The organism is Leminorella richardii (genome assembly GCF_900478135.1).
In the GTDB taxonomy this organism is placed as follows: domain Bacteria; phylum Pseudomonadota; class Gammaproteobacteria; order Enterobacterales; family Enterobacteriaceae; genus Leminorella; species Leminorella richardii.
On the sequence record NZ_LS483470.1, the window covers coordinates 3775001 to 3832671 of the forward strand.

Sequence of the window (57671 nt, forward strand, 5' to 3'; positions counted from 1 at the left end):
TAACAATGAACGTCTGCGTGAATGCACGTCCGGCGCCGTCGCGATAGATTAATGCCACAATGCCAGGAATAAACATCAACCCGGAAAAGAGGATAACCAAAAGCCCAACGATGCGGGTTATTGTGCGAAAGTGCATGCCGGTACAACCTTGTTTTAATAAAGACCCGAGAATTATTACTTAACCGGAGACAAAAGCAATGTTCCCCGACTCGCATCGCGTAACTTATTAGCAACTTTCTCTGCATCTGCCGCAGGTAACAGCAGTGTTAGTTGAATATTAGCGCCATATTGCGCTTCAACCACTTTTCCACTCGCTTGCTCAACCAGCGTTTCTATCATGCCAAGCTGAGCGTATTCACACGACAGCTGATAGGCTTCTTGAGGAACCATAAGGCGAGTCGGTAAAAGCTTCAGTGCCTGCTGCACACCGTTTCCATAGGCTTTAACCAGTCCCCCTGTCCCTAACAGAATGCCGCCGTAATAGCGTACTCCTACCGCAACAATTTCCCCTACGCCGCTGCCCATCAGCTGTGCCAGCATCGGTTTTCCCGCAGTTCCTGACGGCTCTCCGTCATCGGAGAAGCCCAAGCGCTGGGAATCGTCCGGTGCACCGGCAACAAACGCCCAGCAGTGATGGCGAGCGTCCGGGTGCTCATCGCGCATCTGTTGAATAAACCTCTTGGCCGAGTCGGCGTCTTCCGCCCGAGCAAGGTAGGTCATAAAGCGACTCTTTTTTATCTCTTCACAAAACGAGACGGTTTCAGCGGGGATGGGGTACGGTTTCATCAGGCAAGCTTTAAATCCCGCGTCACGTTTTCGATTCGGTCTTTACGGATAACAACGTTATCCTCGATACGGATACCACCATACGGACTCAATTCGTCAATGCGCGCCCAGTTGAGGTGACGGGCATGGCTGCCGCTGCGCCAAGGCGCCAGTAAAGAATCAATAAAATACAGCCCCGGCTCGATGGTCATCACCATTCCGGGCTCCAACACGCGAGTACAGCGCAGTGCCGGATGCTCAGCAGGCGGCGCGCGATGGGTTCCAATCGCATCCTGCATAAAACCGCCCACGTCATGCACCTGAAGCCCTAGCGGGTGACCGAGCCCGTGCGGGAAGAAGGCTCGACTGATGCCCGAGCTGACAATCTCTTCTTCACTCAGATCGACAACGATATCAAACTGCTTCAGCAGTTTGGCAATTCGCTGATGCATCTGAAGATGGTAATCAAGAAAGTTTACGCCGGATTTGAGCGTCGCAATCAGCGCCTGCTGTTCGGCATTCAGCGCTTTAATCATATGGGCGAAGTCGCTTTCTTTATCCCTGGCGTAGGTGCGCGTTAAATCCGCTGCATAGCCGTTAAACTCTGCTCCGGCATCGATAAGAAAGCTGTTGACCCGCTCCGGCAGGCGTGACTCAAGCCGAGTATAGTGCAGCACCGCAGCGTGCTCATTGAGAGCAATAATGTTGTCATAGGGGACATCGACATCCCGATGCCCTGTCGCTGTCAGGTACGCAAGGTTGATGTCAAATTCGCTCATGTCGGAATAAAACGCATCGCGCGCGGCTCGATGCCCGTCAACCGCCACTTTTTGAGCCTCACGCATACAGGCCAGTTCGTAATCCGTCTTATAGGAGCGATAAAAGTGAAAGTAGTCGATAGCGCCCTTGGGGTTGGCATTTTCCTCAGCGATTCCTAGTCGAACGGCTCTTGACGGCGAAGATCCGATATAGCCCGTGCGGCTAAGCGGCTGCTTTAAAGCACCGTTGATATCATCGGCGTTTCGCAAGGGGGAAATATCGATGAACGGCGTCCAAAACCCTTCTGGCATAGGCTCGACGCTGTACCAATAGTCTACGGGGGAATAGAACCAGAGCCTCGGCCTGTCGACGCCGTTAACCCATAGCCAAGAGTGAGGAACATTCGTCACCGGCACCCAGGCCTTAAAGTGAGGATTAACCTTAAACGGATAGTCTCTGTCGTCCATAAAAATGCCCAGCGGCTCACCGGAATGGATCAGAAGCGCTTCCAGCCCCGTTTTTTCCAGCACTTCCCGAACGCGGTGCTGTAAAACGGCCAAATGCGATGAATACAGCGCAGCAAACTTTTCCATTATTCCCCCAAGGCCTGATGACGTTCTTTCACCTTATCATGATAGCGCTCAGCCTGACGAATCGCGCAATAAAATCAGGATATTCACGCGCCAAAGCACGACGTAAACACGACATAAAAAAGGGCGGAAGGTTTCCCTTGCCGCCCTTTTCAGACAGAACAAACGCTATGCTTCAGCGCGCAGTCGGCGAGCCGCCAGCACCATGTTGGTTAACGCCTGTCGGGTTTCTGGCCAGGCTCGCGTTTTTAATCCACAGTCTGGGTTTACCCACAAACGCTCTGCCGGGATCCGCTGTGAGGCCTTACGCAGCAGCGCCTCAATCCACTCTACCGTGGGCACGTTTGGCGAGTGAATATCGTAAACGCCCGGGCCAATTTCATTGGGGTACTCGAAGCTTTCAAACGTCTCCAGCAGCTCCATGTCAGAACGTGACGTTTCAATGGTGATGACGTCGGCATCCAGCGCAGTAATTGCGTCCATAATGTCGTTAAACTCGCAGTAACACATGTGAGTATGGATCTGCGTTTCATCCTGAACGCCGGACGCGTTGAGGCGAAAGGCCTCTGTCGCCCAGTTAAGATACTCGTCCCACTGCGCTCTTTTCAGCGGTAGCCCCTCTCTCAGCGCTGGTTCATCGATCTGAATAATACCGATACCGACTTGCTGAAGATCTTGCACTTCATCTCTGAGCGCCAGCGCAATCTGTCTGGCTATAACTTCACGATCGACGTCTTCCCTCGGGAAAGACCAGCAGAGAATGGTAACCGGGCCGGTCAGCATGCCTTTCACCGGTTTTTCCGTCAGGGACTGAGCGTACCGCGCCCATTCAACCGTAATCGGCTCTGGGCGGCTGATATCACCCACAATAATCGGCGGCTTAACGCAGCGAGAACCGTAGCTTTGCACCCAGCCGTTTTGCGTAAAGGCAAAGCCGTCCAGCCGCTCGCCAAAATACTCTACCATGTCGTTACGCTCTGCTTCACCGTGAACCAGCACGTCTAGCCCCAGCAGCTCCTGTTCAACAATCGCCTGACGGATGTGTTCAGCGATACCTGTACGGTACTTAGAGCCGTCAAGGCGCCCCTGTTTAAAATCCAGCCGCAGCGTTCTGATTTCCGTTGTTTGCGGAAAGGAGCCGATTGTCGTCGTCGGCCACGCGGGCAGTCGGTACTTTTCCCTTTGAATCTCGGCTCGTCGCGAATATGGGCTTTGACGCTGGCTGTCCTGTGGTCTAATGCCAGCCAGACGCTCAGCAACCGCTGGATTGTGCACGCGAGAAGAGCCGCGGCGCGCGTGAATAGGCGCACTGTACTCCACCAGCTTCTGGCGACGATCGGCCCTTGCCGGATCGCTCAACGCCTCGGAGAGCAGGCTAATTTCCCGACACTTTTGTAGCGCAAACGCAAACCAGCCTTTCACTTCATCATCCAGCCGCGTTTCACGATCCAGATCGATAGGGCTATGCAGCAGGGAGCAGGAGCTGGCTATCCAGCACGTTCTTTTCGCTACCAGCGGCTGCAGTTTATCGAACCACGAATCCAGCTCTGAGCGCCAAACGTTTCGCCCGTTAATTACCCCTAATGAAAATACCCAGTCAGCAGGCAGCGCTTCGTGCAGGCGATTCGCGTCGTCTTTTCCCGCCACTAAATCCACGTGAAGCCCCTGAACTGGCAGCTGGCGCACTGTTTCCAAGTGATGCTCTACACCGTCAAAATAGGTAGTCAGCAGCAGTTTGACGTTCCCGCTCAGCGCGCGATAGGTCGGCTGATAGGCCGCTAACCACGCTTCCGGCAAGTCCAGCACGAGAGCCGGCTCATCAATCTGTACCCACTCAATCCCTCGTTCTGCCAGTTTCTTTAAGATCTGTTGATAAACAGGAACAAGGGCTTCCAACAGCGTTAAGCGGTCGAAGCTGTGCCCTTTGACCTTGCCTAGCCACAGGTAGGTTAACGGGCCAAGCAGCACTGGCTTCACGCGATACCCTAACGCAATCGCTTCATCAACCTCATCAAACAGCTGATTCCAGGAAAGCTGGAAGCCTTGGCCTTCAGTAAACTCGGGTACGATATAGTGATAGTTAGTGTTGAACCACTTGGTCATTTCCGCTGCCGCAACGGGTTCACCCGTAGGCGCCCGACCGCGAGCGATACGGAACAGCGTATCAATGTCAGCGCTTCCATCGCGATGCCTTTCAGGCACGTTGCCCAGCAGCAGGCTGGTCGTTAACACATGATCGTACCAGGCAAAGTCGCCAACCGGCAGCAGGTCTATCCCTGCCTCGCTCTGCTGCTTCCAGTGGCGAGCGCGCAGCGCTTTGCCCGTTTCAAGCAGACTCTCACGGGAAACGCTACCTCCCCAATAGCCCTCCAGTGCCTTTTTTAACTCTCGGTCTGCGCCAATGCGCGGAAACCCTAATGTATGGTTTAGAACTGTCATATTCGCCTCATTTAGCCATCTAGATGTTTACACATCTATAATTACCAGGTAGGGTAATTGCCACAAGCGCAATTTATTCATACCTGAGGTGAAAGATTTTCATGATCGAAATAAAGCATCTGAAAACGCTACAGGCTCTGCACCAGACGGGCACACTGGCCGCTGCCGCTGTTTCACTGCACCTGACTCAGTCGGCGCTTTCCCATCAGCTCAACGAAATAGAACAGCGCCTTGGCTACCGGCTCTTTATTCGCAAAAGCCAGCCCCTTCGCTTCACCGCCCAAGGGGATATCCTGTTAGGCTTGGCTAATCAGGTCATTCCTCTGGTACAGCAGGCATTGCAGTCGTGCAGTACGCCAACAAAAGCAAGCCTGAGGCTGGCCATTGAGTGTCACAGCTGTATTCAGTGGCTCACTCCCGCGCTAACCACCTTTCGCCAGCAGTGGCCTGACGTGGAGCTGGATTTCAAAAACGGCGTTATGTTTGATCCTCAGCCCGCGCTCCAGCAGGGAGAGCTAGACATCGTCATGACGTCCGACATTCAGCCAAGCGCTCACCTGCACTACAGCGCACTGTTTGATTTTGAAGTCAGGCTCGCGGTCGCCCCCGATCATCCTCTAGCTCAGACGCCCCACTTGCAGCCGCAGGACTTGGCGCAGGAGACATTGCTTATCTATCCGGTACAGCGCCAGCGGCTCGACGTCTGGAACCGATTTTTACAGCCTGCGGGCGTTCAGCCGACCTTAAAGAGCGTCGACAACACGCTACTGCTGATTCAAATGGTTGCAGCGGGAATGGGGGTAGCAGCCCTACCACACTGGGCAGTAGAGAATGCAGAAAGACAGGGGCTTATCGTGACGAAACCATTGGGAGAAGGGCTGTGGCGTCGGCTATATGCCGCGGTTCGAGACGGCGAACAGCGGCAGCCTGCCGTTGAGGCTTTTATAGGCGTCGCCAAAGCGCACTCGGCGACGCTACCGTTTGTAAAAGCGGCCTAGGCCAATGCAGCGCGAGAGACTACCCACTTTTTATGCACCCAGAGAGAAGCAAAGATAATGCCTCCCCCTATCACCAGCCTGAGCCAGTCGACATCGTGCTGCCACAGGGCAAAGTTGACCACCAGCCCTGCGGGGATAAGGGCATTGTTCATAATGGCCAGCGTTCCGGCGTCCACCTGCGTTGCGCCGTAGTTCCACATAAAGTAGCCGAGGCCAGAGGCGCCAACGCCCAGCCAAATCAGGATCCCCCACTGTAGAGACGTCGTTGGCATCTTGCCCGCATCGCCAAACAGCAGCCAGCCAACCCCAGCAACGCACAACGCACCGAAGTAAAACCATGAAAATGCGTTACGCTGAGGCATTGGATAGACCTCCATCAGCCGCTTATAGCCAACCTGCCCGATAGCGAAACAGACGTTAGCCCCCTGAATGAGCCCCAGCCCCACCCAAAACTGTGCACTTAGTGGGTTATAGCGAATAACGGCCGCGCCGATAACGGCCAGTAGAGCACTCAATATGTACCCCCAGCGCAGGCGATTTCCGGCCAGAATGTCATACAGAAGGGTGACGTAAATCGGCGTCATGATGGTAAACAGTAGTATTTCCGCCACGCTGAGGTACAAAAAGGCATGGTAGTAGAACAGGTACATTAGCCCCAGCTGCAGCGCGCCGACGCTCATATACAGCAGCATCTGGCGCAGCGTCACGCCTTTAAAGCGTAAGAAAGGAAGAAAAACGATAAAAGCCAACGCTACGCGAATAAAAACGGCAAACCAGCTATCGACCTGCCCTGCCAGATAAACGCCAATAAGGCTAAAAGAAAAAGCCCAAAGCAGGGTTGTCGCGATTAATGACGGCATAAAAAAGCAACTCAACGGTGAACAACGAATTTACGCCATTATAGGCAAGTCACGTCACCCTTCCCACAAAAATAAAGTTTACATACGAACAATAAACAGCCAAAAACTTTCTTATTCTTTATCCTTGACTCTGGAGTAGACTCTAAAGTGTAGAGTCATCTCATCAGATGAAAACCGAGGGTTCCATTTATGAGTAACCACACTCACACAAACCAAGAACAGCAGGGCTGCTGCGGTGGGCAGTGCGCCTCTTCACATGAAAATAGTCATGACGCTCACGAGCATCAACACGACCACCAGCACGAATCGGAACACTCTCACCATCACGGTGAAAGCTGCTGTAGTTCTCAGGGCTCTGTAGCTCAAGAACCGCTTGAAGCCGTTTCTCAAGGAAACGTTCGCCTTACGTGGCAAATTTCCGGTATGGACTGCCCCAGCTGTGCGAAAAAAGTCGAAACTGCCGTCGCTCAGGTTGAGGGAGTTACGCGCGCACGGGTTCTGTTCGCGACAGAAAAGCTGGTTGTCGACACCCCAAATCGCAGTGTAACGTCCCACATTGAGCAGGCTGTAAAAAAAGCGGGCTACACCCTAACCGAAGCCGGCTCGCCAAGCGCCAAGTCAGACAAGCCGTCACGCTTTAAAGACTATCTGTTCCCTGTCGCACTGGCGGTCATGATCTTGGTGAGCTGGGGAATTGAGTCCTTTTCTCCGGTTTACGGCAGGCTGGCCTTTATTCTCACCACGCTCGTTGGCCTTTTCCCTATTGGGCTACAGGCTATACGCCTTACCCGCTCCGGGACGCCCTTCGCCATTGAAACTCTGATGAGTATCTCAGCCATCGGCGCGCTGTTTATCGGCGCAACGGAAGAAGCCGCCATGGTGTTGATGCTGTTTATGATTGGCGAACTGCTGGAGTCCTACGCCGCTAACCGCGCTCGTCAGGGGGTTTCCTCCCTGATGGCGCTGCTGCCGGACGAAGCCGTTTTGTTATCCAACGGTGAGCGCAAAGTCGTCACCGCAGACAGCCTGCGGCCCGGCGATGAAATAGAAATCGCCCCCGGCACGCGCCTGCCGGTAGACGCCACGCTGCTCAGCGGCGGCGCTAGCTTTGACGAAAGCGCCTTGACGGGAGAGTCCATTCCCGTTGAACGGCTGCGCGGTGAAAAAGTGGCTGCGGGCAGCCTAGCCGTCGACAGCGTCGTTCGCCTGACCGTGCTTTCAGAGCCGGGTAACAACGCTATCGACCGTATTCTGACCCTAATAGAAGAGGCAGAAGAGCGCCGCGCCCCCATCGAGCGCTTTATTGACCGCTTCAGCCGCTACTACACTCCCGCCATCATGCTGTTTGCCCTGCTAGTGGTGATCGTACCGCCCCTGTTCTTTAGTCAGCCTTGGGAAACCTGGATCTATCGCGGCCTGACGCTGTTGCTTATCGGCTGCCCTTGTGCGCTGGTGATCTCAACGCCTGCTGCCATCACATCGGCACTGGCGGCAGCAACCCGCCGGGGAGCGCTCATCAAAGGGGGAGCGGCTCTTGAGCAGTTAGGGGCAGTCAGCCAAATCGCCTTCGACAAGACCGGTACGCTGACAGAGGGTAAACCTATGGTCACGGACGTCGTCACGCTCAGCGATGTCACCGAGGACAAACTGCTTACCCTGACCGCCGCTGTAGAAACGGGGTCGCACCACCCGCTGGCTCAGGCGATAGTTCGCTACGCACAGGAGCGCGGTGTTAGCTATATTCAGGCACAGGATCGTCGGGCGCTCGCTGGCGTGGGCGTTCAGGGAAACGTAAATGGTTCAGAGGTGTTGATAAGTTCTCCTGCCAAGCTGAAAGAAGGAATCCTTTCCGTCGGCCATCAGCAGCGCGTTCTTCAGTTGGAAGAGCAGGGGAAAACCGTCGTCGTCGCACTGCAAAACAACATCGCCATCGGTATGATTGCCCTGCGGGATACGCTTCGTGAAGACGCAAAAAGCGCTCTTGATGCGCTGCGGCAGCTCGGCGTTAACGGCGTGATGCTCACCGGGGACAACCCGCGCGCGGCGGCGGCCATTGCCGAAGAGCTAAACATCGAATACGAAGCCGGGCTGCTGCCGGAAAATAAAGTCACTGCCGTAGCCGCGCTGAATAAAACCCAGCCGACGGCTATGGTGGGTGACGGTATCAACGACGCTCCGGCCATGAAAACGGCGACTATCGGTATTGCTATGGGAGGAGGAACCGACGTCGCGCTGGAGACAGCAGACGCCGCGCTAACTCACAATCGCCTTATCGGTCTGGCAGATATGATTTCACTGTCCCGCGCGACGCGAAGCGTGATCCGCCAGAACATTACCATTGCGCTGGGGCTGAAGGCTATCTTCCTCGTCACTAGCCTGTTCGGGCTCACTGGCCTGTGGCTGGCTGTGCTAGCCGACTCTGGCGCTACCGCGCTGGTGACTGCCAACTCGCTGAGGCTGCTGCGTAAGAAGAACGCGTCGTCCTAGTGATGGTAGATAAGGGTCACAAAAAAGGGATACAGAGTATCCCTTTTTCTATTTTTAGAACGCATTTCAGAACACATTTCAAAACGTAAAGCAGCTCGCCCCTTCTTCCGCTCCGGATATCTGTAAACGGAGCGCCGAGAACAGCTCCCTGCCGGTACCAACATGGGAGGCCGTCAGATCGGGCACTGCGGCCTGACGCTGTTGCAGTTCAGCATCGTCAACCATCAGACGGATACTGCCACTCACGCCGTCAACCTCGATCAGATCGCCATCGCGCACTTTCGCCAACAGGCCACCGACGTAAGCTTCCGGCGTCACGTGTATCGCCGCGGGCACTTTCCCCGACGCGCCGGACAGCCGACCGTCAGTCACTAGCGCCACGTTGTAGCCGCGATCCATCAGGACGCCCATTGGCGGCATCAACTTGTGGAGTTCCGGCATTCCCAGTGCCTTCGGCCCTTGGAAGCGCACAACAACAACGCAGTCACGATCGAGTAGACCGGCACTGAACGCCGCGTCAATATCGTACTGGCTGTCGAACACCACCGCCGGAGCAACGATCTTTTGGCGCTCTTTTGGCACGGCGGAAGTCTTCATCACTGCGCGCCCCAAATTGCCGGACAGCACCTTAGTGCCGCCGTGCGGGGAGAAAGGCGTATCCATAGAAGCGATAACTTCAGCGTCTAACGACGCCTTCGGCCCCTCACGGTACACCAGCTTGCCGTCCTCAAGGAAAGGCTCTTGGGTATAGCGGCGAAGGCCAAAGCCCGCCACGGTGTTAACGTCCTCATGCAGCAGGCCGCCGTCAAGCAGCGTGCGAACCAGTAGAGACACGCCGCCCGCAGCTTGAAAATAGTTAATGTCGTTTGGCCCGTTCGGATAGATGCGGCACAGCAGCGGCACCGCGTCAGACAGCTCGGAAAAGTCGTCCCAAGTGATGATAATGCCCGCCGCTTTCGCCATCGCCACCAAGTGCATGGTGTGGTTGGTGGAACCACCGGTCGCCAGCAGCGCAACAATACCGTTCACGATGACTTTCTCATCCACCAGTCGCCCTGCTGGCAGGTAATTACCTGAACTCTCTGTCATGCGAGTGACCTGCCGCGCCGCGGCTTCCGTTAGCGCCTCGCGCAGCGGAATATCAGGGTAAACGAAAGATGAGCCCGGAAGATGCATACCCATCACTTCCATTACCATTTGGTTTGAGTTAGCGGTGCCGTAAAACGTGCAGGTGCCGGCGCCGTGATAAGAGTCGGCTTCGGATTCCAGCAGCGCGTCGCGCCCAACTTTGCCCTCGGCATACAGCTGGCGAATGCGCACTTTTTCCTTATTGGAAAGCCCAGTGCGCATCGGCCCCGCGGGCACAAAAACAGCGGGCAGGTGGCCGAAGGCCATCGCAGCAATAAACAGCCCAGGAACGATTTTGTCGCAAACGCCGAGAAACAGCGCTCCATCAAACATATTGTGGGACAACCCAACCGCCGCAGACATGGCGATCAGGTCGCGACTGAGCAACGAAAGCTCCATGCCGTCCTGCCCCTGCGTCACGCCGTCGCACATGGCGGGTACGCCTCCGGCAACCTGGCCGACCGCGCCGACCTGATGCAGCGCACGCTTGATGATATCCGGATAGTGTTCATAGGGCTGGTGAGCAGAAAGCATATCGTTGTAAGACGTCACAATGCCGATATTGCTTTTCACCATGCTTTTTAAGGATGCTTTATCGTCCGGCGAGCAGGCGGCAAAGCCGTGAGCCAAATTGCCGCACGATAGTTGGGCGCGATGAACCGTCGTTCCTTTCGCAGCGTCTATTTTAGCCAAGTAGCGCGCCCTGCTCTCTTTCGAACGGGCAATAATTTTTTGCGTTACGCGCTCAACGGTAGGGTTCATGTGGTGCTCCGCCTCTCTATGATGAAGGTTATAGAGTGAGTAAGAAGGTTATAAAACGCTTCCGCGAAAGCCGATTTCCCTTAACCGCCCGGCTCTGTCGCGGACCTGTAATAAAAGAGGCCCTAACTGCAGCCATAAAATCACTATATACGCAAATGATACCGGTAACAATAGCTTTTAAAAGAGAGTTTACTCGATTCAGCTACTGGATAAGTGAAAAACGGTATTCATGACGCTGACAGCAACAGGCCTTTCGTCGTTCATCGTCACGTCGGTCTGAAAAGAGGCACCAAACCAGAAAAATGGAAGGCCTACTTATTTCATTCAAACGCTGTTCTCTCACTGCGTTTAGCGCCGATTTACCCTATGATGGAAAACAGCCGCACCGAACAATAGCGTCGGCTTTATCAAGACAAACATACCCGCACGGGCATTTCTTTGTTAAACTAGCGTTCTCCATGACGCTTCAATTGGTTGAAAAATGAAGAAAAAAAGACCAAGCCTGCAAGACGTCGCCGATCGCGTCGGCGTAACCAAAATGACAATCAGTCGCTACCTGCGCGATTCATCACAGGTTTCTGCCGCGCTTCGCAACAAAATCGCCGAAGCGCTTGACGAACTGGGCTACATTCCTAACCGGGCGCCAGAAATCCTCTCAAACGCGACCAGTAAGGCAATAGGCGTTCTGCTTCCTTCATTAACCAACCAGGTTTTCGCCGAAGTGCTGCGAGGTATCGAAAGCGTAACGGACTCGCACGGCTATCAAACGATGCTGGCTCACTACGGCTATAGCGCAGAGCGCGAAGAGCTGCGGCTCATGTCGCTACTGTCCTACAATATCGACGGTCTTATTTTGTCTGACCGTACTCACACAGAACGCACGCTGAAGATGATTGAAGTCTCCGGCATTCCAGTCGTTGAAATCATGGACAGCACCAGCCCCTGTATCGATCTCGCCGTTGGCTTTAACAACCACGACGCGGCGTATCAAATGACCAAAACGATACTGCAACATGGTCACTCGCATCCTGTCTATCTCGGCGCTCGGCTCGATGAGCGTACCATTATAAGAATGCAGGGTTATGAGCAAGCCATGCGTGAATTTAATCTGGAACCCCGCAGCATCTGTACCGATCGTTCATCGTCATACAGCCTTGGGGGAGAGCTTCTTAAAGAAGCAAGACGCCGCTACCCTGACACTGACAGCGTATTCTGCACCAACGATGATATTGCCGTCGGCGCTGCCTTTGAGTGCCAGCGGCAGGGATTACGTATTCCTCAAGATATCGCCATTGCCGGTTTCCACGGCCATGATATCGGGCAGTCTATGGAACCTAAGCTGACCAGCGTCCTGACGCCCCGTGAGCAAATGGGCCAAATCGCCGCTCAGCGGCTGCTGGCTCGGCTCAAGGGAGAAGAAGTCACGCCCAAGATGCTCGATCTGGGCTTCACGCTTCTACCCGGCGGCAGTATTTAAGCCGCCTGATTCCGGCGAGGCGTTACGCCAGCCTCGCTTAATGCTGCCATGCCGCGCTCTACAACATCATCAAAGCTGCCGTTAATATCGACGTGTAACACATCTTTCTCGTCTACGCCTGGCTCTTCTAGGGCATCAAACTGGCTTTGCAGCAACTCGGTCGGCATGTAGTGCCCTGCTCTCGCCTTCAGGCGAGATAAAATCACGTCAAAATTTCCCTTCATGTACAGGAAAATCATCTCTGGGTTTCCCTTACGCAGGCATTCTCTGTACCTGCGCTTTAGGGAAGAACATACGATAAAGCCGACTTCATTCTTATGCCGCAGGCTGTAAGCCGCATCGTTCAGACGTTCAAGCCAAGGAGCTCGGTCATCATCGTTCAGCGGGTGACCGTCAGCCATCTTTTGAATATTGGCTTTAGGATGTAAATCGTCACCGTCAATGAGTTTTGCCCCCAGCCGTCTGGCCAGTTCTGCACCTACGCTGGATTTTCCACAACCGGATACGCCCATAATGACTATGCTTTGTCCCGCCATAAACTGAATCTCAATAAAAAATGAAGGCCTGTAGTATGATTTATGCTAACACGTTACCAGTAACATGATACCGGTAACATTTCAATATGTGATACAACTCACAAAATAAACCAAAATGGAAATAATATTAAGTATATTCATGTAGTTAATAATAATTAACTTAAGATGGGTTATCTCTAAATAAGAGAACGTAAAAATAGCGATCGGGTCAAAGCCAATATAGTTACAATTCGATATAGTTGTTTTGTTTATATTTATAGCCGTAGTCTTCGCTGAGAAACAAAGCCGCCCTTTCACAATACTTTAAGACCAATAAATATCAAAATAACAAATTGATTTTACTTAAAATAAAATGCAATCCCCGCAAAATATTTCTATTAAATCAGCCTATTTTAGTTGTGATTTTTATCACAATTTCCGAATTAAGTATTTTTCCTGACTGGTTATTTTAAGCGCGCTGTGATTAATTGTTACCGATAACAATCAAACACTATAAAACTCAGAGTTTGATATTTTTTTAACCAACATTGTTACCGGTAACTAAAGGTGATGTTATGACGTTGAAAACAGCGATTATTGGATGTGGAAAAGTCGGTCACTTTCACGCAAAAGCCTATGAACAACTAGAAAACTCTACATTTTGTGCCGTCTTTGACAGAGATCTTTCCCGCGCAAAGGACTTCGCCGAGCAGTACGGCGTAAAGGCATACGACGATATCTCCGAAATGATTAAAAATGAAGGTATTAACGTTGTCAGCGTTTGTACCCCTCACCCGGTACACGCAGAAGTCGCCATTGAAGCGGCGAACGCGGGATGCCACATTCTGGTAGAAAAACCGCTGGCAAGTAACTTAAAAGACTGCGACGCCATTCTCGGCGCGGCCTCTAAAACCAATGTGAAAGTCGGCACTGTGTGTCAAAGACGCTTCTATCGCCCCTGCTTAAGAATCAAAAAGGCAATCGACGACGGCAAACTCGGACGCCCCGTTTTAGGCACCGTCACCATGCTTGGCTGGCGCGATAAGGCTTACTACGACAGCGATCCGTGGCGCGGCACTTGGGACGGTGAAGGCGGCGGCGTTCTGGTCAATCAGGCTCCACACCAGCTAGACCTCCTGCTTTGGTACATGGGCGACGTTGAAGAAGTTTACGGCCTTTGGCGCAACCTGAACCACCCCTACATTGAAGTGGAAGACACCGCTGTCGCCGTCATCAAGTTTAAAAACGGCGGCATTGGTAACATTCTGGTCAGTAACTCACAAAACCCAGCGCTTTACGGAAAAGTTCAGGTTTACGGTGAAAACGGTGCCTCAGTCGGCGTGCAAACGGACGGCGGAGCCATGTTTATTGCCGGTGTCTCCTCCATTACAGAACCGCCTTATAACGATCAGTGGACCGTTCAGGGCGAAGAGTCACTGCTCAGTGGCTGGCAGCAGGAAGATCGCGACTTCTTTAACAGTCAAGACTCCATGTACTACTACCACCAGCTGCAAATTAACGACTTTTTGACCTCTATTACTGAAAGCCGTCCTTCTCTAATTGACGGTCTGGCAGGAAGAAAAACCGTTGAGCTTATTGAAGCTATTTATCGCAGTACAGAAAGCGGACTGCCTGTTAAGTTTCCGCTGAAATAAGGGGGCGATATGAAAATCGGTTTTAATCAGGCGACGTCAATGAACTGCTCAACGCTGGAAAAGGACGTTCTGCTCTGTGAAGAGAATGGCTTTGATTTCATTGAATTCCGGCTTGATAAGCTCAGAGAATATTTTCAGACGAAAAGCATTGATGATTTAAAAACGCTTTTAGCCGGAAAGAAAATCAAACCCCATGCGTTAAATGCCCTATATACCTATGACGACATGTTTAAACACGAGAATAGCGAAAAAGACGCTGAGCTCGTTGAAGAATTTATCTGGGGCTGCCGTATCGCCAAAGAGATTCAGGCGGGATACTTTATTATTGTTCCCCCTTTACAGCGCGATCCCAACGGCGGCCCGTATATTGGCAACATTGAAAAAACCCATGAAAACTGCGTCAGGATCTTAAAACGCCTGTCCACTATCGCCAGTGAGTACGACGTCAAGCTCTGCTTTGAACTGGTTGGGTTTAACAGAAGCTCAGTACGCACTGTTGAGCAGGCCTGGAATATCGTCAACGACGTTAACGAAGACAACATCGGTCTGGTGTTTGATTCTTACAACCTGCATCTCTACCGCGGATTAAATAACTTCAGCGCGATTAAACACGTCGACGCCAAGAAAATATTCTGTGCACATATTAATAACGGAGACTTTATTGATATCGACAAAGCGTCTCAGGAGAACAGACGATTCTGTGATTCGGGAACCGTCGATCTGGACAATTTTCTTAAAAACCTAAAAGAAACCGGGTATGACGGCATGGTGTCAGTAGAAATATTCCGTCCGGAATATTGGCAGCAGACGCCTGAGTGGGTCATATCCAATGCGTACCAAACAACAAGAAAGATAATGGAAGATAGCGGCGTTTATTCTCAAGAATAAACAGGGCCTGTCTCGTCTTCGCTCTTTTTAAGGGTAATATTATGAAAGCTACAAGATCTCGTTTTTTTGTCCTCTTTTTATTATTTGTCGTCACGGCAATCAACTATATGGACCGAGCTAACCTGTCCGTTGCCGGAACAAGTATCCAAGGGGAATTCGACCTCTCGCCAGCAAACCTGGGTTTGCTCTTTTCAATGTTTACTTGGACTTACGTACTGAGTCAGATCCCTGTTGGCTATATTCTTGACCGCATTGGGGTACGTAAGCTGTACGGCGGCGCCGTTATCATTTGGAGTATCTTCACCTGCCTGATGGGTCTGGCGTCGCATCACCTCTTTACCACCGCCGCAGCCTCGTTTGCCTTCCTCCTGCTGTGCCGCGCACTGATCGGTATTGCGGAAGCGCCTTCGTTCCCGGCTAACGCCAAAATTATCTCCACCTGGTTTCCTACTCAGGAACGCGCCAGCGGAACAGCGGTTTATGCCTGTGCACAGTACATCGGGCTGGCTCTGTTAACACCCGTACTGGCCTTCATAGTTGCTAACTACGGCTGGGAAGTGTCTTTCTACGCTTCCGGTGGCGTAGGCATTGTCTTCGGTATCTACTGGCTGTTCAAATACCGCGATCCGTTGGAAAGCAAAACCACCAACGCAGCTGAAATTGAACACATTCGCCAAGGCGGCGGTCTGGGTGAAGCTGGAACAGACAAAAAAGCCGTTAAAGAAAAAGTGGAATGGTCTGACGTTTCTCACGTCCTGAAGCAAAGAAACATTTGGGGCCTGTTTATCGCTCAGTTTGCCATGAACTCTACTCTTTACTTCTTCCTGACCTGGTTCATCGTTTATCTGGAAAAAGGCCTGAACCTGTCCATCTCCAAAGCCGGTATCGGCGCAGCCTTCCCCTATATGATGGCTATGCTGGGTCTGCTGTGCAGCGGGTTTGTCAGTGACGCGCTGATGAAAAGAGGAATCTCCCGCACCAGAGCCCGCAAGATACCTGCGATCCTGGGTCTGGGTCTGGCCGGTACCATGTGCTTTGTTAACTTCTTTGAAGATAAGCCGGTTATCGCTATCGCTATTCTGTCGTTCGCTTTCTTCGCTAACGCCTTCTCTAACATCGGCTGGGTTATTCTCAGCGACATCGTGCCGGCGAAAGTTATTGGCACCATCGGCGGTTTCTTCAACGTATCGGGCAACCTTGCCGGTATCGCCACGCCGATCATTATGGGGATTATCCTCCAGACAACTAACAGCTTTGCCTACGCGATGTACTACATCTCGTTTGTCTCCGTGCTGGGCGCCCTGTCTCATATCTTCATCATCAAAAAGCTCGATACGATAAAGCTTCCAAGCATGAACTGATTTGTGCCGATAAGCATTGATAACAGGGACGTTTTTTTTCAAACACGAGGTTCACTCACCCTCTCTGCCAGCGCAGCATAAGGCTGCGCTGGCAGGCTCACAAACAGAGAGAGGATGGGCCGAAACGGTAAGCGACTGATTTTGGCACAAGGTAATTTATGAGTAATTTTGTTTATGTACTAATGGGTGTATCGGGTTCTGGAAAGACGACAGTCGCCAAAGAGCTGTTAAAGCGGCACGATATTTCCTACATTGACGGCGACTATCTCCACCCAAGGTCCAACATCCTCAAGATGTCCAGCGGTGAGCCGTTAAACGATGACGACCGAGCACCGTGGCTGAAGTTAATCAACAACGCCGTTTTTGCCATGCAGAAAACGAATCAGGTCTCCGTCATTATCTGTTCGGCGCTGAAAAAGAAATATCGAGACATCATCAGGGAATCCAACCAAAACCTGAGATTTCTCTTTCTCAACGCGGATTTTGACAGTATCTACAAAAGGCTGGAAAGCCGAGTCGGGCACTTCCAAAAGCCCCAGATGCTCATATCACAATTCGAAGCGCTGGAAATCCCAGGGGAAGACGAGAAAGACGTTTACTTCATCGATGCCAGTCAAAACGTTGACGGTATTATTGAGGCTATTACAGACATCGCCCTGAAGCAAAACGCGGATAAATAGTCCCGCTAAGCGGCAGAACAATTTACCCATACCATCAAAAAGCGGAAAGGAGCCTTAAGCCCCTTTCCGCTTTTCTTTTTGCTTTTCTTTATGCTTTTCTTTTTGCCGGTAATCAGTACAGCCGCGAGAGAATAAGATTTAAACCAAATCCCGCAAACAGCGCCCCAGCCAGACCGTCGATCCACTTAGCAGCTCGCTGGTAGCCTCTGCGCATGGTGGGCAGAGCAAAAATAAACGCCACCAGAGAGAACCACAGTATTGTTTCAACGGCAATCAGCCCAAACAGGCCCCAGCGCGCGCCGCTGGCAACATCATCACCCACAAAAACGGAAAACACGCTGCCAAAGTAAATCAGCACTTTCGGATTCGACAGGTTAGTCAGCAGCCCTTTCAAAAAGGCATGACTGGCGCTAACAGCGGCAACGTCATGCTCTGGCCCATGGCTTAACATCTCTTTTTTCATCACGGAGCGAAGCAGGCAAAAACCCATCCAGCACAGGTAAGCACCGCCGCACACCACGATAATGCTGTGTAACCAGGCCATTTTTTGCAGTAAAAGATGCAGCCCCATTAACGCAACGGCAGCCCACACCATGACGCCGCAGGTAATGCCGATAGCGCCGAAAAGCGCTTCACGCCGAGATCGGCTAACCGCCGTTTGGGAAACGAAGAAAAAATCCGGCCCCGGCGTCGCTAGCGCCACGAACTGAACAACGGCGACGGTTAGAAATAGCGTCATAGCACTCTCTCAGAAGTATCAGCAAAAAATGAAAACGGAAAACAGCGATGAGGAGCACTATTGTACTCCCGTTTGCCAAAGATAAAAGACAGCGGTAATTAATCTGGGCTGACCAAGTGCTCGCGTATCATTGCCAAAAAGGCCTGCCCAAAGCGCTCTAGCTTGCGGTGCCCAACGCCGTTGATAGACAGCAGCTCGCTTTCCCGCGTAGGCTGCTGCTCGGCCATTTCCAGCAAAGTGGCATCGTTAAACACCACGTAAGGCGGCACGTTTTCTTCATCAGCAATAGCTTTGCGCAGCTTGCGAAGCTTCGCAAACAGGCGACGATCGTAGTTGCCTGAAAGGCTTTTCGCGGCGCTGGTTCCGCGCGACTTCAGATTTAGCATTCTTGGCACCGCTAACTCCAGCGGCGTTTCTCCCCGAAGAACAGGCCTTGCGGCCTCGGTCAGCTGCAGCGCCGAATACTGTGCAACGTTCTGAGTTAAAAGCCCCAGATGGATCAGCTGGCGCAAAATGCTTACCCAGTGCTCGTGGCTTTTATCTTTACCGATGCCGTAAACCGGCAGCCGATCGTGGCCGAACTCGCGAATGCGGGCGTTATTAGCACCGCGCAGCAGCTCGGCAATATAGCCAACGCCAAAGCGCTGCCCGACGCGATAAACGCAGGATAGCGCCTTTTGCGCGTCCAGCAGGCCGTCGTACTGCTGCGGCGGGTCGAGACAGATATCGCAGTTGCCGCAAGGCTTCTGGTGGCTTTCACCAAAGTAATTAAGCAGCACCAAACGACGGCAGGTTTGAGCCTCAGCAAAGGCGTTCATCGCATTAAGCTTGTGCCGTTCAATATCCTGAAGCTCACCTTCGGGCTTTTCATCCAGACAGCGGCGCAGCCAAACCATGTCAGCAGGGTCATAAAACAGAACAGCCTCGGCGGGCAGACCGTCACGCCCGGCGCGGCCGGTTTCCTGATAGTAGGATTCGATATTGCGCGGAATGTCGAAGTGCACGACAAAGCGCACGTTGGGCTTATTAATTCCCATCCCAAACGCCACCGTCGCCACCACAATTTGCAGATCGTCGCGCTGAAACGCCTCCTGCACCCGATCGCGACTTTCGTTATCCATACCCGCATGGTAGGCCGCTACGCTCAGCCCCTTTGCCCGCAGGCGCTCGGCGGCATCTTCGACCTTTTTACGGCTGTTGCAGTAGATAATGCCGCTCTTACCGCGCTGACTCTGCACAAAGCGCAGCAGCTGATCGGTCGGCTTAAACTTTTCTATCAGGGTATAGCGAATATTGGGTCGGTCAAAGCTGCTGATGTGGATCAGCGGGTTGCGCAGCGCCAGCAGGCGCTGAATGTCCTGACGAGTGGTATCGTCCGCCGTGGCCGTCAGGGCAATAAAAGGAAGATTCGGAAAGTGGTTTCTCAGTGAGCCAAGGGCCCGATACTCTGGCCGGAAGTCGTGCCCCCACTGAGAAATACAGTGCGCTTCATCCACCGCCAGCAAAGAGAGGTTCCAGCCGCTCAGCTGCTCGATGAAGTTGTCCATCACCAGCCGCTCTGGGGCAACGTACAGCAGCTTAATTTGGCCACGTCGACAGGCAGATATCACATCGTACTGCTGTTCCCGCGTTTGGGCTGAGTTGAGATAGCCTGCAGAAATGCCGTTGGCAGTGAGCTGATCGACCTGATCCTTCATTAGCGAGATCAGCGGAGAAACCACCAGCGTCAGTCCGTCCATAAGCAGTGCGGGCAGCTGATAGCAAAGCGACTTTCCGCCGCCTGTGGGCATGACCACCAGACAGTCGCGCCCAGACGCAGCCTCAGTCACAATCTCCAACTGACCCGGTCTGAACTGCTGGTAACCAAAGGTGTCACGCAGAACCCGTGCGGCCAATGTTTCCGAATCTAATACAACCGCCGTTGACACCATTATCCCCCGTCACTCTTGATGCCGGCTATTCTAGGCTTATTCCTATCGTTTGTCCCCCTCGACGGAGGAAAATCCCCCAAATGAGGCAGAAGCCTCGACATGCTTCGCCGATTTTTTCTGCGATATACATTTCTTATTAAACATTCTGCGAAGCGGCTTCAGAGCCCCATTAAAAAGGAGACTTACCGCCATTTTCGCCCTGTACCAGCGTTTTTCATTGCGGATCCGGTAAATTTCAGCAATAAACCGCTAATAAAATGAAGTACACTGCTAGCCTCTCGCCTTCTTCTTAATTTGGTTACGTTTATTCATGGAATCGCAGCAGACGCGCTTAGGCGTGATATACGCTTTAGCAGCCTATCTTATCTGGGGGATAGCGCCCGCCTACTTTAAAGTTATCGACTTTGTGCCCGCAGACGAAATTTTAACCCACCGAGTTCTGTGGTCGTTTTTCTTTATGCTGGCGCTTATCACGATAGGGAAACAGTGGGGCAACGTGCGCCGTGTTCTGTCCGATAAAAAGAAGCTGCTGCTTTTAGCCGTCAGTGCACTGCTAATTGGCAGTAACTGGCTCACCTTCATCTGGGCGGTGAACAATCACCACATGCTGGAAGCCAGCATGGGCTACTTTATCAATCCGCTGGTGAACGTGGTGTTAGGGATGCTGTTTCTTGGTGAGCGCTTTCGCCGCATGCAGTGGGTAGCAGTGGCGCTGGCGTTTGGCGGCGTACTCATCCAGCTCTGGCAGTTTGGCTCTGTGCCCTACATCAGCCTGACGTTGGCTATCACCTTTGGCCTTTATGCGCTGACGCGAAAAAAAATCGGCGTTGACTCGCAAAGCGGCATGCTGATGGAAACCCTGTGGCTGCTGCCGGTTGCTGCCGTTTACCTGTTCTTTATTGCTGACTCGCCAACCAGCCACTTAGGGCAAAACAGCCTGTCGCTGAACCTGCTGTTGGTGGCTGCGGGCGTTGTTACCACGGTACCGCTGCTGTTTTTTACCGCTGCGGCCACCAAGCTTCGCCTATCGACACTGGGCTTTTTCCAGTACATCGGCCCAACGCTAATGTTTTTGCTGGCGACGCTCTTTTACGGTGAAAGCATCGGGCAAGACAAGCTGGTAACCTTTGGCTTTATCTGGGCCGCCCTTGTCATCTTTATCATTGATGCCCTCTACTATCAGAGAAAGCTACGCTGACGGCGTTTTCCTCGGCGCATGGCGAGAGATAAACTTCGCCATCGCTGGGCCCGTTAGCAGAATGCTAAATAGCCTCAGTGTCTGCATCGCCATAATAAACGACATATCGGCCCCACTCCCCGCCGCGATAATAGCGACAGTATCCAGCCCGCCAGGGCTGGTTGCCAGATAGGCGCTGAGAAAGTCCATATCCAGCACGTGAGTTAGCGCTAACGCCATCAGGGCACACAGTGACATCAGCCCAAAGATTGAAAGGATAATCTGCGGCAGCGTTCTCACCGCCAGAATAAACACTGTCCGATTAAAGCGTAGCCCTACGCTCCAGCCGATAAACGCATAGGCAATAGCCAGTAGCCATTCGGGCAGTTGAATAGTTAACACATCGCCCGCGTGCAGGCCAGCGCCTATCAGCATAGGAAACAGCATCGTGCCGGAGGGAAAGCGCAGCCGACGACCAAGCCAGCCGGCAATAGCGGCCAGCGCTAGCGTTGACACGAAATCCCACCCTAGCGGTGGAAACCAGACCATTTCCTGCGTGACGGTTTGTGCTTCGCTCCCCATGGCAATACGCACAACCAGCACTGCCGACCCAGCCACAAACAGCACTCGCAGGTACTGCATAAACGCCACCAGCCGCACATCAGCACCGTAGTCTTCCGACATAGCCACCATCGCTGCCGCACCGCCGGGGGACGATCCCCACGCGCCCGTCGTACCCGGCAGCCGACTATAGCGAACCAGCAGCCAGCCGGACAGCCCGCTGGCAAACAGCGTAGACAGTAAAATAAAGATAACGATTGGCCAGTTGGCGGCCAGAGAAACCAGAATGGAAGAGGACAGGTTCTGCGCAATCATGCAGCCGATAATGGCCTGCGAGGAGATGAAAAAGCGATTATTAATGCGGATAGTCGCCCCGAACAGGCTCATCACTACGGCGACAACCATCGGCCCAAGCAGCATCGCCGCAGGAAAGTGGAAATGCAGCATAACCAGCGACAGCGCCAAGGAGAGAATAAGTAATATCGTCCACTGAAAGACGAGCGATCGCTTTACCACGGTTTAAATATCCTGCCTGGGAATAAGCTTAACGGGTTGACGTGCGTGCGTATCAGGCTACGTTTGGCAAAAGGCGGCGAGCGCGCTCAATACCCTTAACGCCTGACGAATAGTAAAAAAATAGATTTCTCGCCGTCGACAATCAAGTTATTTGTAATAAAGCGCACACTTTATACTAATCGGGCACTAATTCTTTGACAAAAATCGGATATTGCACCGCATTCCGTAAATACCCGTCATACGACTTGAAGTATGACGGGTAAAGAATACGGTGATTTTATCAAAGCCAGTTGCGACGCTTAAAGTACAGGTAGGGAGCCAGAGCGGCCGCGACCATCAGGCCAATAGCGGCCGGGTAGCCAAAGGACCAGTCCAGCTCAGGCATAAACTTGAAGTTCATCCCGTAGCTTGACGCCACCAGCGTTGGCGGCAGGAACACTACAGAAACAACCGAGAAGATCTTGATAATCCGGCTTTGCTCAATGTTGATAAAGCCCATCGCGGCCTGCATCAAGAAGTTCACCTTCTGGAATAGGGATTCGTTGTGCGGCAGCAGAGACTCGATGTCTCGCAGCACTTCCCGCGCCTGATCGAGCTGATTGCTTGGCAAGCGAGCCTTACGCACCAGAAAGTTCAGCGCCCGCTGGCTATCCATCAAACACAGGCGCACCTTCCAGCCGGTATCCTCAAGCTCAGCCAGCGTTGACAGCGCCTCATCATAACCCTCACCCGGATGCCCTTCCATAATCACCCGGCTCAATGCTTCCAGATCGCTGTAAATATTTTCAATTTCATCTGCCAGCTGTTCGATTTTGGTTTCAAACAGATCCAGCAGCAGCTCGTAGGCATTGCCGTCAATCATGGCCCGATTGCGGGCGCGCATGCGGTAGAGACGAAACGCGGGGAGATCCCGCTCGCGCAGGGTAAACAGGCGACCGTCCCGAATAGTAAAGGCCACGGTGGCGTTACCGCCGCGATCTTCGGCATCTTCATAATAAAAGAAGGAGTGAATGTGCAGGCCGTCTTCGTCTTCAAAAAAACGCGCCGACGCTTCGATGTCGTCCAGTTCTGGACGCGTTGCCAGTGACTGACCAAGCTCGTCGTGGACGCGTTCCCGTTCTTCATCTTCCGGTTCAACCAGATCGACCCATACGGAAGAGGCTAATTTATCGCCTTCGTCCAGCTCTAGGCGAGACAAACGGCAATCGGTTAACTGAAATGCGCTTAGCATAGCGTCATCCCTCTTTTACAGCAGTAACGACACGAACAACGCGTTGAACAAATTTAAATACCCACCGCTGACGTAGTGTCAGGATGATAAGACTCAGTCGCGACGACGATTAAGAGAGGTCGCTGACAACCACGAAGGCTATCAGCAAAAGGGAATAGCCTTAGAAGTTGAACTTAATAAAAAGATTATTGAGCCAGTATCGACTGGGAATGTCCAAAGCCTGTTGCCCCCGAAGGAAAATAGTGCGCGCATGTTACGCCTAGTGGAAAAAGGCTGTCAACCATTGAACAACATTTATCAGTCACTGGACGCTGTCGCAGAACCAATGATAGTTGGGAAAAATAATTTGTCCATCAAGTTGTTAGCTATTTTTCTGCGGGCGGTCGGCGCGGCGGTCACTACACAATGTTCGCCACAAAACCGAGCCCGCTAATAGCAAAATACAACGCGTTTAAAGCGTTTCAAGACGGGCGTAGGAGGCCACTAGCCATTTGATACCTTCCCCCTGAAAGGCTATCTGTAGGCGAGCATGCTCACCGCTACCCTCCAGATTGATGATAGTACCCTCGCCGAACTTAGGATGGCTCACTCTCTGCCCGAGACGGTAGCCGCTGTCGTTTTGGCTGATAGGCGTCCCCATACGGCTATGGCTAACCGGGCGAGACACGCTGGCGCGCAGCCTGACCTCTTCTATACACTCCTGCGGCAGCTCGCCGACAAAGCGCGACGGGCGATGATACACCTCTTTGCCGTACAGACGGCGCGTTTCAGCGTAGGTCAGCGTCAGCTTCTGCATTGCCCGCGTCACGCCGACATAGGCCAAGCGGCGCTCTTCCTCCAAACGCCCGCCTTCGTCCAGCGACATTTGGCTAGGGAACATACCCTCTTCCATACCAACGATAAACACCTGTTGGAACTCTAGGCCTTTCGCGGAGTGAAGCGTCATCAGCTGTACTGCGTCCTGATAGGCGTCGGCCTGCCCTTCTCCCGCCTCAAGGGCGGCGTGGGATAAAAACGCCTGCAGCGGCGTCAGATTCATATCCTCATCCTGAAAGCTAAACTGGCGGGTAGCCGTGACCAGCTCTTCCAAGTTTTCTACTCTAGCTTGGCCTTTCTCGCCCTTCTCTTCCTCGTACATCTGCCGCAGGCCGGAATCTCGGATCACACGGTCAGTCTGGACGTGCAGCGGCAGCTCGCCGGTTTCCCGGGTTAACGCTTCAATCAGCTCAATAAAGCGCTGTACGGCAGCAGCGGCTCGGCCAGCCAGCACCTTTTCGGAAAGCAGCGCGGCAGCGGCCTGCCATAGGGTGACCTGACGATCCCGGGCTGCATGACGAATAACGTCAAGCGAGCGATCGCCAATGCCGCGCGTCGGCGTGTTAACCACGCGCTCAAACGCCGCATCATCGTTAGGGTTAGCAATAAGCCGCAGGTAGGCCAGTGAGTCTTTGATTTCCTGACGCTCAAAGAATCGCATGCCGCCGTAGATACGGTACGGCATCGACGCTTGAAGAAGCGCCTCTTCCAGCACGCGCGACTGGGCGTTGCTGCGGTAGAGGAACGCACAGTCATTCAGCGCTCCGCCACCGTCCTGATAGGCTTTGACACGACTAACTACAAAGCGAGCTTCGTCCAGCTCGTTAAACGCGCAGTACAGTGAAATTGGTTCGCCTGCGTCCCCGTCGGTCCACAGCTCTTTCCCCAGACGACCGTCGTTATTGGCAATCAGGGCGTTAGCCGCAGTAAGGATATTCTTCGTCGAGCGATAGTTTTGCTCCAGCCGCACCGTTTGCGCACCGGGAAAATCGTCGAGAAAGCGCTGAATGTTCTCTACCTGAGCGCCGCGCCAGCCGTAAATGGACTGGTCGTCATCACCCACGATCATGACTTTGCCGGTCTCTCCTGCCAGCATGCGGATCCAGGCGTACTGAATGCGGTTGGTGTCCTGAAATTCGTCCACCAGAATGTTGGTGAACCGCTCGCGGTAGTGGTTAAGGATCTGCGGCTTGTGCAGCCACAGCTCGTGAGCGCGTAAAAGCAGCTCGGCGAAATCCACCAGCCCTGCGCGGTCGCATGCCTCCTGATAGGCCTGATAGATACGCAGCCAAGTGCCTTCAGTGAGATTACCGTAGGTTTCAACATGAGAAGGCCGTAGGCCATCGTCTTTTTTATTGTTGATGTACCACATTGCCTGACGAGGCGGCCACTGCTTTTCATCAAGATTCATGGCGCGAATAAGGCGCTTGAGCAGTCGCAGCTGGTCTTCACTGTCGAGGATCTGAAAATCCTGCGGCAAATTGGCGTCAAGATGGTGAGCACGCAGCAGTCGATGCGCTAACCCGTGAAACGTTCCGATCCACATGCCCCCCTGACTGGTACCGATCAGATGCTCAATGCGGTGACGCATCTCTGCGGCAGCCTTGTTGGTAAAGGTTACCGCCATAATTGAATAGGGAGAGCAGCGCTCAACGGACAGTAGCCAGGCGATGCGGTGCACCAGCACTCGTGTTTTTCCGCTACCGGCTCCGGCCAGCACCAGCATGTTGGTACGAGGAGCCGCCACGGCTTCGCGCTGTTTGTCGTTCAAGCTGTCGAGCAGGAGGGAAACGTCCATTCATTGCGCCATATATACTGGTAATTTATACAGAATTTATTTGATTATACCAACCGACACAGTGAATCCAATCGAGAAATTTCAATATGGGGTAATAAACGCGCGTCCGACACCTGCGTCAGGCTTTTATCGCGATCGTTGATCCAGCAGGCCTGAAGGCCGTGGCGCACCGCGCCAGCCACGTCGGTGGTCAGGTCGTCCCCCACATGCAGAATATACTCCGGCGCAACGTTTATCCTGCGGGCGGCGTTTAAATACATATCACCAAACGGTTTGGCTCTGCCGTCCGGCCCGGCGCGCAGCACCATTTGAAAATAGTCGCTCAGCCCAAACATTTGCGGATTAGCGTTGCCGTTAGTCACCGCCACCAGAGGAAAGCGCGTCGCCAGCAGGCTCAGCGTAGTATGTGTAGCCTCCGGGACTTCGATGCGACTGCGCCAGTAGCTGAAGTGCTCCATGGTCAGCGCCGCACCGTCTTCGGCTTCGCTTGAACTGTAGCCGTGTGTCAGCAGTGTCGCCTCAAATGCCCGCCGTCGCCACTCGCTAACGTCGTGATAGATATCCGGCTCGCGCTCCAGAAGCTCGCTGCGAATGCGGTTAAAACCGGCCCTATCAAGCGACGCAACGCGAGGAAAATGCTGCTGCATAAACTGAATGACTTCCGTCTCCGTCCGCTCTATTACCGGGCGGTTATCGTACAGCGTGTCGTCCAAATCGAACGTCATGGCCTTAATCGGACCAAGCGGTCGGTAAATGCGCATCAGGATTTCCCTCTTTTCGCTCTTGGATGAGCAGCATCATACACAGAGCTCAGGTGCTGAAAATCCAAGTGTGTATAAATCTGCGTAGTAGACAAACTGGCGTGACCAAGCAGCTCCTGAACGGCACGCAGATCGCCGCTAGACTCCAGCATGTGGGTGGCAAAAGAGTGCCGAAGCTTGTGAGGGTGCACATGACTACTAACACCCTGCTTGACACCCCACATCGCGAAGCGCTTTTCCACACCGCGCCCGGTAATTCTACGGCCCAGCTTGGATAAAAACAGCGCGTCGTCCGACGGTTCGTAAAACTCGCGCATTGGCAGCCAGCGGTTTAGCCACTCAAGAGCAACTCGGCCAATGGGCAGCTTGCGCTCTTTATTGCCTTTACCTAACACCCGCAGTTCACCCGCGTCCAGATTCACGTGACGGCAGTCGAGGCCAACCAGCTCAGACAGACGCAAACCGGCGCTGTACATCAGCTCCAGCATCGCTCTGTCGCGAACCGACAGCGGATCGTTAAAGTTAATGTCCAGCAGGTGGTCAACTTCGTCGACGTCCAAGTTCTTTGGCAGGTGCCGCCCCTGCTTCGGCGCCGAAACGCCTTTTGCCGGATTGGCATCAAGCTCACCGCGGCTAACCTGCCAGTCCAGACAGCGACGCAGAGCGGACAGGCGCTGCGCGAGGCTGGAAGACTCAAGGCCGGCTCGCTTGCTGCGCGTCACTAAAGAGCGCACGCCGGCTGCGTCTAGGTTTTTCCATTCGGTAGTGCCGGAATCCACCATGAATCCCATGATGGCCTGTAGCTGGCGCTGATAGCTGAAAAGCGTGTGAGGGCTTAGCCGCCGTTCAACGCGGAGATAGCGCAGAAAGGCGTCAACCGGCTCCTGAAGCGTGGCGGGAAAAGCGCGCTCGTCGCTCCCTGTCATTTTGGCTCAATCCAGTGCGCCAGCAGACCAGGCAGTAGCAGGCTCAGGTTTTCCAACAGCAGCGTCCCCATACCCTTTTGGTAGTGCTGAGGATCTCGGCTAATAAAGATCACCATGCCCAGATCGCCGCGCTTGCCCAGCATGGAAATCGCCACGGAGCCCACCATTTTGGCATCCGGCATCAACAATAAAATTTCAGGGCCGTTAAGCGGACCAAGATATTGATTCTGATCGCCGAATCGCTGAATGCGCAGCGGCTCAAAAGACTGACGTGGCAGAGCCAGATGGGTAAAGTCGGAGGGAGCCTCAAGGCGCCATTTTTCGTTAAACAGGCGGAGCGTCGCGCCTACCAGCCCCAAAGAACGTGCCCATTTTTGCAGGCGGTCTAGCAAATCCTGAAGGCTGTCGGACTGCACCAAATCACACTGGAGATTAATCAGGCGATTAAACAGCGCCTCGTTAGCCGAAGCCTGTTCCATCAGCAGAGTGATCTCTTCCTCTAGCTGCTGAATGTGATTTCGCTGGCGTCCTAGCTGCCACTCCACCAGCGATACGCTGTCCCTAACGGGGTGAGGAACACGCATCTGTTCAACCTGACGCGCGTTGCGAATAAAAAACTCCGGATTATTCAACAAATACTGGCTTACCTGCTCATCGCTTAATGCAACAAGTGTTGATTCGCCGTTTTCAGCCTGTTCGCTCATAAGTGAATAAACCCATCATAGACGTGGGTGGCTGGCCCAACCATATACAGTGGTTGCCCCGGTCCGGCCCAGCTAATTTGCAGCTCACCGCCCGGCAGAGCAACGTTAACCCGGTTATCCAATACCCCTGAATAATGCCGACAGCTACCGCCGCACAGGCGCCGCTGCCGCATGCCTGCGTCTCACCCGCGCCGCGTTCATAAACCCGCAGGCGGATACTTCCGCGATTGAGCACCTGCATAAAGCCGACGTTCACCCGTTCAGGGAAACGCTCGTGGCTTTCCAACAGCGGCCCCAGCGTTTCTACATCGGCAGTACTGACATCATCAACCTGAATCACGCAGTGAGGGTTGCCCATCGAAACGGCGCCGCATAACACAGTCCGTTCTTCAGCGCGGAGGATATAGGTTTTCTCCATTTTCGCTGCACGAAACGGAATATCGCCGGGCTCAAAGTTGGGAACGCCCATGTTCACCGTCACCATATCGTCTTCGCTGACGGTGAGAGTCATTCGCCCATTTTGCGTGCTAACGCGGATATCGCGACGATTAGTCAGCCCTTTCAGTCGAACAAAGCGGGCAAAGCAGCGTGCGCCGTTGCCGCACTGTGCCACTTCGCTACCGTCTGCGTTAAAAATTCGATAGTGGAAGTCCAGATCGGGGTCATAAGGCGCCTCGACGACAAGAAGCTGATCGAACCCAACGCCGCGATGGCGATCCGCCAGGCGTCGAATCAGCTCCGGCGAAAAGTAGACGTTTTGGGTTACGGCATCAACCACCATAAAGTCGTTGCCTAAGCCGTGCATTTTGGAGAATTGCATCTGTTACCCCACTTGTGACGGCGAATAACGCCTCGCCGTCGCTAAAATTTCATTTGTGCCGCGCACCCGAAAAACTCAGCGTCGGCGAAGCCGCAAAAGCGCTCCGCCGAACCGCTTATTTGATCAGGTGTTCACCGCGCCACAGGTCCTCAAAGCGCTCACGCTCGCGAACCAGATAAACCTGACTACCGTCAACCATCACCTCTGCCGGGCGACAGCGGGTGTTATAGTTCGAGCTCATAGTAAAACCATAGGCGCCCGCGCTTCTTACTACCAGTAGATCGCCCTGATTTAGCGTAAGATCGCGCTTTTTGCCAAGGAAGTCGCTGGTTTCACACACCGGCCCGACGACGTCATAGCTCTGGCGCTGCCCCTGAGGGTGCTCAACCACAGGGATAATTTTCATCCACGCCTCGTACAGCGCCGGACGAATCAGGTCATTCATGCCTGCATCAACGATAGCAAAGTGATGGTCGTCCTGTGTCTTCAGATACTCTACCGTCGTGACCATAATGCCTGCGTTGGCCGCAATCGCGCGCCCGGGCTCAAAGCATAGCTCCAAATCTTTTCGATGAGCCAGCTTCGCCAGCAGAGCAGAAGCATACTCTTTAGGCTCCGGCGGCGTTTCGTCGTCGTAACGCACGCCCAGACCACCACCCAAATCTAGATGATGGATATGAATGCCGTCTTCTTCCAGCTGATCCAGCAGCAGAAGCAGTCGGTCAGCAGCGTCCAGGAAAGGTGAAAGCTCCGTCAGCTGTGAACCGATATGGCAATCGACGCCGCGAACTTCAAGGTTCGGCATGTCGTTAGCCAGACGGTAAACGTCACGCGCCGTTTGGTAGCTGATGCCGAATTTGTTTTCTTTCAGTCCGGTAGAAATATAGGGGTGCGTTTTCGCGTCTACGTCCGGATTGATACGCAAAGAAACGGGAGCCTTAACGCCCATTTCTCCAGCAATCTGGTTGATGCGATGAAGCTCCGGTACAGACTCAACGTTGAAGCAGCGGATCCCTACTTCTAGCGCCCGACGAATTTCCCCTTCGGATTTTGCTACGCCGGAAAAGACTACTTTTGCTGCCTCGCCACCGGCGGCCAGCACGCGCTCAAGCTCGCCCTGAGACACAATATCAAAGCCGGACCCCAGACGCGCCAGCAGGTTTAAAAACGCCAGGTTGCTGTTCGCCTTAATCGCGTAGCAAACCAGATGAGGATGCCCCTCTAGCGCATCATCAAACGCTCGCCAGTGACGCTCGATTGTCGCCCGGGAATAAACGTAAAGCGGTGTACCAAAGCGTTCCGCAAGCGAGGCGACCGAAACGTCTTCCGCAAACAGCTGCCCGTCTTTGTAGTTAAAGTAGTCCATATGGGTTAATCCAACCTTAATTCTCGTGTCGGCCCGGCCGCGTTATGCGCCCTCCAACTTTATTACCAGTCTCCGGACGGCGTCGTCTCGGCTATCCTTACTATTAGTTTACTGTCGTTCCCGTGGTGCTTGAGCTCGTATCGCCTTCGCTAACGGCCTGAGAAACGTCCCGATCGGGAATCATAATGTCCTGAGTCGGCTCGTCAGGCGGCATGTAGAGAGGCCCTTTCAGGCCGCATCCGCCAAGCCAAAGAGTCGCCAGCACGACGAGTGAGCAGCGTAACGTTTTATTGATGCTTTTATTCATATAAAAAATAAGCCTGTGATTCATTTTGTCTAGCCCTCTATAATCGCAGCTGGATCACGAAAAGCAATAGGAATTCTGATTATGAACGACACTGAGTTTCATCGACTAGCCGATGCGCTTTTTCATCACGTTGAGGAATCCCTTGATAATTTTGACGGCGATGCCGACATTGATTATGAAATCAACGGTGGAGTGATGTCACTGTCTTTTGACAACGGCAGCAAAATTATCATTAATAAACAGGAAGCTATGCACCAAGTCTGGCTGGCAACCAAGAGCGGCGGCTACCACTTTGACTACCGCGATGGTCAGTGGCTGTGCGACCGCAGCGGCAGCTTGTTCTTCGTTCTTCTGTCTCAGGCGGCTACAGAGCAGGCCGGCGAGACGGTCGAAATCACTGAATAGCAGACACAAATAGTCATCTATTGCTGTCCAGTGTTATGATTTTTTTGTCTGCGGAGACAATAGCGTTTTCAGGCGCATTGTCCTGAACGGATCGGCGAGTCGCCGATCTGGCACGAGCAGTTTGGCCACAAGGCCCTAAGTCATTCCAAAGTACCTCAGCACGCTCTGCGTGCGACGCGCTAACGCGCTGAGTACGTTTTCACGCCTTAGGGATCGGCTTTATCGTATTGTCGCCGCAGACGCCTTCTTTAAGCATCAATGGGACAAGGAACCGACATTGGACGCGACCCGTGCCTGCCTGCTAGCGCTAGAGTTAATTGGCCGCTCCGACTGGAGTGCAGACAGAGAAATTCGCTGCCTGTATGCCCTCAGCAACCGCAGCGAGCGCCACTATCGCAAAATCGTTCTGACTAAGCGCGACGGCGGTTCTCGCGTTTTACACGCCCCCGGTTTTCTGCTGAAAACCGTGCAGCGCAACGTCGTTAAAAACGTCCTTTCTCACTTTCCCGTTTCCCCTTTTGCCACTGCTTACAGGCCGGGGAGCTCAACGCTTTGCAATGCCTCTCCTCACGTAGGGCGCAAGCAAATTTTAAAGCTCGATATCGAAAAGTTCTTCGACAACATCCGGTTTACTCAGGTTTATCGCCTATTCAACAAAACCGAACTGCCTGCGGGAGCCGTAACGCTGTTAACCCATCTTTGCTGCTACCGTGACGCCTTGCCACAGGGCGCTCCCACGTCGCCTGCGTTATCAAACCTCATCATGGCGCGCTTTGACGACCTGCTGGGAATCTGGTGCAAAGAGAGGGACATCGCCTACACTCGCTACTGCGACGACATGACGTTTTCTGGTGACTTTGACGCTCACCAAGTAACCAATAAAGTCCGCGGGCTGCTTAACGACATGGGGTTTACGCTTAACTCTCGCAAAAGCCGCCGGATCGCCCGAGGTAGCCAGCAGACAGTAACCGGCATCGTCGTTAACCACCGACCACAGCTTCCCTCTGAGTTTCGCCGGGCGCTTCGACAAGAGGTTTATTTTTGTCAGAAGTTCGGCATCGCCTCTCATCTAGAGCGAATTGGCTCATCTGAAACGCCGCTGCGCTATCTGCAATCGCTGCTGGGAAAAATCGCCTATCTCTTGCAGATAAATCCTGACGATGCTGAATTTCAAAGGGCAAAAGCCGCAATTGGTCAGTTGCTCAAAGCAGAAACGAGTTTATCTTACCGCGCGGATTAAAACGTATTGCTTAGCAGGATGTCTTTCTTGGTCAGCGGCACCGTCGGCGCGCTCAATGGAGAAATAGAGTTGCTGTTAAAGGGAATGACGCTTTCACCCTCAGCTCCGTCTTCGTGGACGATTTGATAAAACTGCGGCAGGTTAAAGTTTACCGAGCCAGAACCGTAGGTAAATCGCTCGTGCGAGGAGGCATAAAAGCGGCTTACATCGCACACCAGCTCGTCAATACAGCCTTGGCAGTTCAGATACACTTCCACCCGGTTCAACTCATCGAGAATAAATATGTTGAAGCCTTTCTCAGTATCCTCGAAGAAAAACTGAATGATCCCTTCGCTGGCAAAACCGTCGATAATTTCCGGCAGGTGCTGATGCTCTGACTTAGGCTCGACAGAGACGCCGTTCAGTTTGTTATTGGAGATAGCGCCGTAAAACTCCACCGCGTTCTCCAATTTTTGCACTGAAACGCTGAGGCGCTCAAAGAACAGCCCCCAGGTTTGGCCTGCAACGCGAATGGCCTTAAAGCGATTTGAGTCCTGACGCGTGCTCGACAGACGCAGGCTAATACACTCTGAAACCAGCTGCTGAAGACGGGTTTGGATCAGCCCGCGCAGGTGTTCACTGTAGCAGAACACGTCTACTGACTCTGGCGGCTCCGCGTCCTGATGCATTTTGCCCAGTATAGTTTTTAACGCTTCGATCACCGCCTGGCTGCTGTCAAAGTGCAGTGTGCGGATCTCGTTCCACGAGTTTCGATACAGCAGATCGACGCTGCCTATCAGGCACTGCTCTTGCCCACCAAAGCTCAGTACGTCGAGCTTGCCGAGATCAAACGACGGCGTATTTTCCTGTAGCAAAGAAGCCGTTGGATCGTTCTCAAGATTGACAATCAGCGCCAGATGGCGAATTTCACAGGGGCTATAGAGCGCCTTAGGCGTCGGTGCCGGAACCCGCAGAGGAAAATGCTTAGCGATGTCAGAAACAAACGCCTGTAGTTTGTCAGTATCACAGCACTGGCCGTTTTTAACGTGCAGATCAGTATCTGGCGTCAGCAGGCCGTTAAAGTAGCTCCACGCCACGAGCTTGCTTAAATAGCGGTTATATTCCAGCGGCTGGTGGCCAACAATGGCGTCAATGGTCGGCGACTGGTTATAAAGGTACCATCCCGCCCGGTTAGCGCGATCGACGGAAACCTGAATAAAGGTAAGAGCCTTTTCTGACAGGTCGGGTGAAATCTGGGGGTTAACCAACGTCACTTTTCCCGGAAGCGCCTCAAAGGCAGCGTAGAGCTTGCGGGTCAGCACGCCGATATCCTGCGGGCTGGCACTCACGCTTAGGTTATTGCGGCGGGCAAAGCGGATAAGGTTTCGGTAGCTTTGCATCAGCGCATCGAGAAGTTCGTTATTGGCCTCGCGCACGCGCTCAATTTTCCAGTGAGCGCGGTTGTCCAATACGTTTAGCTTCTCACAGCTCCAGCCCCACTCGCGAACCAGCTGGTTTAAAACTTCACGACGCCAGTTGCCCTGAGCGGGGATGTCCTGTGCTGGGATAGAAAGCTGCTCGCATATTTTCATGTAGAAGCAGCGACGCACCAGATCCAAACGGACATCGTCGCCAATAGCGATCAGATAGGTCGTCACCTTTTCCAACATCATGTAGTAGGAATCAAGGCTGAACGAGTCGAGATCGCCGTTGTGCAGCCGGCGCTTAATTTCCAGCGCCAGTAGTTGAGACTGCGGGTATTCCCAAGAGTATGCTTCCAGCAGCAGCGTTTTCAGAACAGCCTTGTAAGGCGAGTCGATGCTTTTATACAGCTGCCACAGGCTGGCGCCGAAGTACTCCTCTGCCGACAGGGCGCCCAGACCACCGAGGTCTATCCACTCATCGCGACGCAGTTCGCCGCTGGCAAAGAGCGCTGAAACATACTCTTCATAGTTCATTTCCATATCGCCTGGCACGATATTCCACAACAGCGGCTTTCCTGCCAGCCTGACGGCGCTGCGGTAAAATTCATCCAGCAGGAGAATATGCAGCGTAGAGCCGCAGTCTTCTGCATCAAGCTTGCCGCTCAGGTTTTGACGGAATCGGTTCTCGTCGATCAGGAAGAAGTTAACTTCAACGCCCAACGACGCAGCCCACTGCTCCAGCAGCAGGCACTTAGCCTGAAGAATGGTTCGCTCATTGCCGTTCAACCAAGACTGATGGCAGATCCAGATATCCAAGTCGGAATATCGACTCTGACCAACGGAAGAAGTGCTGCCCATGCTGTAAATGCCGGTAATAGGCAGATTTGCGCCAGCGCTGGGGGACAGGGGAATGTCGGTGGTTTTACAAAACTCGGCCAGATACTGACTCTGAAGGTCGGTCGGCGTGTAGCCACAGATACCGTTAGGAACAATACCGTCCTGATAGCCGGGCATATCGGGGTGATGATAGTGTAGAAAAATAGGCAGCAGCATATAGACCTGCCGGAATGCAGATCCCATATTCGCCATCGCACGCTCGGTACGCAGTTGATTCAACGTATCCAGGCGCTGCTTTAATACAGTGATATTAAGATGCAAGAGGATTTGCCTGATTCATTCCTACGGTATGCCGAAACCGCGTTCTGGTGCCGCCCCGTGCTGCAATATCACTCGCTCAATGAATGACCAGAAACGTGATCAATGTAACACCTTGCGCTCAGGGCGTAAAGATATTGCCCTCTACTCCGCCCGTCACTGCGCGATATTATTCATAAAGCAAATCTTTTCGCGATCTCTCAGAATGCTGTGAAAAATGGGAAACCGATTATATTTCAGCAGCAAGCACCGCTGAAAAGTGAAATTCGACGCAGTGATAATCTTCCCACTGCGCTGACACTTTGTGCACCAGCTGGTAGAATAGCGGCACAATAAAAAAGGTAATGATAAGCCATGTCTCAAAATACGATTCGCATTGCTACCCGCCAAAGCCCGCTGGCTCTCTGGCAGGCCCACTACGTTCGCGACCGCCTGCTGGCCTGCCACCCAGGCCTTAACGTCGAGCTGGTTACCATGATTACCCGGGGTGACATCATCCTCGACACGCCGCTGGCAAAAGTAGGCGGCAAAGGGCTGTTCGTTAAAGAGCTGGAAATGGCTCTTCTGGAAGGGCGCGCTGACATTGCCGTCCATTCAATGAAAGACGTTCCCGTCGCGTTTCCCGAAGGACTAGGTCTCGTCACTATCTGTGAGCGAGAAGATCCGCGCGATGCTTTTGTCTCTAACCGATTTAACTCTTTAGACGAGCTGCCAACAGGAAGCGTTGTCGGCACGTCTAGCCTGCGCCGCCAGTGCCAACTGCGAGCCCGGCGACCTGACCTTATCATTACCGACTTGCGCGGCAACGTCGGAACCCGATTGAGCAAACTGGATAACGGCGACTATGACGCCATTATTTTAGCCGCCGCTGGGCTAAAGCGCTTAAATCTCAATGAGCGTATTCGTGCCTATATGACGCCGGAAGAGTCACTGCCAGCAGTAGGTCAGGGCGCTGTTGGCATCGAATGTCGGCTTGACGATCGGGCAACGCGTGCGCTTCTGGCGCCGCTAAACCACAGTGAAACCGCTGTGCGTGTGCTAGCGGAGCGCGCCATGAACGCCCGCCTTGAAGGCGGCTGTCAGGTGCCTATCGGCAGCTACGCCATTCTAGAAGGCGATACGCTTTGGCTGCGCGCGCTGGTCGGTGAGCCGGACGGCAGTCAAATCGTACGCGGAGAACGTCGCGGGTCAGTAGATAGCGCAGAGCAAATGGGCATTGAGCTAGCCGAGGAGCTTCTGCAAAACGGCGCCGACAGCATCCTTAAGCGCCTGTATCAGGACAGCGAATCCTGATGATTCTGGTTACGCGCCCTTCCCCCGCCGGCGAACAGCTGGTTAAGCAGCTTATTGCTCTGGGAATGGACGCCTGCCATACACCGCTGATTTCGTTTGCTAAAGGAAGCGAGCTCGACCGGCTGCCTGAGTTTTTACGCCAGTTGGGTAACAGCGGTCTACTGATTGCCGCCTCTCAGCATGCCGTTGACTATGCCCAAAAAGAGCTCGAAGAACAAAATATCCCCTGGCCCTCTGGGATCGCCTATTTGGCCATTGGGCAGAAGACAGCATCGGCTCTTGAAGAGGCCAGCGGTTTTTCGGTTCACTCTCCGGAAGGTCGCGAAATCAGCGAGCAAATGCTAAAGTTACCTCAATTACAACGCGTTGCCGGAAAAGATATCGTTATCCTGCGCGGCAACGGTGGTAGAAATCTGCTGGCAAAAACGCTGACAGAACGCGGTGCGCGAGTCAGATTTTGCGAGTGCTATCAGCGCGTTCCTATCGCTTACGACGGCGACACGCTTTGTGAAAGCTGGCAGCTCGCGCAGGTAAATACGCTGGTGGTGACCAGCGGAGAAATGCTACAACAGATTTACGATCTGACACCCGGACGCCATCGTCATTGGCTCCTCAACCTCAGCCTGCTGGTCGTGAGTGAACGACTGGCCGAGCAGGCAGCGGTTTTGGGCTGGTCACGATGCCGGGTTGCAGATAATGCGGACAACGGCGCGCTGATTCGCGCGCTGCAATCATTTTAACTATGGGATGTGCCAAGATGACGGATTCAACGACCCCATCAGCACCGGCTGAACAGCACAGCAACGGCTCAGCTGAAAAAGAAACAGTAACTCAAACTTCCAGCGTCAGGCAGGGTGGCCGCGCGGGTGTTGCACTTGGCGCTATCGCCATTGCGTTAGTTATCGCCCTCGGCGGCGGCCTGTACTATCACGGACACCAGCAGGTAGCATCCCAAAAAGCGCTTGTAGCTCAACTTCAGTCACAGATCGACGCGCTGAAAGCGGGTCAGTCTAAAGAAGACGATCGTTTGGTCTCCTCGCAAAGCGCACTGACTGACCAGCTGAAAAGTACAGAGCAGAAGCTTGATGAACAGCGCCTGCAGCTAAGCTCGCAGTCTGCGACACTGGAAGCACTGCAAAGCCGAGTCACCACCATCGCCGCAAGCGATGCCAAGGTCTGGCACCTTTCTGAAGCTGACTTCTTAGTCAAAATGGCCGCCCGCAAGCTCTGGATAGAGCAGGACATTGCCACCGCTGTCAACATGCTGAAAAGCGCCGATAAGTCACTGGCGGAGCTGAACGATCCAAGTCTGAGTGAAGTGCGTCAGGCAATTATTCAAGACATCAACGCTATCTCCGGCGTCAGTCAGGTAGACTTTGACGGCATTGCTCTGACCCTGAACGAGCTGTCCGATCAGATAATGAACCTGCCTTCTGCCAGCACCGATTGGGATAATACGCCCATCAGTAAAGAAAGCACTGAAGTCACTACTGAGCTCAAAGACTGGCGCCAGAATCTGCAAAAAAGCTGGCGTAACTTTATGTCAGAGTTCATCACCATTCGTTCCAGAAACGTGCCGGAAAACGAGCTGACCAACCCTCTGTTAACCCCGGATCAGGACACCTATCTGCGCGAAAACCTGCGCCTCAAGCTGTTGATCGCCGCCAGAGCAGTATCGCGACATCAGGGCGCTATCTATAACCAATCGTTGGAGAGCGTATCTACTTGGGTTCGTGCCTACTTTGAACCCGATGCGGCCTCAACCAAAGCCTTCTTGGCTCAGCTAGACGAGCTAAGCCAGCAGTCAGTCAGCCTCGATCTTCCTAAAACGCTGAAGAGCCTGCCGCTGCTGGATGCTGCAATCAAAGCCCGTAGCCAGAACGCGCTGCAGTCTACCCCCGCCGCCGCTCCGGCTCCTGCCGCTAATCAGGAGGGCTAAGCATGGTTCGCCTACTATTCCTGCTGGTGGTTTTGGTTGCCGGTATCGCTCTGGGCCCGCTCCTTGCGGGCCATCAGGGGGCTGTGCTTATCCAGACTGACAACTACGATATAAAAATGAGCGTAACAGGTCTGGCGATTTCAATCGCTTTGCTGGTTATCGTTCTGTTCTGCTTGGAATGGGTGCTGCGCCGCCTTTTCCACACCAGCGCCCGCACCAAGGGCTGGTTTATCGGTCGTAAAAGCACTCGCGCTCGCAGGCAGACCCGAGCAGCCATGCTCAAACTGGCTGAAGGTGACTTCAGTCAGGTAGAAAAACTGCTGACCCGCAATGCCGATCACGCCGAGCAGCCAGTGGTCAACTATCTGCTGGCGGCAGAAGCTGCTCAGCAGAACGGCGACTCTCAGCGTATTAATGACTATCTGAACCGCGCAGCCGAGCTGGCCGATACCGATCAGCTGCCCGTCGATATTACCCGTGTCCGCATTCAGCTGGCGCAGGGGGAATATCACGCAGCCCGTCACGGCGTAGACGACCTGCTCAACGATGCTCCTCGTCATCCGGAAGTGCTGCGCCTAGCCCAGCAGGCCTACCTGAAAACCGGCGGCTATGCTTCACTGCTGGAAATCATTCCGTCGATAGAGAAAGTCAAACTTTACGACGAAGACACAATGGAAAGTCTGAAGCTGGAAGCCTACACAGGCCTGATGGCTCAGGCAATGTCAGAAGGCGGCAGTGAAGGACTGAGCCAGTGGTGGAAAGATCAGCCGAGAAAAGTCCGCAACAGCCGAGCGCTACAGATTGCGCTGGCCGAGCACTTCATCGACTGTGACGATCACGAGCAGGCGCAAAAGATCGTGTTGGACAGCCTGAGGCACCAGTATGACGACAGGCTGATTCTGCTTATTCAAAGGCTGCAAACCGGTAACCCGGCTCCGCTGGAAAAAGAGCTCAGACTGCAAATTCAAGAGCGCGGCGCAACGCCGCTGCTGAGTGAAACTCTGGGTCAGCTGCTAATGCAGCACGGCGAATGGGAACAGGCCTGTGATGCGCTTAAACAGGCGATTGAGCAGCAGCCTAACGCCAGAGACTATGCGCTGCTGGCCGACGCGTTGGACAAGCTGAACCGCACTCAGGAAGCCTCTCAGGCTCGCTGTCAGGGCCTGGCGCTTACGTTAAAATAGCCCACAGAAAAAGTCTGTACACAGATTAGGCGAGCCAAACGGTTCGCCTTTTTTATAGCTATTTTCACTGTGTCTGCCGAATTTTAGGCAAAAAAAAACACTTGCCTAAAAAGACAAGTGTGAGAAAAAAATCAGGTCAAAGGACAACATGGTGGTGTCTCACTCAACGTTATGCCTGATGTTTGATGACACTGTCATCATAAGCCAGACCATAGACACCCTAACTCGGCTCTGCATCATTCGATAGCTTATGAAGCGATCCTGGGATCGGCTGTCATAAATGGGTGAATGAGCATCTACGAGATAGATATTGCAGCTATCGTGCCAACTTGAGCGTTCTCCCACACATTTACAATCAACATACTGATATAAATAGCTTTTATATTCCTTTTAAAAAGATAGCATTCTCCACTTTATCTTCTCCTGTTTATAAAATTAGAGGAGATGTCTCTAAACAGAGACGACAAAAGGCCAATAAAAACTAAACAATAATAATCAATGAGTTATATGTCTTTAGATAACGACATGGCATGAATAGCAGTCAGTTCTATAGCAAGAAGGGGTTTCATGGGCTGCTCTTTCAAATGCTAGATCAAAGTCCAAGTTTAGAGTCCAGCTCATTTCCACTTCTCTACGCTATGGTTAGAGTGTTAATACGAACTGGTCTAGCATTCAGATTGTTATGTATGTACAGCAGCTCTTCTTCTATTCTGGATTTAGTGTTACTGACTCATATCGCCTATTCTTCAGTTACAGCTTAAAAGCCGTAAGCGGGGATAGTTTGTATAAGAAAGGAGGATCAATGAACTATAAAAAGTACAATGTTGATACATGGAATCGTCGAGAACATTTCTCATTTTATCGTCAACGTGTGCCGTGTGGATTTAGCTTAACGACCAAAATTGATATTACTGCGCTTCTATCGTTCTTATCTGAAACAAACTATAAATTTTATCCGACCATTATTTACCTTCTCACTAAGGTAGCTAATCAATATCCAGAATTTAGGCTAGCGATAAAAGATGAAGAATTGATTATTTGGGATAGCCTAGATCCTCTATTCACTATATTTCATCAAGAAACCGAAACATTCTCTGCAGTCTGGACACCATACTCATCAGATATCGCTTATTTTATGGCTGATTACATAGTAAATGTGGAACGCTATAAAAGTGACCTCGCTCTGTTCCCACAGGCGGAACAGCCGGGAAATTTTCTAAATATCTCATCATTACCCTGGACTAGCTTTGATAGCTTTAATCTAAATGTTGCAAACTTTACGGATTATTTTTCACCGATTATTACTATGGGAAAATATCAATCTGAAAGCGACAGGATCCTGCTTCCTCTTTCTATTCAGACACACCACGCAACGTGTGATGGTTTTCATGTAGCTCGGTTTTTGAATACATTACAAACACTGTGCAATCAGCCCCTGAGTGCAATAAAAGCATAGTCGTTAAGGTTAAGTGGCCAGACGAATAGGGAAATGTTTCAAAGAAATAATGCAATATGTCTCGTCACTCAAAGCGTAACAGCATACCTTAATTGAAGGACAACCACGCTTTATGGTTATTTTTTAGAACTAAGGGTGTAAACCAAGAGCGATGAGTACCTCTTCCTCATCTAACATTCACACTGTCTATTTAGACCAAACGCTCAGATATCAAAAAGCCCCTTAGGATATTTAATCGCTAAGGGGCTTTATGTAACTGCTTAATTTTTTGAGCTTAAGAGCCTCTATAAAAGCTCTCAGACTACGAATTGGTCGGCGAGAGAGGATTCGAACCTCCGACCCACTGGTCCCAAACCAGTTGCGCTACCAAGCTGCGCTACTCGCCGAATATACATCTTATTTGGTTTCTAACAGACAGCTTTGTGTGGTGCGAAGAGAGGGACTTGAACCCTCACGTCCGAAGGACACTAACACCTGAAGCTAGCGCGTCTACCAATTCCGCCACCTTCGCAATGTACACAAAACTCTTTAGGTAATGGGGTGGCTAATGGGACTTGAACCCACGACAACTGGAATCACAATCCAGGGCTCTACCAACTGAGCTATAGCCACCATAAATCTTTGCTCAACCTGGTATTTCAACCACCTTGGATCTTATCACGCCCTGCGCACTTTTAATGGCGCGCCCGACAGGATTCGAACCTGAGACCTCTGCCTCCGGAGGGCAGCGCTCTATCCAGCTGAGCTACGGGCGCGCAGCGCGCCGTTGCGGAAAGGATAGTACGGATTTAATCATCTTCTGTCTAGCCCTTTTTTCACTAATTTTTTTGTTTGCTCACTTCATCAGCGATTAGCGCAATTTTTTATCACAAACCGGCGATAAATTCGCTTCTAGTGGTAATTAATTTACTTTAATACCCATTTTTTACTTCCAGAAATCCCCAACCTCTTTTAAAGTCTCTTTAAGCAAGAAATAAAAATAATCTTGTCTATAACAGCAAACACCCCCTTCTGAACGGCCTGTGCGCTATTTCTACTCCAGCGCAGTGACAATATTGTCAATAAAAATGGTCACCAGAAGGGTCGGCTCGGAAAAACATCTATTTTAGGGATCGCCACAGTGAGTCATACAAATAAGCCTTTGCGCTTTATTCGGGGAAGTCTGGTTACTCAAATCCTTATAGGCCTCGTCGCCGGGATTATTCTTTCTTTAATTTCACCCTCAGCGGCTCAGGCCGTTGGGCTGTTGGGAAATCTGTTCGTCAGCGCATTAAAGTCCGTCGCGCCGATTCTGGTTTTCATTCTGGTAGCCTCCTCTATTGCTAACCACAAGCAAGGGCAGAAAACCAACATGAAGCCAATCATTATTCTGTACCTAATAGGCACTTTCTGCGCAGCACTGATTGCCGTTATCGGCAGCTTCCTGTTTCCTTCAACTCTGCTTCTGGCAACCAACGAAGCCTCTATCGCACCACCGGGAAGCGTAGTAGAAGTCCTGCACGCTGTGCTGTATAAAATGGTCGACAACCCCATCAGGGCGTTGATGGAAGCTAACTATATCGGCCTGCTGGTTTGGGGGATTGCACTGGGCGTCGCGCTTCGCCACGCGTCAGAATCAACCAAAACTGTTGTCAGCGATCTATCTTATGGCATTACCTTTATTGTTCGTTTGGTTATCCGCTTCGCGCCCGTTGGTATCTTTGGCCTGGTTGCTGCAACCATGTCCGATCCCAATGCCGGATTCTCAGCATTCCGCGGCTACGCTCACCTGTTAACTGTTCTGATCGGCTGTATGGCGCTTGTTGCTCTGGTGCTCAATCCGCTGATTGCCTATCTGGTTATGCGTGAAAATCCATATCCGCTGGTTTTCGCCAGCCTGCGCGACAGCGGTATCCCAGCCTTCTTTACTCGCAGTTCAGCGGCCAACATCCCCGTCAACATGGCTCTGTGCAAGCGCTTAAAGCTTAAGGAAGAAACCTACTCTGTCGCGGTTCCTCTAGGCACCGCCATCAACATGGCCGGTGCGGCAGTAACAATTACCGTTCTGACCCTTGCCGCAGTGCACACGCTGGGTATCGCTGTTGATATTCCTACGGCCCTACTGCTAAGCGTCATTGCCTCTGTCTGCGCCTGCGGCGCTTCTGGCGTAGCCGGCGGCTCTTTGCTGCTGATCCCAGTAGCGTGCAGCATGTTCGGTATTCCTAACGAAATCGCCATGCAGGTAGTTGCCGTTGGCTTTATCATCGGCGTACTGCAGGACTCCGTTGAAACCGCCATCAACTCCTCTACCGACGTTGTGTTTATCGGTGCGGTGTGTAAAGCGGAAGAGAAAAAAGAAGCTCTGCTGGAAACCTCTGATAAAGCGGTTGCTGAAGAGAGCTAGGCTCTGCAAGCATAAAGAGTAAAAAGCCCGTTTCAGTAATGAAACGGGCTTTTTTATACAAATGACACTGTGCTTATAGGCGATTAGTGTAGTGATAAATCACGTACTTAAGCAGCTTGGCCTGGCGACGCCAGCGCGTTGGCTGAGCCAGCAGCCGATACAGCCACTCTAGCCCCATATTTTGCCAGGCTTTCGGCGCGCGCTTAACGTGCCCGGTGAACACGTCATAGGTTCCGCCAACGCCCATGTACAGAGCATCTGGGTAGACATTTCGACAGTCGCGCATAAAGATTTCCTGCTTCGGCGAGCCCATCGCTACCGTCACAAACTTTGCTCCGCTGTCACGAATGCGTTCAAACAGCGCGCTGCGCTCTTCTGGCTTAAAGTAACCGTCCTGACTACCAACAATGTTCACCTGCCACTGGTCTTTCAGCTTCTGCTCAGTCTGTGCCAGAATCTCTGGCTTACCGCCAATCAGAAAAACCGGAATGTTTTTCTTTCCGGCCTTTTCCATCAGCGCTTCCCACAGGTCTGCACCAGCAATGCGCTGCATGTCTGCGTCAGGATACTTACGGCGAATAGAACGAACGATGCTGACGCCATCGGCATATTTGTACTCAGCCGCATCAATTAGCTCGCGCAGGGCCTTATCCTGCTCCGCAGTCATCACTTTCTCTGCGTTAATGGCAATGAGCGTTCCGGTTTTCAGAGAGCCTTCATCAAAAAGATGATCGACAAACTGGGCCATATTTCGAAAGCCCCAAATATCAATACCGCGAATACTGTACTTAAGCGTACCCACTTACTCTCTCCTACACTACTTCTGCTTTATCAACCTTTGTCTGCCCGGAGGACAAAGAACCGCGCACCCGCTGTCGGATCATGCCGCAGACGTCAAAAGCCCAGTACAACAGCTTGGCCATAATCAGGCAAAGCGCAAAAATAAGGCCAAAGAAAACGACTCTCGACACAAAAGAGTCCAGCCCTTCTCTGGCCAGAACAATGATATTAAACACCGCCCCAAAACAGAACGCCTGCATAATGGCGCCCTTATAGCGGTTAGTCTCGGCTTTCCCTTTTTCGTAAATCCAGTCGAACCACTTAACGATAAGCCCGACCAGCAGCGCACCCAGAGGAATAAACCAGATACCGCCCATAACAACCAGCGATCCGATAAGCGTCGGCGAAATGGCTAGCCCCGCATGATAGTTAAGCACTTCCCAGGTAAAATAGTTAGCGGTATTCACCACCAGATTCGGCCGGTCAGGCCACACCCAGCTGGGAATAAAAACGTAAAAATCGCGCACAATAGGCGCCAACCCTTGGAACTCTATCTTGTCATAGTTTTGCAGCAGCAGCGCCAGGTTCTCCCAAGGGGAGAAGGTATCCCGCGTCAGGTACAGGAAAGTATAGAACGCCTCTGCCCCAGTGACATTCATTCCGTATCGCTTAAGCGCCAGCCAGAACATGCCGACAACGCCAACAACGCCGGCCATGACCAGCATCCAAAGAGTAATGTGGCCACGGGCAATGCCAATAAACAGGAACAGCGAGAAGGCAATCAGAATATTTGCCCGCGTCCCGCCAACCACGACGTAGGTCAAAATGCCAAACGCCACGGTGGAAATCAGAAACAGGAACCAGCTGCGCGTGTTTTCCTTAAGGAAATAGACAATCAGCATGGCCGGAATAAAAAAGTAGAAAAAGCGCTTAAGGGCTACACCAGAAACGTCACTGGAAAAGATCTGGCTATATTTTTCCAGCTTAAACAGCAAGAAGCCGTTTTGTAAAAAGAAAATGCCCACGGTCGCAATAGCCACCAAGGCCAGCATCATCCACGTCAGATTGGTCTCTACTCGGTTCATGGTAAACAGCGCGGGTCTCGGTGTCGCGCTCGCCTTTACCAGTCTGGTTTTATAACAAACATAGTAAATCGCATAAAAACAGGTAGATGACAGCAGCGCATTAAGTAAAGAGTCAACTTCAACCACCTGGACGTCAAACTGAAACACCAGCAAACAGGTCAGCGGAAAACCAAAGTAAAACGTTAACAAATACAGCAGAGAAAACAGAACGTTAAAGTTAAATTTTACCCGCCTAAACTCTTTGTAAGTGAGCGTTAAAATAAAGCAGAGTGAAATAAGATAAACGGCGAATAGCCCACCAAACTGCGCTAACTCCATTATCCCTCCCCCACTGCAATCGCCAGCGCCTGCTTCCAGCCGTCAACATAGTTTGGATTAAAAAACGCAATCTGACTTTTGTCGACCTCAGACATGCGCCCTTTCGCCTCACTCACTTTATCCACATCAAGATCGTCGCCATAGAAGACAAACGGCACCCCCTGCTCCTGCAGGTCGTGCCAGAACGGATTATGTCGACTGATAACAAAGGGAACACCGCTTTGAATCAGCAGACACAGGGTACCAATTCCCTGCTGGCGATTAAAAATAAAGTAGCCAAGGCTACAGTTTGCCAGCATCGTTAAATAGTCATCAAAGGGAATTTGTTCCGTCAGCAGAGTCACCTGCCCTTGAGGAAACAGCGCGGCCGATTTTTCCGCAATCTCATCGATATAGGTTTGATTATTTTTCGGATAGCCCAGCGGCACCAGCACGTTAAGATCCTGCATCTCACCAAAACGGCGATGAATGTCTTCCAATGCTTCAACGTGCCTATTGGTTCGGTCTCCCGAGTTACCGACCAGAATCGTCAGCTTTTTACTGCTCAAACTGTCCGGAGAGGGCGGGCAATAGTCTGGATTCATGCGAGTAGGGAAATAGAGCAGCGAGCTGGGAACGTCAGAGTGCCTAGCTGCGTAGTGAAGCAAATCACCGCGCGTGGCGAATACGTGACCAACTTTCCCTTGTGCGAGTCGGCGCAGCCGATAAAACAGGCGAAACTTTATGCTTTGAGAGTCTTCATACAGGTCAGCGCCCCAAATGTGCCAGCTCACCCTCTGGGCAGGGATCTGATTAAGTAACAGCGCTAGCCACAGGCGAGCGTTGAACTGACCGTGAAACAGAAAGCGGGCATTTTTATCCGCTTTGGCGCGTGAAATAACGGCTTTGGCTAGGCTGGCCTTATTCTCATAGCGCTCAATCGTTAAACGTTCAAATTCCGCAAACGGCGCGCCGTCCTTCGCCGCCACCATAAAGTGTGTCGCCATCTCTGACGACGCCAGTTCGTCATTAAAAAAGCGCAATACTGTCGCGTTATGATGAGGAATATCGGAACCCAAAATATGAATCAACGTTGTCATGACCGTCCACGATAAATAAGGAAAACGCTGCTGCAAAGCATAAAGTAAATGATATAGGTCGCCATATAGGACTGTGCCGCGCCTACCGCGCCGTTCATAGGTATAAGGTAGTGAGAAAAACCGGTCAGCAGGGCAAACTGACTCACCTCAGTTAAGACATAGAAGCGCAGAGACGCTTTGGCAATCACCAGATAGCCAAACACGTATGAACCCACTTTCAGCACATCACCCACCAGCTGCCAGGCAAACAGATCCCTCATAGAGACAAACTGACTGGAAAACAGCAGCCAGATGGCAAAGTCTCTTAGCAGCCACACCGTAAAGCTTACAGCAGCGACGGCGGGCAGCACAAAACGCAATGAGCGAAAAATCTCTCTGGAAATATCCCGCTTTTCCGTCAGCTTTGACAGTGTCGGCAGCAGATAAACGGTAAATGAGGCGGTAATAAACTGCAGATAGGCGTCAGAAATACTGCTTACCCCCTGCCAAATACCCACTTCATCCCAGCTGTACTGTTCCGCCAGAAGGTTTCGCATTATCACGTAGGCCACCGGCAGCGTCACTGACGTAATCAGCGCCATAACGGTGAACTTACCGAGATTGCTCGCCATGGCCTTATCCCAAGCGGGCTTGAGATAGCTCAGCGGCATAGGGCTGCGCCGATACAGAATGATACCCGCAGGAAGCACCGTCAACGCGGGAACTAACGCCAACCCCGCCAGAGCGCCCTTGTAGCCACCAAACCAGTAACAGGCAATGTAGCCAATAACCCCAAGCAGACTACCTCCGATAACCCCCAGCGCGTTGCCCATCGCGTCGCGATAGCCTTTGAGGATCGCCAAAAAGAAGTTGGCATAGGCAATGCCCATCTGAATAAAGGCTACCGCCCAAACTACGTCAAGATATCGGGTATGGCCAAACAGCCCTTGGCTTATGGGTTCAGCAAACAGGATGAAAACGACCGCCAGCAGCGTCGAAAAGCCTAAAATCAGACTGGCAGATGTCCCCACGGCTTTACGCAGCTGGGACGGGTCTTGTTGATACTGGGCAACGTAGCGCGTCACACCGTTAAAAATACCGGCACCGGACAGAACCCCCAGCACCGTAATCAGCTGCCTGAAGTTCCCCGCCTGCCCCACACCGCTGGGGCCGAACGATACCGCCAGCAGCTTAACGATCAGCAGCCCTACGCCAATTTTTATCAGCGTAGAGCCAGCGGTCCATATTGATGCCTTAGCCAGGGACATATCAGGCGAAGTAGCTCAGAATAGTATTGATTACCGTGCGCTGATTAACGTCAGTCATGTTATAGAACATCGGTAAGCGAACCAGACGATCGCTCTCTTTGGTGGTATAGCGGTCTTCGCCGTGGAACTCACCAAACTTCTCACCGGCCGGGCAGGAGTGCAGCGGGATATAGTGGAACACCGCCATAATTTCTGCTTCTTTCAGATAGTTGATAAAGCGCGTGCGGTCTTCAACATCACTCAGCTTGATATAGAACATGTGAGCGTTATGTTCACAGTTGGCGGGAACGATGGGTAAAGCAATTCGTCCCTTGTCCGCCAGCCCTTTAAACGCGCTGTAATAGTTGTTCCAGAGTGCCAGACGGCGCTGGTTAATTTCCTGAGAAACTTCCAATTGAGCCCACAGATAGGCCGCCTGAAGGTCTGACATCAGATAGCTGGAACCAATGTCGCGCCAGGTGTACTTATCCACTTGGCCACGGAAAAACTGGCTGCGGTTAGTGCCTTTTTCGCGGATGATTTCTGCACGCTCAATCAGCGCAGGATCGTTAATCAGTGTGGCTCCGCCTTCACCACCGGCGGTGTAGTTTTTCGTCTCGTGGAAACTGTAGCAGCCAATATGGCCAATGCTGCCCAGCGCTTTGCCCTTGTAAGTCGACATTACGCCCTGCGCAGCGTCTTCCACCACGTAAAGGTTATACTTCTTCGCCAGCGCCATAATGACATCCATTTCACAGGCCACGCCGGCATAGTGAACGGGAACGATAACGCGGGTTTTTTCCGTGATAGCGGCTTCAATTTTGGTTTCATCGATGTTCATCGTATCCGGGCGCACGTCCACGAATACCGCCTTTGCACCGCGAAGCACAAAGGCGTTTGCGGTAGAGACGAAGGTAAAGCTTGGCATAATGACTTCATCGCCCGGCTGGATGTCCAGCAGAAGCGCAGCCATCTCCAAAGATGCCGTACAGGAAGGCGTTAAAAGCACTTTATGGCTGCCGAAGTTCTGCTCTAGCCACTGCTGGCAGCGACGGGTAAATCCACCGTCTCCGCACAGCTTGCCGCTGCCCATAGCAGCCTGCATATAGTCAAGTTCTGTTCCAACAACCGGGGGCGCATTAAACGGAATCATTTTCTTCACCTAATTATTATCTGTATAGCCAATATGCTGTGCTGTGAACGGAAGCACCGCTTCTAATATAAAGGCGTAAGGCGGCAATATTTCCCATCTGAGTGGCGACATAAAGCGTCTTTAGCTCTTTTTGTACGCACCAGCGCTTTGCGGCGTTCATCAACGCCAGCCCAGCGCCCCGTCGGCCACGTTCAGGCCAGGCGGCCAGCAGGCCAATCCGGCCCTGCTGTTCATCAATTTGTCTTAACGTCACAAAGCCCAGCGGCTGCTGTGCTTCGTCTTCAATCATCAGGCATACGTGATCAAAGGTACCCAGCACGGCCTTTTCCGCCCACAGTGCGTAAAAGCGAGCGCTGTCGCCTTCCTGATACCAGGGTGCCCGAAAGCGGCTTTGGCGAAAGGCGGCAGATGCTGCCGTGCGCAGAGCAGGAATATCGCTCTCCGTTGCCAAACGGCAGTAATGCCCGGCAGCAGGCTCACTTACCGACTGTGCATCCAGCGTCAGTTGAAAATCGACTTCCCCTTCCACCAGCTGAAAGCCAAGCGCGTTTAGCCCGTCAATCACCTCTGAGCGTTCTGCGGGCACCTTGGCCTGAAGGCGCTGATAGCCCAACAGGGAATCGGCATCCAGCGGAGCAGCATCATCGGAAAAATTCAGCTTGGCGCTGGAAAGGGAAAAAAACTCGCTTTCCCAGGGCAGGGCATCAATACTGGCGCGGACGGACATGGAGTAAGTCCTGCAGATACTTGCCGTAGCCGGTTTTAGACATCAGGGTTGCGGCTTTTTGCACGCCCGCATCGTCCAGCCAGCCGTTGCGCCAGGCGATTTCCTCCAGACAGGCTATCTTAAAGCCCTGGCGCTTCTCCACCGTCTGCACAAACGTGCTGGCTTCAACCATGCTGTCGTGAGTACCGGTATCCAACCAAGCAAAGCCTCGCCCAAGCAGCTCAACGCTCAGCGAGCCCTGCTCAAGATACATCTGATTAATACTGGTAATTTCCAGCTCGCCGCGCGATGAAGGCTTAACCCGTTTAGCCATATCCACCACCTGACGATCGTAAAAGTAGAGGCCAGTGACCGCCCAGTTTGACTTAGGCTTCACTGGCTTCTCTTCAATCGACAGGGCGCGAAAGTTTTCATCAAACTCCACGACGCCAAAACGCTCCGGATCCATGACCTGATAGCCAAACACCGTAGCGCCGCTGTCTCTGGCCACAACGTTACGCAGCTTCGGCGTGAAGGACTGGCCAAAGAAGATGTTGTCACCCAGCACCAGACAGCATGAATCACCGTCGATAAACTCTTCGCCAATAATAAATGCCTGAGCCAGGCCGTCCGGGCTAGGCTGCTCGGCATAGCTTAATCGAATGCCAAACTCCTCACCCGACCCCAACAGGCGGCGAAAGGCGGGCAGATCTTCCGGCGTAGAAATAATTAGAATGTCCCGAATGCCCGCCAGCATCAGTACCGACAGCGGGTAGTAAATCATCGGCTTGTCGTAAATCGGCAACAGCTGCTTCGATACGCCCCGAGTAATTGGATACAGTCGCGTACCGGAACCGCCCGCCAGAATAATGCCTTTCATCGTTTTGTTATCCTCAAGCACCTCCGGCCGTCAGGCCAGAGGACTGATAATCTTTATAGGACTATTTTATTGACCGCAGCCCAATGCGCTCTCTGGCATAGGAGCCGTCCTGAACGCGCTGACACCACACCTGATGGGTTAAATACCACATCACGGTTTTACGAATGCCGGATTCAAACGTCTCCTGGGGCTTCCACCCCAGCTCACGCTCAATCTTCGCTGCGTCAATCGCATAGCGCATGTCGTGTCCGGGGCGATCGGTAACGTAAGTAATCAGATCTTCGTACTTAGCAACACCGCTTGGCTTTTGCGGCGCCAGCTCTTCCAGTAGTTGGCAGATAGTCCGCACAACGTCGATATTTTTACGCTCGTTGTGCCCGCCAATATTGTACGTTTCGCCGATTTCCCCTTCCGTTACCACTTTATACAGCGCTCTGGCGTGGTCTTCGACAAACAGCCAGTCGCGAACCTGAGCGCCGCTGCCGTAAACGGGCAGCGCTTTACCCTCCAGCGCGTTCAAAATAATCAAGGGGATCAGCTTTTCGGGAAAGTGATAAGGGCCATAGTTATTGGAACAGTTAGTCACAATGGTCGGGAAACCGTAGGTCCGAAGCCAGGCGCGCACTAAATGGTCACTAGAGGCCTTTGATGCCGAGTAGGGACTGCTTGGCGCGTAAGGCGTGGTTTCCGTAAACAGGTCATCCGTGCCGTGCAGATCGCCATATACCTCATCCGTTGAGATATGGTGGAAGCGAAATGCCGCTTTACGATCGCCAGAAAGCTCGTTCCAGTAGGCGCGAGCCGCTTCCAGAAGCGTATAGGTACCGACAATATTGGTTTCAATAAACGCCGCCGGGCCGTCAATTGAGCGATCTACGTGACTTTCTGCCGCCAGGTGCATCACCAGATCGGGCCGATGCTCAGCAAACGCTCTGTCAAGCGCCGCACGATCGCAAATATCGATCTGCTCAAAGGCATAGCGTTCGCTGTCAGACACCTCAATTAAAGAGTCCAAGTTACCAGCGTAAGTCAGCTTATCGACAACAACAACGCTGTCAGGCGTATTTTGAATAACGTGCCTAACGACCGCCGATCCGATAAATCCGGCACCGCCGGTAACTAAAATCTTTCTCACCGCCATACCCCTTTGGTATCAATAATCCAAGACTGCTTAACCTGCTCAGGGGCAATGGCTTTAAACTGGCGGTGATCCACCAGCATCACGATAACGTCTGCTTCAGCAAGCGCCTTTTCCGTTTCTGTTAATGCCACTTTGTTCGCCAGAATAGCCGGCAGCTGATGCACATTAGGCTCTACGGCTAGCGTTTTCCCAGCGTGCCAGTCGGCAATCATATGGGTAATTTCCAGCGCAGGGCTTTCGCGCAGGTCATCAATATCTGGCTTAAATGCCAGGCCAAAACAGGCGATTTTCACCTCGGCAGCGCGCTTTCCGCTCTCAGTCAGACAGTCGGCTACGGCAGCCTTTACCTTCTCCAGCACCCAGTACGGCTTACCGTCGTTCACTTCACGGGCGGTGCGAATAATGCGCGCCTCTTGAGGGTTTTGCGCCACAATAAACCACGGGTCAACCGCGATACAGTGCCCACCAACGCCTGGGCCCGGCTGGAGAATGTTAACGCGAGGGTGGCGGTTCGCCAGTCTAATCAGTTCCCAAACGTTGATATCCTGATGGTCGCAAATCAGCGACAGCTCGTTGGCGAAAGCGATATTCACGTCGCGGTAGCTGTTTTCTGTCAGCTTACACATCTCGGCAGTCCGCGCGTTGGTAACAACACACTCGCCCTTAAGGAAAATCTTATACAGCGCGCTTGCTCGTTCGGAGCAGCGCGGCGTCATCCCACCGATAACGCGGTCGTTTTGTAAAAGCTCAATCATCACACGCCCTGGCAGCACGCGCTCTGGGCAGTAGGCAATGTTGATGTCTGCCGCTTCACCCGCGTTTTGTGGGAAGGTCAGATCGGGGCGGGCATCAGCCAGCCAGCCAGCCATTTGCTCCGTTGCGCCCACCGGAGAGGTGGATTCAAGGATCACTAGGTCACCCTTTTTCAACACCGACGCAATAGATCTGGCCGCTGACTCGACGTACACCATATCCGGCTCGTGGTCGCCTTTGAAAGGGGTTGGAACGGCGATTAAAAACGCGTCCGCAGGCTGAGGCTTGGTGACAGCGCGCAGGAACCCACCTTCAACCGCCTCTTTAACGACTTTATCCAGATCGGGTTCAACGATGTGGATCGCTCCACGGTTGATGGTATCAACCGCGTGCTGATTAACGTCAACGCCAATAACGTTCTTTTTATGTGATGCGAACGCGGACGCCGTTGGCAGGCCAATATAGCCAAGACCAATAACGGAAATTGTGTCAAAACTCATAGCTTCACCTGATTGTTTTTCAAAGCATCGAGAATACGCTGGCAGGCTTTCCCGTCACCGTATGGGTTATGCGCGCGGCTCATGATGTGATACTCGTTTTCATCTTTCAGCAGCCTGCTCACTTCTTCTAAAATTAAAGCAATATTCGTACCAACTAGTCGCACCGTTCCGGCAGAAACCGCTTCAGGGCGCTCGGTAGTGTTGCGCATCACCAAGACCGGTTTACCTAAAGAGGGAGCCTCTTCTTGAATACCGCCGGAGTCAGTCAATATCAGATAGGCGTGATCCATCAAATAGACAAAAGGCAGGTAGTCCTGCGGCTCAATTAGGGTCACGTTGTCGATATGGCTTAAAATGCGCTTTACCGGTTCACGCACGTTAGGATTCAGGTGTACTGGGTATACCACTTGAACGTCCGGATGACTGCGGGCAATTTCCGCCAGCGCGCTGCAAATACGCTCGAAACCGTCGCCAAAACTTTCCCGACGGTGGCCTGTTACTAGGATAATTTTCTTATTTTGATGCAGGAACGGATAGCGACGCTCCATTTCTTCACGAAGCGTTGTGTCGCTGTGAATGCGGTCGCGCACCCAAAATAGGGCGTCAATAACCGTATTACCAGTAACAAAAATTCGACTATCGGGAATCGCCTCTCTCAGCAGGTTTTGTTTAGAGGTTTCGGTCGGTGAAAAGTGATACATGGCCAAATGGCCCGTCAGCTTGCGGTTGCCCTCTTCAGGCCACGGAGAATAGAGATCGCCAGTACGCAGCCCCGCCTCTACGTGCCCGACGGGGATCCGCTGATAGAACGCTGCCAGGCTGGTCGCCAACGTTGTTGTCGTATCACCGTGCACCAGCACTACATCTGGCTTGAACGACTCAAGAACCGGCTTCAGCCCTTCCAGAATTCGGCAGGTAATTTCCGTCAGCCCCTGTCCCGGACGCATAATATCTAAGTCATAGTCAGGCTTGATATCAAACAGCTTTAATACCTGATCCAGCATTTCACGATGCTGTGCCGTTACACATACTTTAGATTCAAAGTCCTTGTCGTTAGCCAGCGCGTGAACTAACGGCGCCATTTTTATTGCCTCAGGACGAGTACCAAAAACGGTTAACACTTTCACGGGGTTTCTCTTTTCAGTTTTTCGTTGTGTAGACTAACATCCATAAAGGCGCCCGAAGGCGCCCAATCATTATTATTCTCTGTTCTCTTCTAGGCTCTACGCCTACGCGTCAAGGCCACACCGGCGCCAATCAGGCCGCCAATGCCTCCCCACATAATCAGCAGGAACAGGCGACGCGGCTTGTCACGCGCGATGGGATCTTCTGGCGTACGCAAATAGCGATAGGTCCTGAAGTCTGAATCCAGCTTAACGCCTTCCTCTAAAGAAGAAAGGATCGCGCGGTTGTGATCGTAGTCAGCGTCAAAGCCAGGGCCAGTGGCCTGTAAAGCCTCATACTGGGCTTCCAGTGCCGGTTTACCCAGCATAAACAGTTCAGAACTCGGTAGCTGCCCTGCGGGAACGTCTGTGCGCGCACGCTCAATACCCTGCTTCTCAGCAACCTCTAATGCATGCTTAACGCGCTTTAGCTCTCGCTGATAAACGGCATTGGAGATGTCTTCCTGACGCTTGACCAGATAAAACAGCGTTGTTTTGCGCGCAGACCAGGTACCAGAAAGCTCATCGTTAAGGGCTGCGATAGCGCGCCGGTTAGCGAAGTTGACGTATTGGCGCAGCAGCTGATTGGCATCGCTAGGCGTTTCCGCCGTAAGCTTAACGCTGTCGTTAACGCCTTTTTTATCGTCTTTTGGAGCAAATGAAATATTGTTGATAAGCTCATCAAGCAAGACGGCATCGGCTCTGGCATTCCCTTCCTTACGCTGTGCGTAGTAGTCCGAGCTCAGCCAAAAATCCCTGCGGGTGTCATAGGAAGAGAGCTGCATAACGAATTCATCATACACATCCGAAGCAATGGGCGTTTCACTGGTCTGTGAATTAGCGCTGCTGTCACGCACTAAACCGCGAAGGAACTGCTCTTGAGTATAGTACCCCCCCAGCATACTGACAGTCGGCCTGTCAGTAATCGCCGTCGCGCTCCACTCTTGTTTGACAACGTAAGAGTAAACCAGTGCAAACAGCGCAAATACAACGGCAATGCCGACTATCCACACTTTTCCATACCATAATGAATAGCACAGGCTGCGGATATCTAATTCATTATCAATGGACTGAATCTCAGGTTTCATGTTGATGATAAAGCCTCTGTTTAAGAAATATGTTGCTCTTTACTGGCTCTGCGCATCCGCCGCCTAACGCGTTTAATAAGACGTGCTACCCGCCAGGCGCGCTTGATGCAAAACCCGTACACAAGAAAAACAAGCAAGAATAGTGCCATCATTATCCATTCAGGGACGAATGCAAGATGTTCACCAATTACGCCAATCGCCGCCAAAATCGCAGCCGAAAGCGTGATCAAAACAAAGGCTTGGGGAGAGGTAAACCCAGCGCGCATAATCAGATGGTGAATGTGCTGGCGATCGGCTGAGAAGGGGCTCATACCCTTACGCAGGCGGCGATACATAATGGCTATCATATCAACCAGAGGGATAGCGATAACCCAAAGGGCGGTAACCGGATTCATTGGGTGACCGGTTCCCTGTGTGCTCTGCAGTAAAATCCAGATCACGGTAAAACCAATCAGCGTACTGCCCGCATCGCCCATAAACACCTTGTAGCGCTTACCAAAAGCGCCGAGGTTTAGCAGCAGATAGGGAATGATGGAGGCAATAATGGCAAAGCACCAGTAGCCCAACAGCGACTGACCGTCCATAACCAGCAGTATGCCCAGCGCGCCAAAGGTCACACAGGCAAGCCCGCCCAGCAGGCCGTCGATGCCGTCAACCATATTGAAGGCGTTGATGGAAGCCCAAACGGCAAACAGCGTGACGACGTAGCCAAAGGGGCCAAGCACCAGCTCAAACGGCCCAAGAATATATCCCAGACTGTGAAGATAGAGACCGGCAAAGTACATCATGGAAACAGCAACCAGCGCCTGTACAGAGGCTCTGAACTTCACGCTGATATCAAACCGGTCATCAATAGCGCCCACAACGACCAAAATACCGGCGCAGGTAAGATAAATGCCGGGCTGTTCTATCTCTTTCCAATTAATGAAAAGATATAAACAAATCCCGGCATAAACGGAAATTCCTCCAACAAGAGGAATAACCCCTTGATGGCGTTTTCTATAATTAGGCTTATCAACCAACCCTATCTTTTTTGCCACCTTGCGAGCGACAAATAGGAAAGCCAGAGAAAACAAAAAAACGATAATAATATCGCTACTCACAGTGAGTGCATTCACGATTAACGGCTCTCAATAAAACGGATGAGTATCAGGATATTATCCTAATACTCACCTCGGTTTAACTTCAACTATGAACGCTTCATCATATCGAAGAATTCATCGTTTGTTTTCGTCATCGCTAACTTGTTAATCAAGAACTCCATCGCGTCAATTTCACCCATAGGATGAATAATGCGACGCAGGATCCACATTTTTTGTAGCTCTTCTGAGGTCGTCAGCAGCTCTTCTTTACGGGTACCGGAGCGGTTGTAATCAATCGCCGGGAACACGCGCTTCTCGGCGATCTTCCGAGACAGATGGAGTTCCATGTTGCCGGTGCCTTTAAACTCTTCATAGATGACTTCATCCATTTTAGAGCCGGTATCAACCAGAGCAGTAGCAATAATGGTCAGGCTGCCGCCCTCTTCCACGTTGCGCGCAGCGCCAAAGAAGCGCTTAGGACGATGCAGGGCGTTGGCGTCAACCCCCCCGGTCAGCACTTTGCCCGATGCAGGCACGACGGTGTTGTAGGCACGAGCCAGACGAGTGATAGAGTCAAGCAGGATAATAACGTCTTTCTTGTGCTCAACCAGACGCTTGGCCTTTTCGATCACCATTTCAGCAACCTGAACGTGACGAGAAGCCGGTTCGTCGAAGGTTGATGCAACCACTTCGCCCTTCACCAGACGCTGCATTTCAGTCACTTCTTCAGGACGCTCGTCAATCAGCAGCACCATCAGCACGCAATCAGGGTGGTTATAGGCAATGCTCTGGGCAATGTTTTGCAGCAGCATGGTTTTACCGGCTTTCGGTGGCGCAACGATCAGGCCACGCTGACCGCGGCCGATAGGCGAAGCCAAATCAAGCACGCGAGCGGTAAGATCTTCCGTCGAACCGTTGCCACGCTCCATACGCAAACGAGAGTTAGCATGCAGAGGAGTCAGGTTTTCAAACAGGATCTTGTTACGGGAGTTTTCCGGCTTGTCGTAGTTGACTTCATTGACTTTCAGCAGGGCAAAATAGCGCTCGCCTTCTTTTGGCGGCCGAATTTTGCCAGAAATGGTGTCACCCGTACGGAGGTTAAAGCGGCGAATCTGACTGGGGGAAACGTAAATATCATCGGGACCGGCAAGGTAGGAGCTGTCTGCGGAACGCAGGAAGCCAAATCCATCCTGCAGTATTTCCAGCACTCCGTCGCCAAAAATATCTTCACCGCTTTTTGCA

47 protein-coding genes, 4 tRNA genes and 1 pseudogene (2 of these 52 running past the window's edge) are annotated in these 57671 nt (G+C 52.4%); 16 read left to right on the top strand and 36 right to left on the bottom strand.

Translation table 11 applies throughout. The annotated features are described in order from the left end of the window. From DQM29_RS17120 to metE, 4 genes are all read right to left on the bottom strand, one after another. Nucleotides 1–136: the 5' portion of a TrkH family potassium uptake protein gene (locus DQM29_RS17120; RefSeq protein ID WP_111741793.1), read on the bottom strand. 1316 nt of this gene lie to the left of the window's left edge; 136 of the gene's 1452 nt are visible here — the first part of the coding sequence; its start codon is at nt 134–136; its stop codon lies beyond the left edge, outside the window. A gap of 38 nt (nt 137–174) precedes the next feature. Next, on the bottom strand, nt 175–786 hold the full coding sequence (locus DQM29_RS17125) for an IMPACT family protein (protein ID WP_111741794.1): 612 nt from the start codon (nt 784–786) through the stop codon (nt 175–177). Continuing rightward, nucleotides 786–2117 (bottom strand): Xaa-Pro dipeptidase, encoded by a 1332-nt coding sequence (gene pepQ / locus DQM29_RS17130; RefSeq protein ID WP_111741795.1) that lies wholly within the window; start codon nt 2115–2117, stop codon nt 786–788. The genes DQM29_RS17125 and pepQ overlap by 1 nt, the downstream gene beginning before the upstream one ends. Nucleotides 2118–2282: 165 nt before the next feature. After that, entirely contained in the window at nt 2283–4553 is a 2271-nt protein-coding gene (metE, locus tag DQM29_RS17135; protein WP_111741796.1) for a 5-methyltetrahydropteroyltriglutamate--homocysteine S-methyltransferase, read from the bottom strand. 101 nt (nt 4554–4654) lie between these two features. Between metE and metR the strand changes: the two genes are divergently transcribed. Continuing rightward, entirely contained in the window at nt 4655–5551 is an 897-nt protein-coding gene (gene metR / locus DQM29_RS17140; RefSeq protein ID WP_111741797.1) for an HTH-type transcriptional regulator MetR, read from the top strand. On the opposite strand, the gene DQM29_RS17145 is transcribed toward metR, so the two are convergent. Beyond that, nucleotides 5548–6411 (bottom strand): carboxylate/amino acid/amine transporter, encoded by an 864-nt coding sequence (locus DQM29_RS17145; protein WP_111741798.1) that lies wholly within the window; start codon nt 6409–6411, stop codon nt 5548–5550. The two genes, metR and DQM29_RS17145, sit on opposite strands and share 4 nt — an antisense overlap. 189 nt (nt 6412–6600) lie before the next feature. On the opposite strand from DQM29_RS17145, the gene DQM29_RS17150 reads away from it, so the two are divergent. Continuing rightward, nucleotides 6601–8898, top strand: a complete 2298-nt coding sequence (locus DQM29_RS17150; RefSeq protein WP_111741799.1) for a zinc/cadmium/mercury/lead-transporting ATPase — start codon at nt 6601–6603, stop codon at nt 8896–8898. Between the two features lie 78 nt (nt 8899–8976). On the opposite strand, the gene edd is transcribed toward DQM29_RS17150, so the two are convergent. Beyond that, on the bottom strand, nt 8977–10788 hold the full coding sequence (gene edd, locus DQM29_RS17155) for a phosphogluconate dehydratase (protein WP_111741800.1): 1812 nt from the start codon (nt 10786–10788) through the stop codon (nt 8977–8979). 481 nt (nt 10789–11269) lie between these two features. Between edd and gntR the strand changes: the two genes are divergently transcribed. After that, the gene (gene gntR, locus DQM29_RS17165; protein ID WP_111741802.1) at nt 11270–12265 is read left to right on the top strand and encodes a gluconate operon transcriptional repressor GntR; all 996 of its coding nucleotides are present in this window, start codon (nt 11270–11272) and stop codon (nt 12263–12265) included. Here gntR and DQM29_RS17170 read toward each other — a convergent pair. Then, the gene (locus DQM29_RS17170; protein WP_111741803.1) at nt 12262–12801 is read right to left on the bottom strand and encodes a gluconokinase; all 540 of its coding nucleotides are present in this window, start codon (nt 12799–12801) and stop codon (nt 12262–12264) included. The two genes, gntR and DQM29_RS17170, sit on opposite strands and share 4 nt — an antisense overlap. Before the next feature lie 554 nt (nt 12802–13355). Between DQM29_RS17170 and DQM29_RS17175 the strand changes: the two genes are divergently transcribed. From DQM29_RS17175 to DQM29_RS17190, 4 genes are all read left to right on the top strand, one after another. Continuing rightward, nucleotides 13356–14435 (top strand): Gfo/Idh/MocA family protein, encoded by a 1080-nt coding sequence (locus tag DQM29_RS17175; RefSeq protein WP_111741804.1) that lies wholly within the window; start codon nt 13356–13358, stop codon nt 14433–14435. A 9-nt stretch (nt 14436–14444) separates the two neighbouring features. Further along, the gene (locus DQM29_RS17180; protein ID WP_111741805.1) at nt 14445–15323 is read left to right on the top strand and encodes a sugar phosphate isomerase/epimerase family protein; all 879 of its coding nucleotides are present in this window, start codon (nt 14445–14447) and stop codon (nt 15321–15323) included. Nucleotides 15324–15364: 41 nt separating this feature from the next. Continuing rightward, nucleotides 15365–16684: an MFS transporter gene (locus DQM29_RS17185; protein WP_111741806.1), complete on the top strand. Its 1320-nt coding sequence runs from the start codon at nt 15365–15367 to the stop codon at nt 16682–16684. A 158-nt stretch (nt 16685–16842) separates the two neighbouring features. Then, a complete protein-coding gene (locus tag DQM29_RS17190) occupies nt 16843–17364 on the top strand; it encodes a gluconokinase, GntK/IdnK-type (RefSeq protein WP_111741807.1) in 522 nt (173 codons plus the stop codon). 112 nt (nt 17365–17476) lie between these two features. Here the strand turns inward: DQM29_RS17190 and rhtC are convergent, their stop codons facing one another. After that, nucleotides 17477–18103 carry a threonine export protein RhtC gene (gene rhtC / locus DQM29_RS17195; protein WP_111741808.1) on the bottom strand — a complete coding sequence of 209 codons (627 nt, stop codon included), beginning with the start codon at nt 18101–18103 and terminating at the stop codon, nt 17477–17479. 98 nt (nt 18104–18201) lie between these two features. Then, nucleotides 18202–20031 (bottom strand): ATP-dependent DNA helicase RecQ, encoded by a 1830-nt coding sequence (gene recQ, locus DQM29_RS17200; RefSeq protein WP_111742142.1) that lies wholly within the window; start codon nt 20029–20031, stop codon nt 18202–18204. Between the two features lie 313 nt (nt 20032–20344). On the opposite strand from recQ, the gene rarD reads away from it, so the two are divergent. Then, on the top strand, nt 20345–21232 hold the full coding sequence (gene rarD, locus DQM29_RS17205) for an EamA family transporter RarD (protein WP_111741809.1): 888 nt from the start codon (nt 20345–20347) through the stop codon (nt 21230–21232). Here the strand turns inward: rarD and DQM29_RS17210 are convergent. From DQM29_RS17210 to lptM, 9 genes and pseudogenes are all read right to left on the bottom strand, one after another. Continuing rightward, complete coding sequence (locus DQM29_RS17210; RefSeq protein WP_111742143.1) at nt 21224–22219, bottom strand: AbrB family transcriptional regulator; 996 nt, start codon at nt 22217–22219, stop codon at nt 21224–21226. The genes rarD and DQM29_RS17210 overlap by 9 nt on opposite strands. A gap of 349 nt (nt 22220–22568) precedes the next feature. Beyond that, complete coding sequence (gene corA, locus DQM29_RS17215) at nt 22569–23519, bottom strand: magnesium/cobalt transporter CorA (protein WP_111741810.1); 951 nt, start codon at nt 23517–23519, stop codon at nt 22569–22571. A 451-nt stretch (nt 23520–23970) separates the two neighbouring features. Continuing rightward, on the bottom strand, nt 23971–26133 hold the full coding sequence (gene uvrD / locus DQM29_RS17225) for a DNA helicase II (RefSeq protein WP_111741812.1): 2163 nt from the start codon (nt 26131–26133) through the stop codon (nt 23971–23973). A 44-nt stretch (nt 26134–26177) separates the two neighbouring features. Further along, a complete protein-coding gene (yigB, locus tag DQM29_RS17230) occupies nt 26178–26894 on the bottom strand; it encodes a 5-amino-6-(5-phospho-D-ribitylamino)uracil phosphatase YigB (protein ID WP_111741813.1) in 717 nt (238 codons plus the stop codon). After that, entirely contained in the window at nt 26894–27820 is a 927-nt protein-coding gene (gene xerC, locus DQM29_RS17235) for a tyrosine recombinase XerC (protein ID WP_111741814.1), read from the bottom strand. The genes yigB and xerC overlap by 1 nt, the downstream gene beginning before the upstream one ends. Next, nucleotides 27817–28524 (bottom strand): DUF484 domain-containing protein, encoded by a 708-nt coding sequence (locus tag DQM29_RS17240; protein ID WP_111741815.1) that lies wholly within the window; start codon nt 28522–28524, stop codon nt 27817–27819. The genes xerC and DQM29_RS17240 overlap by 4 nt, the downstream gene beginning before the upstream one ends. Beyond that, nucleotides 28521–29344, bottom strand: a pseudogene (gene dapF / locus DQM29_RS17245) (diaminopimelate epimerase). Before dapF ends, DQM29_RS17240 begins: the two are co-directional and overlap by 4 nt. A 115-nt stretch (nt 29345–29459) precedes the next feature. Next, nucleotides 29460–30710, bottom strand: a complete 1251-nt coding sequence (lysA, locus tag DQM29_RS17250; protein ID WP_111741816.1) for a diaminopimelate decarboxylase — start codon at nt 30708–30710, stop codon at nt 29460–29462. A 103-nt stretch (nt 30711–30813) separates the two neighbouring features. Beyond that, complete coding sequence (gene lptM, locus DQM29_RS17255) at nt 30814–31017, bottom strand: LPS translocon maturation chaperone LptM (protein ID WP_111742144.1); 204 nt, start codon at nt 31015–31017, stop codon at nt 30814–30816. Nucleotides 31018–31098: 81 nt separating this feature from the next. On the opposite strand from lptM, the gene cyaY reads away from it, so the two are divergent. After that, complete coding sequence (gene cyaY / locus DQM29_RS17260; RefSeq protein ID WP_111741817.1) at nt 31099–31422, top strand: iron donor protein CyaY; 324 nt, start codon at nt 31099–31101, stop codon at nt 31420–31422. A 169-nt stretch (nt 31423–31591) separates the two neighbouring features. Beyond that, nucleotides 31592–32662, top strand: a complete 1071-nt coding sequence (locus tag DQM29_RS17265; RefSeq protein ID WP_232054935.1) for a reverse transcriptase family protein — start codon at nt 31592–31594, stop codon at nt 32660–32662. On the opposite strand, the gene DQM29_RS17270 is transcribed toward DQM29_RS17265, so the two are convergent. Next, nucleotides 32659–35223, bottom strand: a complete 2565-nt coding sequence (locus DQM29_RS17270; protein WP_111741819.1) for a class I adenylate cyclase — start codon at nt 35221–35223, stop codon at nt 32659–32661. The genes DQM29_RS17265 and DQM29_RS17270 overlap by 4 nt on opposite strands. A 351-nt stretch (nt 35224–35574) precedes the next feature. Here DQM29_RS17270 and hemC point away from each other — a divergent pair, with 351 nt between their 5' ends. From hemC to catA, 5 genes are all read left to right on the top strand, one after another. Then, entirely contained in the window at nt 35575–36513 is a 939-nt protein-coding gene (hemC, locus tag DQM29_RS17275) for a hydroxymethylbilane synthase (RefSeq protein WP_111741820.1), read from the top strand. Next, nucleotides 36510–37253, top strand: a complete 744-nt coding sequence (gene hemD / locus DQM29_RS17280; protein WP_111741821.1) for a uroporphyrinogen-III synthase — start codon at nt 36510–36512, stop codon at nt 37251–37253. The genes hemC and hemD overlap by 4 nt, the downstream gene beginning before the upstream one ends. Before the next feature lie 17 nt (nt 37254–37270). Then, nucleotides 37271–38452 carry a uroporphyrinogen-III C-methyltransferase gene (gene hemX, locus DQM29_RS17285; protein ID WP_111742145.1) on the top strand — a complete coding sequence of 394 codons (1182 nt, stop codon included), beginning with the start codon at nt 37271–37273 and terminating at the stop codon, nt 38450–38452. Between the two features lie 2 nt (nt 38453–38454). After that, nucleotides 38455–39636, top strand: a complete 1182-nt coding sequence (gene hemY / locus DQM29_RS17290; RefSeq protein ID WP_111741822.1) for a protoheme IX biogenesis protein HemY — start codon at nt 38455–38457, stop codon at nt 39634–39636. An 802-nt stretch (nt 39637–40438) separates the two neighbouring features. Continuing rightward, nucleotides 40439–41092, top strand: a complete 654-nt coding sequence (gene catA, locus DQM29_RS17295) for a type A chloramphenicol O-acetyltransferase (protein ID WP_111741823.1) — start codon at nt 40439–40441, stop codon at nt 41090–41092. Between the two features lie 309 nt (nt 41093–41401). Here catA and DQM29_RS17300 read toward each other — a convergent pair. The 4 genes from DQM29_RS17300 to DQM29_RS17315 form a co-directional block, all read right to left on the bottom strand. Continuing rightward, nucleotides 41402–41478 (bottom strand) — tRNA-Pro (locus DQM29_RS17300). Between the two features lie 39 nt (nt 41479–41517). Next, nucleotides 41518–41603 (bottom strand) — tRNA-Leu (locus tag DQM29_RS17305). A 25-nt stretch (nt 41604–41628) separates the two neighbouring features. Beyond that, a tRNA-His gene (locus DQM29_RS17310) sits at nt 41629–41704 on the bottom strand. A gap of 66 nt (nt 41705–41770) precedes the next feature. Next, a tRNA-Arg gene (locus tag DQM29_RS17315) sits at nt 41771–41847 on the bottom strand. Between the two features lie 365 nt (nt 41848–42212). On the opposite strand from DQM29_RS17315, the gene sstT reads away from it, so the two are divergent. Further along, nucleotides 42213–43475, top strand: a complete 1263-nt coding sequence (gene sstT / locus DQM29_RS17320) for a serine/threonine transporter SstT (protein ID WP_111741824.1) — start codon at nt 42213–42215, stop codon at nt 43473–43475. A 73-nt stretch (nt 43476–43548) separates the two neighbouring features. On the opposite strand, the gene wecG is transcribed toward sstT, so the two are convergent. From wecG to rho, 13 genes are all read right to left on the bottom strand, one after another. Next, nucleotides 43549–44277, bottom strand: coding sequence for a lipopolysaccharide N-acetylmannosaminouronosyltransferase (gene wecG, locus DQM29_RS17325; protein ID WP_232054936.1), 729 nt, complete (start codon nt 44275–44277; stop codon nt 43549–43551). A 10-nt stretch (nt 44278–44287) separates the two neighbouring features. Next, nucleotides 44288–45658, bottom strand: a complete 1371-nt coding sequence (gene wzyE / locus DQM29_RS17330) for an ECA oligosaccharide polymerase (protein WP_111741825.1) — start codon at nt 45656–45658, stop codon at nt 44288–44290. Next, nucleotides 45658–46737, bottom strand: a complete 1080-nt coding sequence (locus DQM29_RS17335; RefSeq protein WP_111741826.1) for a TDP-N-acetylfucosamine:lipid II N-acetylfucosaminyltransferase — start codon at nt 46735–46737, stop codon at nt 45658–45660. The genes wzyE and DQM29_RS17335 overlap by 1 nt, the downstream gene beginning before the upstream one ends. Beyond that, nucleotides 46734–47984: a lipid III flippase WzxE gene (gene wzxE, locus DQM29_RS17340; RefSeq protein WP_111741827.1), complete on the bottom strand. Its 1251-nt coding sequence runs from the start codon at nt 47982–47984 to the stop codon at nt 46734–46736. Before wzxE ends, DQM29_RS17335 begins: the two co-directional genes overlap by 4 nt. Before the next feature lies 1 nt (nt 47985). Further along, nucleotides 47986–49116, bottom strand: coding sequence for a dTDP-4-amino-4,6-dideoxygalactose transaminase (rffA, locus tag DQM29_RS17345; protein WP_111741828.1), 1131 nt, complete (start codon nt 49114–49116; stop codon nt 47986–47988). A 16-nt stretch (nt 49117–49132) separates the two neighbouring features. Continuing rightward, a complete protein-coding gene (rffC, locus tag DQM29_RS17350) occupies nt 49133–49843 on the bottom strand; it encodes a dTDP-4-amino-4,6-dideoxy-D-galactose acyltransferase (protein WP_111741829.1) in 711 nt (236 codons plus the stop codon). Next, complete coding sequence (gene rfbA / locus DQM29_RS17355) at nt 49821–50702, bottom strand: glucose-1-phosphate thymidylyltransferase RfbA (protein WP_111741830.1); 882 nt, start codon at nt 50700–50702, stop codon at nt 49821–49823. The genes rffC and rfbA overlap by 23 nt, the downstream gene beginning before the upstream one ends. A gap of 61 nt (nt 50703–50763) precedes the next feature. Continuing rightward, entirely contained in the window at nt 50764–51843 is a 1080-nt protein-coding gene (gene rffG, locus DQM29_RS17360; protein ID WP_172622639.1) for a dTDP-glucose 4,6-dehydratase, read from the bottom strand. Then, nucleotides 51834–53096, bottom strand: coding sequence for a UDP-N-acetyl-D-mannosamine dehydrogenase (wecC, locus tag DQM29_RS17365; protein ID WP_111741831.1), 1263 nt, complete (start codon nt 53094–53096; stop codon nt 51834–51836). The genes rffG and wecC overlap by 10 nt, the downstream gene beginning before the upstream one ends. Beyond that, nucleotides 53093–54223 carry a non-hydrolyzing UDP-N-acetylglucosamine 2-epimerase gene (wecB, locus tag DQM29_RS17370; RefSeq protein WP_111741832.1) on the bottom strand — a complete coding sequence of 377 codons (1131 nt, stop codon included), beginning with the start codon at nt 54221–54223 and terminating at the stop codon, nt 53093–53095. The genes wecC and wecB overlap by 4 nt, the downstream gene beginning before the upstream one ends. A gap of 89 nt (nt 54224–54312) precedes the next feature. Beyond that, nucleotides 54313–55347 (bottom strand): ECA polysaccharide chain length modulation protein, encoded by a 1035-nt coding sequence (gene wzzE / locus DQM29_RS17375; RefSeq protein WP_111741833.1) that lies wholly within the window; start codon nt 55345–55347, stop codon nt 54313–54315. A 20-nt stretch (nt 55348–55367) separates the two neighbouring features. Further along, complete coding sequence (gene wecA / locus DQM29_RS17380) at nt 55368–56465, bottom strand: UDP-N-acetylglucosamine--undecaprenyl-phosphate N-acetylglucosaminephosphotransferase (protein WP_111741834.1); 1098 nt, start codon at nt 56463–56465, stop codon at nt 55368–55370. A gap of 71 nt (nt 56466–56536) precedes the next feature. Continuing rightward, nucleotides 56537–57671: the 3' portion of a transcription termination factor Rho gene (rho, locus tag DQM29_RS17385; RefSeq protein ID WP_111741835.1), read on the bottom strand. The gene runs 125 nt beyond the window's last position; the window shows 1135 of its 1260 coding nt (coding positions 126–1260); its start codon lies off the right edge, out of view; the stop codon is at nt 56537–56539.

Coding starts and splice junctions, on each gene's coding strand:
- DQM29_RS17125 (WP_111741794.1), bottom strand. CDS start 786: ATGAAACCGTACCCCATCCCCGCTGAAACCGTCTCGTTTTGTGAAGAG.
- pepQ (WP_111741795.1), bottom strand. CDS start 2,117: ATGGAAAAGTTTGCTGCGCTGTATTCATCGCATTTGGCCGTTTTACAG.
- metE (WP_111741796.1), bottom strand. CDS start 4,553: ATGACAGTTCTAAACCATACATTAGGGTTTCCGCGCATTGGCGCAGAC.
- metR (WP_111741797.1), top strand. CDS start 4,655: ATGATCGAAATAAAGCATCTGAAAACGCTACAGGCTCTGCACCAGACG.
- DQM29_RS17145 (WP_111741798.1), bottom strand. CDS start 6,411: ATGCCGTCATTAATCGCGACAACCCTGCTTTGGGCTTTTTCTTTTAGC.
- DQM29_RS17150 (WP_111741799.1), top strand. CDS start 6,601: ATGAGTAACCACACTCACACAAACCAAGAACAGCAGGGCTGCTGCGGT.
- edd (WP_111741800.1), bottom strand. CDS start 10,788: ATGAACCCTACCGTTGAGCGCGTAACGCAAAAAATTATTGCCCGTTCG.
- gntR (WP_111741802.1), top strand. CDS start 11,270: ATGAAGAAAAAAAGACCAAGCCTGCAAGACGTCGCCGATCGCGTCGGC.
- DQM29_RS17170 (WP_111741803.1), bottom strand. CDS start 12,801: ATGGCGGGACAAAGCATAGTCATTATGGGCGTATCCGGTTGTGGAAAA.
- DQM29_RS17175 (WP_111741804.1), top strand. CDS start 13,356: ATGACGTTGAAAACAGCGATTATTGGATGTGGAAAAGTCGGTCACTTT.
- DQM29_RS17180 (WP_111741805.1), top strand. CDS start 14,445: ATGAAAATCGGTTTTAATCAGGCGACGTCAATGAACTGCTCAACGCTG.
- DQM29_RS17185 (WP_111741806.1), top strand. CDS start 15,365: ATGAAAGCTACAAGATCTCGTTTTTTTGTCCTCTTTTTATTATTTGTC.
- DQM29_RS17190 (WP_111741807.1), top strand. CDS start 16,843: ATGAGTAATTTTGTTTATGTACTAATGGGTGTATCGGGTTCTGGAAAG.
- rhtC (WP_111741808.1), bottom strand. CDS start 18,103: ATGACGCTATTTCTAACCGTCGCCGTTGTTCAGTTCGTGGCGCTAGCG.
- rarD (WP_111741809.1), top strand. CDS start 20,345: ATGGAATCGCAGCAGACGCGCTTAGGCGTGATATACGCTTTAGCAGCC.
- DQM29_RS17210 (WP_111742143.1), bottom strand. CDS start 22,219: ATGCTGCATTTCCACTTTCCTGCGGCGATGCTGCTTGGGCCGATGGTT.
- corA (WP_111741810.1), bottom strand. CDS start 23,519: ATGCTAAGCGCATTTCAGTTAACCGATTGCCGTTTGTCTCGCCTAGAG.
- uvrD (WP_111741812.1), bottom strand. CDS start 26,133: ATGGACGTTTCCCTCCTGCTCGACAGCTTGAACGACAAACAGCGCGAA.
- yigB (WP_111741813.1), bottom strand. CDS start 26,894: ATGCGCATTTACCGACCGCTTGGTCCGATTAAGGCCATGACGTTCGAT.
- xerC (WP_111741814.1), bottom strand. CDS start 27,820: ATGACAGGGAGCGACGAGCGCGCTTTTCCCGCCACGCTTCAGGAGCCG.
- DQM29_RS17240 (WP_111741815.1), bottom strand. CDS start 28,524: ATGAGCGAACAGGCTGAAAACGGCGAATCAACACTTGTTGCATTAAGC.
- lysA (WP_111741816.1), bottom strand. CDS start 30,710: ATGGACTACTTTAACTACAAAGACGGGCAGCTGTTTGCGGAAGACGTT.
- lptM (WP_111742144.1), bottom strand. CDS start 31,017: ATGAATAAAAGCATCAATAAAACGTTACGCTGCTCACTCGTCGTGCTG.
- cyaY (WP_111741817.1), top strand. CDS start 31,099: ATGAACGACACTGAGTTTCATCGACTAGCCGATGCGCTTTTTCATCAC.
- hemC (WP_111741820.1), top strand. CDS start 35,575: ATGTCTCAAAATACGATTCGCATTGCTACCCGCCAAAGCCCGCTGGCT.
- hemX (WP_111742145.1), top strand. CDS start 37,271: ATGACGGATTCAACGACCCCATCAGCACCGGCTGAACAGCACAGCAAC.
- hemY (WP_111741822.1), top strand. CDS start 38,455: ATGGTTCGCCTACTATTCCTGCTGGTGGTTTTGGTTGCCGGTATCGCT.
- catA (WP_111741823.1), top strand. CDS start 40,439: ATGAACTATAAAAAGTACAATGTTGATACATGGAATCGTCGAGAACAT.
- wzyE (WP_111741825.1), bottom strand. CDS start 45,658: ATGGAGTTAGCGCAGTTTGGTGGGCTATTCGCCGTTTATCTTATTTCA.
- DQM29_RS17335 (WP_111741826.1), bottom strand. CDS start 46,737: ATGACAACGTTGATTCATATTTTGGGTTCCGATATTCCTCATCATAAC.
- wzxE (WP_111741827.1), bottom strand. CDS start 47,984: ATGTCCCTGGCTAAGGCATCAATATGGACCGCTGGCTCTACGCTGATA.
- rffA (WP_111741828.1), bottom strand. CDS start 49,116: ATGATTCCGTTTAATGCGCCCCCGGTTGTTGGAACAGAACTTGACTAT.
- rffC (WP_111741829.1), bottom strand. CDS start 49,843: ATGTCCGTCCGCGCCAGTATTGATGCCCTGCCCTGGGAAAGCGAGTTT.
- rfbA (WP_111741830.1), bottom strand. CDS start 50,702: ATGAAAGGCATTATTCTGGCGGGCGGTTCCGGTACGCGACTGTATCCA.
- rffG (WP_172622639.1), bottom strand. CDS start 51,843: ATGGCGGTGAGAAAGATTTTAGTTACCGGCGGTGCCGGATTTATCGGA.
- wecC (WP_111741831.1), bottom strand. CDS start 53,096: ATGAGTTTTGACACAATTTCCGTTATTGGTCTTGGCTATATTGGCCTG.
- wzzE (WP_111741833.1), bottom strand. CDS start 55,347: ATGAAACCTGAGATTCAGTCCATTGATAATGAATTAGATATCCGCAGC.